This is a genomic window from Legionella pneumophila subsp. pneumophila str. Philadelphia 1, assembly GCF_000008485.1.
Taxonomy (GTDB): domain Bacteria; phylum Pseudomonadota; class Gammaproteobacteria; order Legionellales; family Legionellaceae; genus Legionella; species Legionella pneumophila.
Genome location: NC_002942.5, coordinates 1,129,045 through 1,186,715 on the forward strand (window position 1 = coordinate 1,129,045; position 57,671 = coordinate 1,186,715).

A 57,671-nucleotide genomic window follows, 5' to 3' on the forward strand; every position below is an offset into this window, starting at 1 on the left:
TACGGTGGAAAATGTGGTGCATCGCTTACGGATTAATCGTCAGGAAGCCCATCCTTTACCCACCATACAAGTGGTTTTTGATGCGGTGCTTGAAATTCGAAGTTCAGTGGTTTATGCCACGATTATCATTAGTTTGGTTTTTTTACCCATCTTCTTTTTATCGGGGATTGCTGAACATATTTTTAGTCCCTTAGCCATTGCCTACATTGCCTCGGTATTAGGCTCTCTCGTGGTCTCCATCACTATGGTTCCTGCTTTGTGTTACTGGTTACTGGTGCGTGGTCAAGAAAAACAGCAAGATGTTGAAGTGAGTCTGCACGCTTTATCGAATAAGGAACGGCATTATGCCGTAGAAAGGGAAGGTAACCATCAGGCGGAGTCCGAAACTCGCTTTGTCTTGTGGCTTAAAAAGCATTTTTTAACAGCACTCCAATGGTCTATTGCCCACTGCAAAATGGTTCTTGCGTTTGCTTTATCGGCTTTTGTCTTTGCACTGGCGTTACTTCCTTTTTTTGGCACGTCTTTTTTACCGGAGTTTCATGAAGGCAACTTTATTGTCGTGATGAGTACCTTGCCGGGGACCTCCCTTAATGAATCCATGCGTTTAGGTCAACAAGTACAAAAAGCATTGCTTCGCTATCCGCAAGTGATTTCCATTGCGCAGCGGGCAGGGCGCAGTGAGCTTGATGAAGATGCGCTACCACCCAACATCAGTGAATTTGATGTGCTTCTTAACTTTGATAAAGACAAGTCCATGAGGCCCGATGAATTGCTGCGTCGCATTCGTGCGGATTTGGCGAATATTCCTGGGGCCGTATTTAACGTGGGACAATTTATTGCTCATCGTATGGATGAAGTGCTTTCTGGGGTACGCGCTCAAGTGGCCGTTAAGATTTTTGGGGATAATTTATCCACACTCAATGAACTAGGGCAATCGATGGAGACCCTGTTAAAATCAGTACCAGGGGTGGTGGATGTGAATAAGGAACAACAGATTAAAGTACCCCAATTGGTAATTCAACTCGATCGCGAAAAAGCAGCACGCTATGGTGTCAATGTGGGGCAGATTTCGGAAGACGTGCAAGTGCTTCTGAATGGCGTGAGTGTTTCCAGCGTTTTAGAGGGGCAACGCACGTTTGATTTGTATCTTCGAATGGATAAACCAGGGCGTGACAGCGTCAAGAACATTCAAAACATGCTGATTGATGCTCATGGGGTGGGAGAAGGCAGCAATGCGCAAATCCCATTGCGGGCTGTGGCTGAGATTGCATTGGAACCGCAGCCTTTTGCAATTAATCGCGAGAACGTGCAACGGTTGCTGGTGGTTTCTTTTAATGTGCAGGGACGAGATTTAGGCAGCGTGATTGCTGGAGTGCAACAGGAAGTGCAGGAAAAAATCAAACTGCCCACTGGTTATTTTATTCAATACGGCGGCCAATTTGAAAGCCAGCAACAAGCTTCCAGAGTGATTTTGGTTTTTGGTGGCTTGGTGATTTTTGTGATGCTGATTTTGCTGCATAAAGCGTTTGGGACGTTTCGAGAGGCTTTATTGGTGATGTTTAATTTGCCTTTAGCACTCATTGGTGGGGTCATTTCATTGTTTGTGGTGAGTGGCGAGATGAGTGTGGCCGCCATGATTGGGTTTATTACGCTGTTTGGAATTGCGGCGAGAAATGGCATTATTTTGGTGAGCCACTACAATCAATTACGATTGCAGGGAAAAACTCGGGAGCAGGTGGTCATTGATGGCACCATGGACCGCTTGGTGCCCGTATTAATGACGGCTGCTACAGCGGCACTGGGCTTGATTCCTTTGTTGTGGGGTTCGCCTGCAGGAAAGGAACTTGAGCGTCCTTTAGCTCAGGTGCTTTTGGGAGGATTATTTACTTCTACTGTACTCAATATGTTTGTGGTGCCTACGGTGTATAATGCTATTGAAGTATGGCGAGAACAGCGGATGCAATTCAATAAAACAGAACAAGGAGAAAAAACATGAAGCACATTACTTTGAAACAAAAAAGCCATTTTTGGTTAGGGCTTATCACCAGTGTTTTGTTGGTTTGTGGGTATTCTCAAGCAATGGCTGATTCCACTGAAGAGCCAACACAATCTATTCCCAAAACGATTCCAGCCATTTGGGAGGCTGTAGATAAGCATGCGGCATCCATTAATCAAGTGCTCAGTAGTGATGATTTAACGACAATACACCAGCATGCATTTGCCATTCGTGATTTAGTCAACGCATTACCTGCATTAAGCAAAGATTTGTCAGAGGAGCAGAAAAAGACACTGCAGCAAAATCTAAGCTATGTCAGTCAATTGGCCACGCGTCTTGATAAATCAGGCGATGCCAATGATAAAAAAGGGGCACAAGTCAACTGGGAAAAATTGCAAAAAGTGTTGGCACAGCTGCGAGCCTTGTATCCTTCAGATGTCCCTAATTAATCAAGGAATGAGTCATGATGTATTGTGTTGTTCGTGGTTTGTTATAGACTGCTGTCGTTTTAAGGAACGAGGCTGCAGACGCAAATGGCCATATCAGAGGCACAGACATCATGACTTACAAAGCGAGATTTTTATGCATTAATTTGGTTTTAAATCCAAGGTAATGACATCGTCCGCTTTCCCACTTTTGGGAATGATAGTCACTGTGCCTTTTGTAAAAGAGCCCACTTGATAGCTTTCTTCTTCTAGGGTCACTGGGTTTCCTTTTTGATCCCGTGCGGAGGATAAATCTGCAACTTGTGCTAACTCTTCAAGAGTAATCGAGGAGCCACGATACATGTGTTTCGTTTGGTTTGTAGTGTCAGTGGTTTCAGTGGTTCCATGACCCAAGGTCACAAAGGATATGGCGAGCATGGTTAATAAATACAATAGAAAATTGATTTTTTTCATGAGATTCATCCTAATCAAATGAGGTATTACCATAATAGATTATCTGCTGCGCAACAACAAACGGTTAAGATTGGATTATTTATTATTTAATCTCCTTTAATCACTTCCTTGAGCAGTCGTTGACTTTAATAGTCTTGTCCATTTCAGTTATCCAATGGAGAGAAAATTTTTGTAAAAATCTTATCCCTCGTCCACAATAGATAAAGAGGTGGATGATTCAAGATGGTGGTGACGCATGGACAAGCAAGACATCGACTTGCCTTATCAAATGGGGCATGATTTTATTTCTTATCAACTGGATTATTGGCAGCGTTCTATTTTGTTTTGGGATACCTTGCGTGAACGGGCTAATAATATGATGGAGCATGAACAACAAGGGTTGCCACCACTGCTTAATTTCAAATATGAATTAGTTTTGGATGGGAAATCATTGGAACCCAAAACCAATTATGCATTGGTTAAAATTCTTGAAGTCGGCGATGTGTGCTTTGAAGAATGTTTTGATCCTCATGCTCATCCAGTTATTATTGTGGATCCCAGATCAGGCCATGGGCCAGGGATTGGTGGTTTCAAACGGGACTCTGAAGTGGGCATCGCGTTACATAGTGGTCATCCTGTGTATTTTGTTATTTTTTATCCTAATCCTGTGCCTCATCAAACGCTCGCCGATGTCCTGATGACTTTGCGCCATTTTGTTGAAAAAGTCCAAGCCTGGCATGAAGGCAAAGCCCCCATTCTTTATGGCAATTGCCAAGCCGGTTGGATGCTGGCCTTATTGGCTTCTGATTGTGTGGGATCGGTTGGTTTGACGGTCATGAATGGCTCACCGGTTTCTTATTGGTCCAACAGCGAAGAAGAAGCCAATCCCATGCAGTTATTGGGGGGACTCTTGGGTGGTTCCTGGAGTGCCCGTTTTCTTTCGGATTTAAAAGAAGGGATATTGGATGGGGCGTGGTTGGTCTCTAATTTTGAGTTACTCAATCCCACCACGGCCATTTGGGATAAGTATTATGGCTTATTTGATGAAATTGATGCAGAGCGTGAGCGATTCTTGGAGTTTGAACGCTGGTGGAATGGTTTTTATCAATTCAGTCAAGAAGAGATAATGGCCACAGTGAATAATCTTTTTATTGGCAATCAACTAGAGCGCGGTGAAATGCGGATTCATAAAGGATGCGTTTACGATTTGAAACGCATTCAAAGCCCGATTGTTCTTTTTGCTTCCCAAGGCGATCAAATTACCCCACCGAGACAGGCTTTACATTGGATAAGAACGATTTATCCTACGACACAAGCATTGAAGGAGGCCAAACAGCGAGTGGTTTATCTTCTTCATCCTTCCGTTGGGCATTTAGGAATCTTTGTGTCGGCTAAGGTCGTTCGGTTGCACCATCGTGCTATTTTAGAGCATGGAGCGGCTATTGAACAATTACAGCCAGGGCTTTATGAAATGATAATCGTTAACCCAACAGGCAATCCCGATTGCAGCAAAGAGCAATATCATGTTCGTTTTGAAGCGCGCGAACTCACCGAACTTTGCACAACGAGCTCCACGCAACCGTTTGACAAAGTTCGTCAAACATCCGAAGCCAATGACTCGATTTATCAAAAAGTTATCCAACCTTTTGTGCAAAGCTTAAGTAATCCTTTCTTATCCTGGTGGCTCGAGAAAACGCATCCCATGCGCCTAAGTCGCTATGTGTTTTCTGAAAAAGTGAATCCACTCATGAAAGCAATCGAACAAGTAAGTCCACCCATTCAAGCCAATCGCCAAAGGGTAACGGAGAGTAATTTCTTTAAAAAAACAGAGCATGCTTGGGCACAGATGATGAGGGACTCGTTAGAATCCGTCCGAATCATGCGTAATGAGGTCATGACGAATTGGTTTGATGCGCTCTATAAGGATCCCGATTAATATTTAGGGTATTAATTCATGGAGCGTATGGCATCAAACTCCTCATCAAGCTCCATCTCATTCCCTAAGTCTTTGGTTTCAGGAAACTCGTTCTCATCAAAAAGAGGTGTAGTTTCTCTTGCTTGTTCTTCGTACTCTTTCTCTGCAAAGCAATCCCTAGCGTTCATAACAATTCCTTCAAGATTATTGTTCTTGTTCTTGCCAACGACTAAAAACAACCCGGTTTATTGTTGCTATTTTCATCTCTGACATTTAGCATAACGGATAACAATTCAATTGACAAAAATACTAAATAAGAAATAAAAAGGGGGTAACTGAATAGCCATTTGGCTATTTTTTTATAAGAAGAAACGAGGGAATAGGATGTTGGTTCCCCAAACTGGAATAAGAAACGCATCGACCATGATAGAAATTATCCCTAATTGGCACCCCATTTTTGTCCATTTTACCGTGGCCTTATTTTCTGTTTCGGTGATTCTTTATGCTTTAATCTATTTCGCCTCTAATACTCGATGGAAAATCAACCCGTTTATTGTCGAATTGGAAATCGTGGCGCGTTGGTGTTTATGGCTGGCCGCATTGAGCACGATTGCCACCGTGTCCGCTGGGTTTTACGCTTTTTATACAGTGAAACATGGTGCTATGGTGCACGCCGTAAAAGTGATTCACCGCAACTGGGCACTAACTACCTCGAGTGCTATTGTACTTGTGGCTTTCTGGATGGTTTGGCGTTATATTAAACACCAAAAACCGACGCTGGTCTTCTTAATGGCGTTGCTCTTTGTCCAGGTGCTGTTGCTCACGACGGCTTGGTATGGAGCGGAATTAGTCTATCGGCATGGGTATGGTGTTCTGCCTGTCACAGCAGAAAAGACAGTATCGTCGCATTAATACGATTTTTATGGAAGGATACAAACATGGTACAAAAGGATTTGCGTTGTCTAATAAGGAACTATTGCTTTATTTTTTCCTTTTTACTGCTCGGTTCTTCTGCTTTGTTTGCCCAGCATGAGCAACATGGTGCCTCAACACAACCGTTACCACATCCCAAGACTACATCGTCTCAATCGAAACCTGCACAATACAAAATGAAACAACCTATCCCTGTTAAAACGGTAACGCCTCTTACTATGACCGGTGGAGCAAAGCGTACGGTTAATTTGGTGGTTGCTTATAAAACGGTGAATTTTGCGGGCAAACCGAGGCGCGCTATTGCTGTTAATGGGCAAATTCCAGCACCGACGTTGCATTTTAAAGAAGGGGACGATGTCACCATCAATGTGTATAACCATTTGGATGAGGGAACGTCCATTCATTGGCATGGTCTTTTAGTCCCTTGGCAAATGGACGGGGTGGATGAGGTGAGTCAAAAACCAATTCCTCCGGGAGGCGTGTTCCATTATCGCTTTAAGCTTTACCAACGAGGAACCTATTGGTATCATGCCCATGCCAAGGTTCAAGAACAAGAAGGCTTATACGGGACTTTTATTATTGACCCACCTAAGCCGCCAAGCTATCAGTATACCAAAGATTATGTGGTGGTGTTATCCGATTGGAGCAACACCCCTGCGGAACAAGTACTTGCGAATTTAAAAAAAGACGGCGATTATTACGGTCCTCGATTTCCCCTACAACCCTCGCTTATGAAGTTTCTTCATGATTATCGTAAAGCGTCACCCGAAGAGCGTAAAAAATTAATTGCTGATTATAAAATGATGCAACAAATGCGCATGAGTATCTATGATTTAAGTGACGTGGCTTACGATGCGTATTTATTAAATGGTCATCCTAAATCTCATCCTTGGACTGCTCCTGTGAAGGTAGGGGATAGGGTGCGGCTGCGCTTCATTGGTGCAGGAGCAAGCACCATCTATCGTGTTAAAATTCCTGATGCCAAAGTGGAGATGGTGCACATTCAAGGAAATGATGTGAGGCCTTATCCCATTGAGGATTTTTGGATTGCACCGGGTGAAACCTACGATGTTCTGGTGACCATTCAAAAAAACAAGCCTTACGTTATTTATGCCGAGTCGATTGATACTTTGGGTAAAGCCTATGGGGCCTTAGTAACCTATCCTAATCAAGTGGTCAACTATCAGCACGTGACTCCTTTCCCTGAACCACTTCCTGTCACAAGAGAAATGATGGCCAACATGATGATGTCTATGAATGGCGGGGGAATGGGTGGAAATCAACAACACGCCTTGATGAACAAAAAAACATCATCAACGGCGATGAAACCCTCCATGACCATGCCTTCGCACTCTCAAGCAATGAGTTCGCAAAGTGCTAATCATTCGATGTCCTCTAAGACTATCCAAAAGAAAATGGACAAGGCATCCAATCATTCCGCTCACACCTCATCAATGAAGTCCAAATCCTCATCGACCTCGATGAACAAGAGTATGGACATGCCAGGTATGAATCATGGGGCAATGAGTCAGAATAAGACGTCTAACTCTGCTCAAATGAAATCTGACTCCTCGTCGACCTCAATGAACAAGAGCATGGCCATGCCAGGTATGAATCATGGGGCAATGAGTCAGAGTAAGACGTCTAACTCTGCTCAAATAAAATCTGACTCTTCGTCGACCTCAATGAACAAGAGCATGGCCATGCCGGACATGAATCATAGCGCAATGGGCCAGAATAAGACGTCTAACTCTGCTAATGACACGTCTATGAATAGGAACATGAAGTCTGACAGGCCTATGGAGCAGGGCATGTCGATGAATGGCTCCATGAACATGAAGATGCCCATTGAGCCGACCATCATAGGCGATAAAATAGAGCCACCTGATTCGGCAAAAGCCACCACCTTAGGAACCAAATACCAAGAGTTAAAAGGGGCAGTGAAAACCAATAATCCGAATAAACCAGTCGATGGGATTATTAAAATGGAATTGTTTGGCTACATGGACCGTTATATCTGGTTTATTAATGGTCTACCGGAATATAAGGCCAAACCGATTTTGATTGAGCCAGGAAAGCGTTATCGGATTATATTTACCAATAATTCGATGATGCGTCACCCCATGCATATTCACGGCCATTGGTTTATTTTACGCAATGGTCATGGGGCTTACGATCCGTTATTGCATACCATTGAAGTCCCTCCAGGAGCGACTGCCGTTGCCGATTTTGATACTGAAGCCAGCGGTCAATGGTTTTTCCATTGCCACCATCTTCTGCACATGACCGCGGGCATGGCGCGCGTATTTCAATACACCACCATCATTGAGATTGCCAACGGCACTCGAAAGCCAGACAATTACGCCTATCAGCAAGCCTACATCAATCGGCCGGTCGTACGAGAAGACGAAGTCATGCCACTGGATGCTTCTCTCATCAAACACCCTGCAGGACATCATCAAGGCTTCTATCGTTCAAGCTATATCGAGCTGGGCGAAGACCCTTTTCATAATGCTCAGGAAATGACGTTTAGAGGCCTCTATGGCCCAGATTACAATAAGCTCCAGTTGTATACTGAGGACGCTGAAATTTATAAAGGAACCGTTGAAAACGCAGACATCGATGTGTTCTATTGGCATTTGATTAGCCAATTTTGGGCGGTTAAAGGAGGAGTCAATTATTTTTATCGCCCGGGAGGCCCTTATTGGCAACCTGGTATTGGTATTGAAGGGTTAATGCCTTGGTATATTGATACCAACATTAGAACGTATTATCGTGATGGCAGTGTCAAGTTTGACATTCAGTTAGCACGGGCTAACCAGCTGACCAATAACTTCTTCTTCCTCACAGGAATTCGCAGCATTTTGGCCACTCATACCGTCGTCAAAAACGAGATTGGCAATGGCTTAAACCAAATGCGTTATATCCTGAGACCTTATTATCGTCTTAAGCCAGGACTTAATATTTTTTCAGAGTATGAGCATGATGTAGAGTATGGTGCTCTTAAGAGGATTCTTCGAAGTCAGGGAGAGCCTACCACTCAAGATACAATCACGTTAGGAGTTGCTGTTCTTTTTTAAAAAAGCCAAATATACATTGGAATTATTTTATGAATTCATAGGAATAAATAGTCACCTTCATGATATTAATCCATCCATGAGGAATATATCACCTATCAATGACCTTGTTCATTGGGGTGTTGAGCTTTCTCTTCCCAAGAAAATCCTTCCTCATGTCTTTAGGATGGGGACAATTTATCTGACAATACTGGGTTAAATTATCCTCAGTTTTGTAATTTAACCCAGGATCCTGGATTTTTAATGATTGATCTGCAGATCATCATTTTCAAATAATGGAGTTTGCTTAATTTCTAAATTTCTTTGTTGTAATTGGTCAACTTTCATATGGGGACAGTAATAGGCATTAGCTATTATGGAATGGATATTAATAGTTGTTAAGTTTTTTGATCCCCTTACATATCTCTTATGAGCTTCACTTGGTGTATGGGTTACAAGAACGATAACATTTGCTCCTAACTTCGCGCCTTCATTTTTTAAAAAATTATTATCATCTTTTTCTAGATCTTTTAAAGAGGAGCGGATATCCATAACTTCATGTACATTTGGGTTTTTAATAATCCCTAAGAAACGGCAATTTCCTGTAGGATAGGACAAATATAAGTTCACATTTTTCGCATCTGCATTTACTTGACGTAATCCGCCACAGCCCGAATTCAAAAGAAGAATCATAAAGCTAATTATTAAATAAACAATTTTCATATCCATAATTCCTTTTATTTAGCGTGCTTTTAACATACCCATATAAGACTATTACTTACTTTGATTATGAATAAAAGTATTAATTGTAAAAATATAAAATTAATGTCGCTTTCAATTGAGTAAAATAAATTCGCCATTTTGTATAGTGATGGTTAAAATGCGTACCTGAGTTGCGAGATAAAGTCCCGTGTCACTTGCCATCATGTTTTCGGCTACTTCTTTCTCTTGTTTTTGATAGGTGGTAATAATCTGCTTAAAATAATCAATCCGCTGTTGCAATAAATTGCTTAAGGTATTTAAATGGCTTAATTGATTTTTATTATCTCGAACAAGATATTTAAGTGCTTCAATTTGTTCTGTGGCTAGTTATACTTTTTTCATAGTCTCTCGATGAGGGCTTTTCTGGCTCGCATTTGTCTCGTTTCTGCCTCATTTCCAAATATTTGGCACAAAAAACCTTCTTAACAAAAGGTTAATGCCCTTACTCACACATCAAGATTTGGGAATGAGTTCCCATCCTCTTAATGTCCACCGCCATGTCCGTCATGACCACCGTGATGCCAGTTTTGTTGATGCCAATTATGGTGCCAATTTTGATGCCAGTTATGATGCCACTTGTAGTGATATTGAATCCAATGCCATCTATGTCCATCCCAATGCCACCGGCCATGTCCACCATGAGGTGTCCAATGAGGGGCATGAGGTATATTGGAAGCCAATGTTATGGAATCTATTGGTGAATCAGTTTTGATTGAGGTATCAAAGGCAGAAGCTACAGCACTTGAACCCATCAAAGCGGCTACTGCAACAAACCACTTCAACGTCTTTAAAGTCCACATATTGCCGCTCCTTGTAAAAGAGCTGATTAAGCTACTCTAAATCCAATACTTATCAATTTAAGTATAGACAAGATAGCACTGAAGTTCATAAATCGATCAATTTATGAAATGATACCTGACTGGCGCAATCCTTTAGAAGGATGGGCTATACTAATACAAATTACTGAGTCAAAGGAGTGCACATCATGTCGCCTGCATTTGGGCACCACCCGAAATCACCAAAACCACAAAAAGAGAAGGGCTTCTGGAGTTCTCCTTCTGGTCTAGTGGCCATTATCATTATTGGGATTATTGGCTATTACGTAATTGTAGAGCATGGTGCTCACATAGCAAGCTTTTTAGGCGCTTCACCATTGGTGCTGTTAGTCTTACTCTGTCCATTGATGCATCTTTTTATGCATAGAGGACATGGGGGGCATGGAGAGAATCATCACCATAAATCGGATGAAAAGGACAACGACTCTTCTGAGAAAAAGGATTAATCGAAATGGAACATTCTTCTTATGCTTATGGTTTGTGGTTATTGGTCATTGTCAATTCGGCGATTTTCATTTTGTTTGCTTACAGTTTTACCACCACGTTTAAAACAAGGCGAGATTGGCGCGCTTTCGGTGCTTTTTCTGCGTTTGTCATTGCTTATTTTACCGAAATGTATGGTTTTCCTTTAACCATTTATTTACTGTCAGGATGGCTTTCTAAATATTATCCTGGAATGGATTTATATGGTCATGACAGTGGCCATTTACTCCATACCCTGCTTGGCTTGAAAGGTGATCCCCATTTTGATGTCTTTCATATCTTAAGTTTTGTCTTCATTATCGGCGGTCTTTGGATGATTGCATCAGCCTGGGGTACTCTTTATCGTGCTCAAAAGGCGCATCAACTTGCAACCAGTGGGCTGTACGCCAAAATTCGTCATCCGCAATACGATGGGTTTATTCTGGTGATGATTGGTTTTTTATTGCAATGGCCAACCATTCTGACCTTAATCATGTTTCCTATACTGGTTTATATGTATGTTCGTCTCGCACGTAGGGAAGAAAAAGAGGTTTTGGCGGAGTTTGGTGAGGAATATAAACACTATGCTGCAGTTACTCCTGGGTTTATACCTCGTTTTGGTAAACAACAAGACAGCAAAGGAGATGCACCATGATGTTTATGTTTCACAGTGCCGAGATGCTCGGCCTTATCGCAATAGCGCTTGGAATCATGTTGGTCGTCTGGGCATTACGTAATGAAGGAAAAAGTATTGGATTAGCCAAAATATTTGGATGGCTCATCGTCATTATCGGGATTTTAGGGGAATTATGCAGTACTTATTACGCGATTAAATACTGGTATGCAGGCTATTTCCAGATGCCAATGATGTCAGGTGAAGCATTCCTATTCCATGTGGCTCAGATGTTGTCTTTGATTGCTATAGCGTTTGGTATTATTTTGGTAGTCTGGGCTTCACATAACGAAGGGCGTGGTATTCCGCTGGCAAAAGTTTTTGGTTGGCTCATCGTTCTCTTTGCGATTTTAGGCATGATTTGTAGTGCTTATTATGCCACTGTGTATTGGCATAAAGGATATATTCAAACGCCTGCTGGTATGTCTATGTTGATACAACATCAAATACCGATGCAGAAACAGTCACCCAATCAATAGTCCTGGTAAATGCCATAAAAAATTGTTACGGCACTTATAAAATTTTCCATTGTAGTGAAGGTGTCCCTCAATGATGCTTATAAAATCCTACTCCTTTAATATCAGTCCACAATGTGGTTTGGTGGCAAAGGAAACATTGATCGACACGGGCTTCATGCTCATGAGCCACTTTTTTTGAAATCATATTAAAATGTTCCATATAATGACTGGGTGGCGCTTGATGGCATTGAGCACAATCCATTGAACTCGGAGATGGGTGCCTAAATTCAGAGAGGCTCCAATGAGCCGTTTCATGACAAGCAGAACAATCGTCGCCAAATAACTTAAAGTGCTTGTCCTTGTTTTGATGACACGAGGCACAGTGTAAAGTCAGTTCTTGAGTCGATAAATGGGGGTTGACCAGTAATGGTGATTTATTGGATTCATTCTGCGCTAAAAAGAGCATAACCTGATTAATAATCACCTGTTCTTCCTCATCATTTTCATTTGAAAAGGCACGAAGTTGCTGCAGTCCCAACGAAACCAGCGCATTGTGATCCATCTGAGTGATGCGCGCGCTCTCACCCTGGTGCTCTCTATGGCACGCGACACAACTGCCTATGTTGGCATGAAAGGAGGTTGGCTGGCGTTTTAACAGAGATTCGTTGTTGGCATGGCAGACGATGCAGTTCGTTGCCTCAACCCCTTTCACTGGAGTATGACACGCAGTGCAGTTGTGACTTAAAAACGAGTGGGCTTTGGAAAGTTCTCCAGGGCTTGCCATTCTTTGCCATTCGGCCAGGTTCGTCAAACGGCTCACCTCATCTCCATGAGAAGACAGATAATAGGCCATAAAAGACAGTGCCGCTATTACGGTAAGGGCAGCGAGGGTAGCCCATCTCAGCTTCATTGAAACCACCTTAATCCAAAATAAATTCCAGACCACACGTGCAGACCCAACAAAACATACAATACCAGTGCTGTAATAATGTGACAGGTTAACCATTTTTGAAACAGGCGCTTGAAGTGCTCGTGAAAACGAATGGCGTATTCCAGCTCAGAGATGGCATCTGCTAAACACAAAGCGCGTACCTCTGCCGACTTGATTAACTGACCATCCAGTGCGGTGTCTTCAAGCAGCCAGGAAAGAAAGCGAGCGGTCATAAGATGTAATTTTCCGATGTTTTGCTTGGGGTGTGCGCTTGCTTGTAATTCTTGAGCCACGATTTGGTATTGCTGTTGTAGTCCCAAGAGGATTGTCTTTTTTTCATCGATTTCCTGAGTCATAAAGCCCATGAGATAACGACCAATAAAACCACTGAGCGTGACAATGAGTGTCATCGCAGTCAAAGCAATACCTAAAGCACTATTAAATTTATGCCCGGTATGAATCAAGACTAAAATAGAACCGATAATGCCTGCATAAATATGCCATGACAACAGGGTATTCATGGACACATAGTGTGTTACCCAATTTTTCAAAAATGAAATGCGCTTAATAAAGAGGTAGAAGAGCGGAATCAGCATCAATATCGAGCCACTCACGCCAAACACACCACCCCAAAAACTCCCGGCAAAACGATAAGACGTATGGACTGCAAAGCCTAGCCATGTGATAAGCATTAGAAGTACTAAGCCCAAAACCATCATACGTCCTTGCGCATTCATTAAGCATCCACCTCAATGTTTTGAGTCGCTTTGGCCTGACAGGCTAAGATGAGCCTCTGTTGTTTGTCTTCCTTTGAAAGCGCATCTTCACAAGCCATGGTCACTTCCCCTGACAGCAATTTCACTTTACATAACCCGCATTGCCCGGTTCGACACGCATTATCAATCGCAATTCCATTGGCTTCAGCGATTTCAAGAAGGGTACGGTCTGGAAGAATCGGAACCATTTTTTCAGATTTCCGAAAAGAAATCATCGAACGGGTATCGGCTTTGATGGCCTCTAAGTCTTCTTGGATTATTTCTGGTTTCTTTTCTGGTCCAAATGCTTCTGTTAGAATCAAATCAGCGGGCACCTTAAGTTCTTTTAAGATACCAAGGATGGCTGCCATCATCGCAGGAGGACCACAAACGTGGATACGATGAGAGGCAATATCAGGGACAAGATGGCTGATGATGTTCTTGGTAAATAGGCCTTGCAACCCCATCCAAATGGTTCCCTCTGAACGCAGCATCGACGCGTACACATGGAGATTAAGGTATCTTTCTTGAAGTTGCTCTAATTCTTCGCGAAAGAGAAACTCACTCGTCGTGCGACAACAGTACAGCAAATAAATGTCATTGTGCCATCCAATATCGGTGAGGTAGCGGATGATACTCATCATCGGGGTAATACCAACTCCTCCACAAATCAGTACAATGCTCTTTGCCTCTTCACCAGTAAAGGTAAATTTACCATTAGGTCCCATCACCTCCAGTAAATCCCCTTCTTTAATTTCGTCATGCAAATAACGGGAAAACACGCCTTGTTCTTCCCGCTTGACCGTGATGGCGCAATAATGCAATTGGGTTGGGGTGGACGCCATGGTGTAACTGCGTCTTACGGTTTTACCATTAATTAAGGCGGTGAGCGTAATGAACTGGCCAGGATAATAGGTAAATGGCAAAGCCACCTCATGGGTTGATGCCAAATGAAACGTTTTGATTCCCGGGGCTTCTTGAAAGATACGGCAAACACGAAGTTGTCCTTCCCATTTCTCTTCCGGTTCGGTGAGCGATCTCATGACTGGAAATTGCGGGACAGGACATTTATGAGCGGGGCAGGTAGGAGGCGTAGTTGGGGCTGTTTCTGATGGCACTTTAGAAACTTGAGAGGATTTAATAGGCTCTACAGATGTTAAGGAAGGGGTTGGTTCAGGTGCTTTTGAGAATTGGGGTGGTGTCTCTGAAGATACAGTCGCATTTTGTTTGGTTAAGCGATCGAGCAAAGCAGCCGCTCTTCTCATTTTGAAAAAATACATCCAAATCATGACCAAAAAAAACAGACCAAATAGAGCGATAATCGTTAAATGAAAAAAAGGACCGCCTAAGACATTTTTGGCTTGAGGAGTACTTGGAAGAAGATTCATTTCACGTTTAAACCACTGCAAAGCGATGTCGCGAGGATTTTTTCCTTCAGACAGTGCGCGAAGTGCAGCCAGTGCACTCTCATATTGCGCTATCCCTTCCCGTAATTTCTCTAAAGCTTCTTGCATTTTAGCGTAATCGTTATTGTTGGATGCCAACAAAAGCTCGTTAAGTCCACCTTTCATGAGCGCCATGCCGGATGTGATGCGTTGATGTGCCTTTTGTTGAATTGCAAGGCGTTTTTCGGGGGATAATGTGGGTAAATTCATTAAAGAAGGGTACAGTTCCTTAGAGGGAGTCCCTATGTTTTTCATCATGCCCCCCATTCCCTCACTTTCTTTTTCTCCTTGATGATGGGCAGCATGGTCTTGTGCTGTGAGTTGAGCAAAGGAAACAGAAGCCATCGCCAACAGGAAAGAAATAGATACTGCTTGAACCCATAGAAATAGGAAAAACTTTTTAATGTATTGAAACAGCATCCTTTCCCTCCAAAGCGCACTGAACAAGCTGAGATTATTTGTTTTCCTGCCTCTTATTAGTTTATCCCATATTCTGTAACAAATTTCCAATAACTTAAAAGGGTATGATTAGGAATTCATGCAGTCATTCATTCCATGGATTAGAAACTCAACCAAATCAGTACGTTATTTGCTCTATTTTGAGGTTCTGTCTATTCTATAATAGAAGCTTTTTTAAGAGATGTCCTATGTGGAATCTTAAAAAAGTGAAGGGACGGCACGCTTTGATACTTTACAGGGATCAATCGGTTAAGTGCTAATTCTGACATGGTAGTGAACATTATGATGCCAGGATGGAGGAATTTCCAATGGCGAAGCAGTGGATGGTTTTAATAGGGTGTGTGGTCTTGAGTTTATTGACGACTGCTTCGTTAGCACAATATCGAAATGGTGTTTTTTCAGTGGAGTACTCAAAGGCCTCCCCTATAAAAAATATCCCTCTTAAAAAAGCCACATTAATAATCAAAATCTACTATTATGGATATCCCAAAGGGCATTTCTCAGTGGTCACGGATGAAAAACAACATTTTATCATGGGTTATGATGATAAGTATCAAATCGCTCTCGAACTCATCGCCATTTCGGGACAGGAACAATATAAGGCCTTATGCCGTGGAGAATCGAAACCAGGGCAGTTGAAATTAATAGTCGTCTGTAACCCGTATAAGAAAAAGACCTTATAAAGAGGCGGTGTGACTTTTGCCTCATAGTGCTCTATGTGAACTCATGACCAATAATCGCTTGGGCGCTTTGCAAAATATTCTGAATTTCTTCGGTAATTTCTTCTTGGCGCAGTAAATTGAGACGATGGTTTAATGCATTTTTTTTATTTTCCAAGCGATCTAATGCCTGGTTTAAGTGAAACAGTCGTTGATGATTCTCCGCAAAAAACGATTGATAAAAAATCGAATAACACATGGTCAGTAAATAATGCTCCACCAAGTCAGCGAAAAACTGATCTCTGGAACCATTTAAAACGGGTGGCACAGAAAAATGAGGCGCAGGACTTGTATCCAACTCTTTAAAGGGCTGCCAGGTTTTTGCTTGAATTTGATTGTGCTCTTCCTCATTGAAGAGGATAGTCCATTGCCAAGAATGCCATGTTTTATTTTTTTGCAATAAGGCCTTTTCTAACGTGTGTAACACGTTTGAAATCACGGCTGGGATTTCTTCAATGGCATTGGGTCCATCGATTGTTGCCATGACACGAGAGTCATTAGGCATTTTTAATGCCAGTTTATGCCCTACAAGAATAAGTGCTGGTTCCAATTCAGAATGGTGCTCTTTGTGCACGTCTAACTGATGAAGCACATTATCATTAAAAGAACCACAAAAGCCGCGTTCTGAGCCAATAAGAATAGAAACTAAGGGAGGATTTTCTTGTTGATTCATGGGGGGCATGGGATAGAAACTTAAAAAATCATGACTCACCTCACTAATGGTTTTAATGACGTTGTCCTGCATGGAAAGACATTGAGTGATTTTGCCCAGTTCAATGAAAGAAAGATTTTTCATGGCCGTCATAATGTGGCCAATTTCTTCTAAAGTATGAACATGTTCTTTGAGTTTGGTTCGTTTCGTCATGATACCATCCGGGTATTAAGTGATACTCATTGCTTTGGAGTGGATAATGAGTCCGTTCTATGCCATTAGCCATTCTTTTATCGCTTTTTTCCATTGTTCTCGTGGGCTTCCCAAGGATAAAGTGCTTTGTTTTATTTCTTCCTCTATTTTTTTGAGCATTTTGGGGATGTCTTCTAAATTCAATTCGTCAAAGAAACCCTCATTGTAAGCAATAAGCCATGCGAGTTGAAATTCAATGGGTAGTGGTGAAAAACGTTCTTGTTTTAGAATTTCTCTTAAAACTCGCCCTTTTTGAATCTGCTTTTGCATTTTGGCATCCAGTTTCGCCCCAAAGCGGGTGAACAGTTCCAAATCAAGAAATTGCAGGTAATCCAGTTTCATTCGACCGGATTCTTTTTTAATTTGCGGATGCTGCGCTTTACCACCGACTCGTGAGACCGATTTGGTGATATCAATGGCGGGAAGAAATCCAGAAGAGAATAAGGATTCATCAAAAAAGATTTGCCCATCAGTGATGGAGATGAGATTCGTTGGAATATAAGTGGCCATTTCACCTTCTTTGGTTTCGATAATAGGCAACGCCGTCATACTACCGCCGCCCAGAGCAGGGGAAAGACAGGTGGAGCGTTCTAATAAACGGGAATGCAGATAAAAAATGTCCGCAGGAAATGCCTCACGTCCAGGAGGTCTACGCAGTAAAAGGGACAGTTCACGATAACTATTGGCATGAGCACTCAAATCATCATAGATCACCAGGGCATCTAAGCCCTTTTTCATCCAGTGTTCGGCAATGGCGCACCCTGCAAAAGGAGCCAGATAAAGTAATCCTGGTAAGGCCGTCGCTTGGGCTACTACAACAGTCGTATAGTCCAATGCATTGGCTTCTTTTAATAATTGAATGGTAGAGCTTACCGTGGAACGTTTTTGGCCAATCAACACATAGACACAATACACTTTTTTATCTTTTTGATTCATCACAATGTCAAGGGCCAAAGCACTTTTACCAAGCCCATTATCCCCAATCAGTAACTCCCTTTGTCCTTTTCCAATGGGAATTAGATTATCAAGCATCTTATTTCCTGTGTACAATGGTCGATTCACAAAGTCACGGTGAAGAATAGGTGGGGACAGCCTATCCAGTAATCCTTGTTCTTCATGGGGCGGAATCTCACCGCCGTCTAATGGATGGCCTAGAGGATCAATCACTCGCCCAAGCAGTTTATCACCTACAGGAATACTCAATACGCGTTTCAGAGGAAAAATAGGGGTGCCTGCCTTTAATTTTTTGGTTTGTACCAGCATCACAGCGCCAACCAGCTCTTCGGTGAGGTGGAACACCATCGCGATACAGCACTCATCCTCTGAAATAAGAATTTCATCGATGGCAGCCCCTGGTAAGCCCTTAATCCAGATAATCCCATCTCCAACAGAAACCACCCGCCCTTGTTCGGATACCTTGATTTGAAATTGATAGCGCTCAAGGCGTTGTCGTTGCTTCTCAAGAAAAGAAGGGGTGTTAGACCAATTCATTTTTTGTCTCTATAAAGAATTTTAATTCATCACGAAGATTGGCTTGCAAGCACATGGGGCCCATTTGCAGGGTTAATCCCGCGAGAAGCTTTGGATTTTCCGTAAAAGAGACTGTAATTTTTTTAGGTGACAATTGTTCAATAACTTGCAAGAGATCCTGTTTCTGATGTTCTTTGATGGGGTAGGCCGTTTGTATTGAAACGGTTTCTTCTTCAGGCACAGTATGGAGCCATTGCCATTGTTCTGTCGGAATATGATGGAGCTCCTCAATGGTTTTTTTGATGATTTTCTCTTCAAGATGGGCATCCGCAAAAGGCATTAACAATTTTTCAGCAAATTTCCCAGCCAATAGAAACGCTTCCTTGGCATTGTTTTCAATGATGGCTGCGGCTTTTTGCATTTCATGGGAAAAAATCTGTTCTTTTTCTTGATGCAATTGTTTTTCAAACCGGAGTCTTTCTTCTGATTTCCATTGTTCCATTGCCTCATGCCACTCGTTTTGTAGGGTCGCTTTCTCTTGTTGCCAATCGGTAAGACGATGTTCATAGGTTGTTTGCAATTGCGTTGCTTGCCTGTGCAGTCTTTCCGCAGTCTCTAATTGTTCTTGCACTCTTTTTTTTCGTTCTAATATGGTTTTTTGTATGGGCGCATAAAGAAAGCGTTTCAAAATCCAAATGAGAATAAGAAAATTAATGAGTTCTAATGAAAAAGTGGTCCAAGAGAGTTCCATTGGTTTTATCCCTGTTGCGTTACAAAATAAGACAATAATGGATTTCTAAAGAGGATAATCAAAACAATCACCAAACAATAAATGGCTAACGATTCGATCATGGCCAAACCAATAAATAAGGTTCTGGTGATGGATTTTTCGGCTTCAGGTTGCCTTGCCAAAGCATCTAAGGCGTGACTAATCGCGCGCCCCATGGCTAGAGCCGGCCCTATAGTTCCTATGGCAATGGCTATTGCGGCAATAACGGTTGACGCTAAACTAAACCAACTTATGTCATTCATAACGATTCTCCTTGGCTTTTAAGCTCATGGGCTTGAATGCCCCCAGCAATGTATATTAAGGCCAGCATGCCAAAAATATACGCTTGGATGATGGCTTCAATAATATGTAAAATGAGTATTGGAATAGGAACTAAAAATCCGGCAATCATGAGGACAATCAGGGCGGTTAATTGCAAGCTCATGATATTACCAAACAAGCGGACAGCCAATGCTAAGGTTCGAGAGATTTCGCTGATTAAATGAAAAGGCAATAAAAAAGGAGTTGGCTTAATATAATGTTTCAAATACTCTCGCCACCCCTCGGCACGAATTCCAAACCAGTGTACCGATAAAAAAGTCATTATCGCAAGGGATGCCGTCACCGATAAATCCGCTGTTGGTGAATAAAATCCCGGAATAACACCAATTAAATTGGAAACAAGGATAAAAATCCACAAGGTGGCTACAAAAGGAAATATCAGTTCAACGTGCTCGGGCAATACTTCTTTTATTGCATCGTACATGGTGCTTAAAACACCCTCCCAAATGAGTTGGTACGTGCTTGGCTGTAGGAGAGAGCATTTGTAAGTGGTACTCCATGCCATGATGAATAAGGAGATCATAATGAACCACGTGGTTAAGACGCTTTGTGTGATGGGTAATCCACCGATTGAAAAGGCAAAATGCGCTAAGAATCCTTCTTCTCCCACAGTTAGTCCTTAATTAAAAGATACACGTTAATGGCACCAATAATCACCCCAAGGAGGATTAAATTGATGGTCCAACTGATGGAATACCCTTTTATTTTCTCATCGAGCCAAACCCCGAGATAGGCTCCTGCAATGATGGGTAACACAAAAACAAAGCCCAAAGTGCCCAGGTAAACTGTTTGGGCTAATAACGTTGATTTTCCCTTTTTGGCTTCATTGATTTTGCGGACGTTTCGTTTCACTTGTTGTTCCAGTTCCTTGTTTGAATTTTTAAATTCCATAGCTGTTCTGCCGGTTTAATTCCCATAAACGCTTTAACATTTCTTCATCCAAACGATGCACGCTTTCTTTGGTGCGCACTAGATTGTTTTCTTCCCAATGTAATTCTTCCTCCAGGACCCTTTGTATGGCTTGGTACTCTTTATGGCGCACATAATGTCTTGTCGCGATATGCAATTGATTGTCAATGAAATAAACCACGGCACCTGGTAATGCTAAGTATTCCGTCTCTTGATTCTCATCACGAAACCAGGCCAAGCCGAATTTTAAGCACGTCATCATTCGGCCATGATGAGCTAAAATCCCAAATTGCCCAGAAGCATCCTCACCCACAAAACTGATGACCTTATCGATTTTTTCATATTGTGTGGCACTCTTAAGATGGATAGTAAAAAGCTCCATGTCCGTCGTTATCTCCCTTTATCCATGGCACCCCTCATGTAACACGCTTCTTCTGAAAATTCATCGTAATCGCCTCTTAGAAATGATTCGCAATCGGTTAATGTGTGTTCTAATGAAACCGATTTCCCTTCCATTCCTGTTTGAAGTTTGGTGACATGGAAGGGTTGGCTAAGATAGCGCTGCAGTTTACGTGCTCTTAACACAATAGCACGGTCTTTAGGAGAAAGCTCTTCAATCCCCATCATAGAAATCATGTCTTCTAATTCTTGATAACGTTCCAGGTGTTCTCGTACGGCTTGTGCAATGGAATAATGTCGCTCGCCCAATAGGATTTTATCCATAAATTGACTCTTGGAAGCTAAGGGATCCACGGCGGGATAAATGCCTTTGCCTGCTTGTGCGCGAGAGAGTACTATGATGGAATCCAAATGAGTAATAATCCCGGTCACCGCCGGATCGCTCATATCATCAGCCGGAACATAAACCGCTTGTACCGAGGTCACTGCTCCTTTTGCAGTCGATGTCATGCGCTCTTCAAGTTCCGCTATCTCAGTCATTAAGGTGGGTTGATAACCGACACTAGCCGGCATTCGGCCAAGTAACCCCGAAATTTCACTGCCGGCTTGCACAAAACGATAAATATTATCCACAAGAAAAAGAACCTCATGGCCCAACGTATCACGCAAATATTCCGCATAAGTTAATGCCGATAACCCTGTGCGAAAACGCACTCCCGGTGATTCGTCCATTTGACCAAACACCATGAGGGTTTTATCCATTACGCCTGCGGATTTCATCTCATGCCACAATTCATGTCCTTCCCGAATGCGCTCCCCAACACCAGCAAAGACAGAGGTCCCTTGATGCAATTGAATAATGGCATGCATCAATTCCATCAGGAGTACGGTTTTCCCAACTCCTGCACCACCAAACAATCCCGTTTTACACCCTCTGACGAAAGGACAAAGTAAATCAATGACTTTAATTCCAGTCTCAAGAATGGTTTCTTGAGTGCTCGTCATTTCAAGTGGCGCTAAGTTTGCCAGAACATCACGATATTCATGGGTTTCTAATGGCGGGGCTCCGTCTAATGGCTCACCAAAAATATTTAAAAGGCGGCCCAAGCATTCTTTTGAAACGGGAATTCGTAACGAAGTGCCTTGGTCATAAACTATTAAACCTCTTTGCAATCCTGAGGCACGGTGGAGCGTGATGGCTCTCACATGATGCTCATCAAGATGCTGACACACTTCCAAAATGTATTCATCACTGTCCGTGTAAGTTTTAAGAGATTGATGCAAAGGAGGTAGTACATCACAATGTATCCTGACAACAGGGCCATTGATTTCGATTATCCTGCCGATGGGAGTTCCATGAGTTTGAGCAACAGCCGTGTTTTTATCCATCATTTTCCAATTGTATTCATGACCCATGAATTAGGTGTCGTCCTATTCTCTCTATTTTTACATCACTTTATGGAATTTTAATATAACAGAGTTTGAAAACAGAGAGCAAAATGCTAATTAATAAAAGCTCGCCTCAAATCTAAAAAACAAAAGCTATGTAGGAGGTCTCATCAATCTGCACACCCATGTCACTGGGTTATATGATGATACACCAAACCATCCCTTTATAGAGTTCAATGAAATAGGTAGGCTCTGAATAGGCCAATCTTAATGGGCTACTGGCATAATAGGGCTCTTAGACATCTCATAAGAGCCCTGGTGATTTGAGTCAATTACCCTAGGATAGGCCTCTCTTATAGAGGAGTTATTGGTTTTTCATCATGGGACATCCCATCATTTGCCTATCCATCATCATCTGCATCATTTGCGTCATCATTTGCATCATTTTCATACGTTGATCCATCATCTCGGGTTGTTTTGCTGTATCATCGTGCATACTTTGCATCATCTTCATGCCTTTTTGCATGGTGTGCATGCCTTCTTCCATCATGGGCATTTGTGTTTGCATCAACGATTTCTTTTCTTCCGTTGTTTTTGCATTCATAAGCTTATCATGCATCTGTTGCATTTGTTTTAGTGCTTCTTGCATTTGTTTCATTTCGTCTTGCAGTTGGGTTGACTGCTGATTAGAGCTTTGCATTCCCATATTATTCATTTGAGAACCAGAAGACATGTCTTCTGCAAAGAGTGGCATGGCAACCAAACTGCAAGCGGCCAATAAAATGAATGCATTCCTTTTTAACATAATGAAATCTCCTTATTATTTTTTCAATGAATTGTCCGAGCTGAACATCCTATCACAGCACTATAAGCGTTGGCCATGAAAAGCAAAAGACATACCAAGTCGCTGTATTAATGCCAACCTTTTCCTCCTGTGTTGTGTCCCTCATAAGTATGAGAAACACGGTGTGAATCATTGGTCGTTGTTGATGTGGCACAAGAGCCCAACAGAAGTATCGCGCTGAATAAAGCCATTACCCCAATAACTGTTTTAAAAACGCACTGCTTTGGCATATCAATACTCCTTGCAATGAAATCATGTGATGGCTGAATCAATAGAAAAACAACCCACCTTATTTTATAAATCCTTTTTATAATATAGCACCGTTTAGAAATACGCAGTGCCAGTCATGACTACTTGTTGAAAAAATCAGTTGTCTTTCGGAATAGGGAATCTATACCTCGCCAAGCTTAATATAAGTTCAAATTATTATTTGAATTCACTGCCAAGGATGTGAATAGATGTTGGAGTTAAGGAAGACGATAAGTAGGGTATTTAATTATTGCGAAGATTCTACCATTCTTTTATGAAGAAATTTTAAGATGATTCAAAAGGAAAAAATTTTTGGTTAAAAGTATTTTTAAATGCCACAATAAAAAAGACCATGTTCTTAACATCTAATAAATAAGCTCAAAAAGGGAAGGGAATAAGTATGAAACATTCGACTTTAGTAAAAAAATCAATAGGGCTAATTTTCATTTGTTTGTCCTTTTTATTGTTTTCCTGCAGTTCCTACATTCCTAAAGAGGACTCAAAAGGTAACATGCCAGTTAAGAAGCGATTTGGTGGCTATCATGGCTATCATCACCACAGACATGGGCATTGACACCATTAGAAATGACCCAATGAACACTCATTATTAGTGATAATTAATGCCTGATATCGTATGAAAATATTGAGTATACGAAAACAAGTACTTTTGTTATAACTTTATTAATTTTCCTTATCCTGCAAGCATTTTTTACATGGGTTTTTATTTCAACGGCATTAAGAATTTTCCACTTCTTTATCAAGCATTAGATTAGCCCCTTACTCATTATGGTTTATGAGGCTGAGTTTTTAGTTATTTTCCTCTTGAAGCTCACATAAGTTGAGGGCGGGAACAACTCATTTGGTGTGACTTCTAATCCTTTAAGAATTTTTAGAAGATTTAAAATGGTTATATTGGCTTCGCCACGTTCCACAGTCCCGTAGTAACCCCGATTCATTTCGATGAAATTGGCAAACCCCTCTTGAGAAAAACCTTTCTCTTTTCTGATTTTGCGAATTTGTTTGCCTAGTACAATTAAGTCGGTTTGTTTTTTCATTCAAAAAGCATATGTGCTATGCTTCATATATAACCACACGGTATGTCTATCATTTTTGAGTTTTGTTTAGGAAATGGTAATAAAATCCTATTTTGTTATTTTTAACATTGTTAATTTTTAACACGGTAAATAATCGTTATTTGAACTATATTGATACGATTAGGAGAAGAAAATAATACCTGGCTTACTGGATAGTTATCAGGAATTAAAGTAGGTTAGAGTTCTTTAGTTAAATTGAGCGGACTCATGAGGAATTCATCTGTAGGTAAACCAATTTTAGTATTGAGAAATGACGTGCTACTTAATTAAAAGGGATTTAAAGATTTGTTTTATGCTGAAGACCATAGATGAAAGGTATCGTTTTTACCTCCTTAAATGACATGATTATAGAACAATTTGGCATAGAAACCTGGGACCAACTCGTATCCTCACTAGACCTTCCAAGTGGTGGAAGTTATACAGCAGGCGGCACTTACTCGGATACAGAATTTCAGCAATTGATTAAGGCCATTGCGAAGAGGACCAATCAGCACGCTTCTGTTTTTTTAGAGGCCTTTGGTGAATACATGTTTCCTATCTTATCGAGTAAGTGCGCAATTTTTTTAAAAAAGGACATGACATTAAAAGAATTTTTAAAAAGCATTGATGGAACAATTCATGTGGAAGTAGAAAAGTTATACCCAGATGAAACATTACCTACCATTAGCTATGAAGAGCCTGCTGCAAACCAATTGGTTATGGTGTATCGATCGCATAGAAGACTCTGTCATTTTGCAATGGGGCTCATCCAGGGAGCAGCGCAACATTTTAAAAAGAAAATTACCATTAAGCAGACTCACTGCATGTTAAAAAAAGATGATCATTGTCGTTTGGAGATTACCTTTGAGTGATGAGAACAAAGCATTATTTGAGCGCTCTTATTATCGCGAAAGAAAAGCTCGCGAGGAAGCCGAATTATTGCTGGAAAATAAGACAAGGGAACTTCATTTACTGAACCAGGATTTGGAAAAAAAGAATGCTGAACTGCTAAAAACGCTAAAAGACTTAGAAAGCGTACAAAAGAAATTATCGAAATTAGCCCATTTTGATGTATTAAGCCGATTACCCAATCGATTGCAGTTTGAACTGGATTTAAAACGTGAGATTGCTAGGTCAAAAAGATACGGTCGTCATCTGGCTCTGTTAAGCATCGATTTGGATTTTTTTAAAAATGTGAATGATCGCTTTGGTCATGATGTCGGTGATGGTCTATTGCGTGAAGTAGCGAAGCGTCTTTGCTCCAGTCTTCGCGAAGAAGATTGTGTGGCTCGATTGGGAGGAGATGAGTTTGCAGTGATTCTGACAGAAATTAATAATCCACAACAGGCAAAATTAGTGGCCAATAATATGATTCAAAAGATGGGTCAACCATTCCTTATTAAAGGCCATACCGTCATGATTGGACTAAGTATAGGAATTGCTTACTTTCCTGATGCCGGTGATGAGGCAATAACTCTTCGTAAGAATGCCGATATTGCTTTATACAACGCCAAAGAATGTGGTCGAAATAATTGCCAAATCTTCACACCGTCTCTTAGAAAACAATATTCAAAACGCTTGGGAATAGGAACCGAGTTGCATCTTGCTTTGGAGCGACAAGAATTTTTTCTTGTTTATCAGCCCCGGGTTGACTTAAAAACGAATTCTATGGTTGGAATGGAGGTCTTATTACGTTGGCAACATCCCAAGCGGGGCGTTGTTTTTCCTGATGAATTCATTTCCGTTGCAGAGCATTTTAACTTGATTATTCCAATTGGTGAATGGGTCTTACGAACCGCGTGTAGGCAGTATGTGGATTGGAAAAAGAGTTACGCTCCTTTCAACTGCACCCTGGCGATTAATATTTCGCTTCATCAATTTCAACACAAAGGGTTTATTTCTTCTGTGAAGCACATTTTACAAGAATATCAAATGCCATCGGATTGGTTAGAGCTTGAAATTACGGAAGCAACGGCAGTCAATTTTTTGGGAAAGATTGAAGATACATTAAGTACGCTTCGCAATATGGGGGTAAAGCTTGCTTTTGATAATTTTGGCTCAGGCTATTCTTTTTTATCTCACTTAAAAAATTCACCAGTCCAATCCATCAAACTGAAACAAACCTTAATTGAAGATGCTCATCTCAGAGAAAATGATAATTTAATTATCAAATCGACGATTGCTTTGTCGAAAGAGTTAGGATTGAATGTGGTTGTGGGTGGTGTCGAAACAGAAGAACAACTCAATTTTTTACGGTCAAGTCACTGTTTCGAAGTGCAAGGCTATTACAGCAGTAAACCGTTAACAGTAGGACAGATGACGCAATTTATCGAGGAAAGGAACTCCAAAGGGCTGTAGCTTTATGTTGTTTCATTCCTATCAAAAAATAACACCAATTAGGTTACCAAAAATAATTTAGCCTAAAATGGATAAGTTAATAAGCCCCGCTTTATTGACCAAAATCGATGGGTTAAATTTTGTGCTATGCTGTATTATATCGTGTTGATTATAGAGCATAATATCAGGGATGTCGGCCATGAAGGGACTAGAAAAACAATGCTGTCCTAAGAAAAGAATACTCACTCAGAGTCAAGAATTGCAAGAAGGGGTAGATTTCTCGTGTTGTGCACCGGCTGATAGAGGTACTTCCGATAACTTCTTTCCATTTTTCACTCGATTAGTGCAAGCCAACTTGGCTAAATGGACGGCAGGAATAAGTCCTGCTGCCATCGGTTCTTCTTATTCCACCTGGCTTTGGCAATTGGCCCAATCCCCTGGGGTTTTGTGGGAACTTGCTTTTTATCCGGTTTTTCATGCCAAGGATTGCATTAATAATATCGTTTGTGTTGAGCGTGCTGCGGATGGTAAAGACGTGCGTTTTAAAAAAGACAGTTGGCAGCCTATGCCTTGGCGTTTATTCGCCGAAGGGTTTTTGCAGATGGAAGATTGGTGGCGACGCGCCACAACGGACGTGCCAGGATTACCCAACCAAGTGGAACGTACTGTTTCATTCTGGGCGCGCCAATGCCTTGATGCCCTATCCCCTTCCAATTTTGTTTGGTCTAATCCTGATTTATTTCATGAAGCCATGCGCACTGGGGGACTTAATCTCATCCAAGGCGGCCAAATCGCGCTCGAAGATTGGTTAGAAAAGCTAACCGGTGCACCACCTACAGGTTCTGAACATTTTATCCCAGGGAAACAAGTAGCTATTACTCCAGGGCGGGTGGTCTTTCAAAATCATTTAATTGAGCTCATTCAATATGAAGCCCAAACGAAAACAGTCTATAAAGAGCCGATACTTATCTTACCAGCCTGGATTATGAAATATTATATTCTCGATTTATCACCACATAACTCCTTGGTGAAGTGGCTCGTAAGTCAGGGACACACTGTATTTATCATTTCTTGGCGCAATCCTGACAAAGAAGACCAGGATTTGGGGATGGATGATTATTATCGACAAGGCGCAATGGCTGCCATTGATGCGGTATCGACTCTTTTTCCAGAAACTAAAATCAATCTGATGGGGTATTGTTTAGGAGGTACCTTGGCTATGATTACGGCAGCTGCGATGGGCAGAGACAAGGACGAGCGTTTAAACAGCTTGACACTCTTGGCAGCCCAAGGGGATTTTACTGAGGCTGGGGAATTAATGCTCTTTGTAACTGAAAGTCAAGTGGATTTTCTTAAAAGTATGATGCGGGAACAAGGGTATCTGGATACCAAGCAAATGGCTGGTTCTTTTCAGATGTTGCGTGCTTATGACTTAATTTGGTCCAAAATGGTTCAAGATTACATGCATGGAATGCGGCGAGGGATGATTGATTTGACCGCTTGGAACGCAGATGCCACCCGGATGCCTTACAAAATGCACAGTGAATACCTTGAAAAACTCTTCTTAAGGAATGATTTTGCCGAAGGGCGTTATACAGTGGAAGGAAAGCCTGTGGCTGCTGAGAATATTAAGTTACCTGTTTTTGCGGTGAGCACTGAAAAAGACCATGTAGCACCCTGGCAATCCGTCTATAAAATCCATCTTATGACTGAAGGGGATGTGACCTTTGTTCTCACTGGTGGTGGGCATAATGCGGGCATCATCAGTGAGCCGGGTCACCCAGGACGCTCTTATCGTGTTCATGAGCAGAAACAAGGCGAGGCTTACTTAAATCCTGAGAGCTGGCTTGCGATGGCAGAGAGGCGGGAAGGTTCCTGGTGGCGAGAATGGAATGAGTGGCTAGTCCAGCAAAATACTAAAAAACGCATTGCATCATCGGTCATGAATCCCTCACTGCCAGAGGCACCAGGAACTTATGTGCTTCAGAAATAAAACGCTCTTCTTTGAACAATAGGAGCGCTGTATATTAGTAAGCATCCGATCCAATAAAGCCGCATCCATTTGCTTAGCAAATCCTCTAGGTGGATGGCGGCCACCCTATCAATGTTTAAAATAACAGTGCTCAATGGACTTTTGAGTGAGTTACATGTATTGCCCACCATTAATATCAAAATTGGCACCAGTAATAAAACCACTTTGCTCCTCTGCAAGGAAGGCAACAACACGAGCAATTTCTTGGGGTTTGCCTAATCGTCCCACAGGAATTTGGGCAACAATCGCTTCTAAAATATCGTCCCTTAGAGAAGCGAGCATTTCAGTATTAATATAGCCAGGAGAGACGGTATTCACTGTAATGCCTTTCTTTGCCACTTCTTGCGCCAGACTTTTGGTAAAACCGTATAATGCAGATTTAGTGGCCGCGTAATTACACTGGCCAAATTGACCTTTGCGTCCATTCACAGAAGAAATGGTGATAATACGTCCATAACTATTATCCAACATATTGGATAACACGGTTTTCGTCATATTAAAGACACTATTCAAATTGGCATTGATGACATCCTGCCATTGTTCTTGAGTCATTTTTTTCAAAGTGGCATCGTTCGTCATGCCGGCATTATTCACTAGAATATCGATTTTGCCGTATTTTTCGATGACCAATTCGGTCACTTTCTCACAATCATTGAAGGAAGAAATATCAGCGTAGACAATGTCGATATCAAAGCCTTGCATGGCTTGTTTTTTCTGCCATTCTTTCGCCAAATCATGATTGCCCTGTTTAAAATAGCAGGCAATGACTTGATAATCTAACTTTTGCATTGCCTGGCATATGGCGGTACCAATACCACCAGTGCCCCCTGTGACTAAAGCAACTCGTTGGTCCACTTCTTTCCTCCTTGATGGTTTCATGCAGTAAAAATAAGTGTTATTGTTCATCAGAACGGTCTTGCCTAGACCTAATGGTGGTCATTTTTGATAACCTCTACTTCCTCGGCCTGAGGTCCTTTCTGTCCTTTTCCCATTTTAAAAAGAACGGTTGCCCCATCGGGAAGCGTTTTAAAGCCGTTACTTTGAATCGAGCTAAAGTGGACAAAGTAATCCTTGCCACTGCTTTCAATAAAACCAAATCCCTTGTCTTTATTAAACCATTTGACTTTACCACGAATTTTATTAGTCATTTTGTTTATTTCCTTATAATCAAGCAGGTTACATAGTGTCATGCCACGTTGTTCTTTTTGTCAATACTTGTTAACCAGAGAGCTCTTAGTGATTTAATGGATTGAATCAGTGGACTCTCCAGTGTTTCCCTTTGTTTTTTTCAATGAAACCACTTTATCACATTGAATCTCAATGGTATTTGTTTTAGCAGCAGATACCCCCCAACATCGTATTCTTTTTCCCTCTTTCTCGATGAATAGCACATGAATAACCAAATTGCTCCCATAAGTGTTGTCGATGGTGATGTCTTGAGTCTCATTCGTTTTTGTCAGGAGTCTTCCCAGGGAATTGCCAGCACGGTGGAACTCTATTAATACTTCAGTATTGGATAAGGGCACATTGTTTATTTTGGAGTCCTTGTGGTATTTGATGTGATAGGATTGCGTGCCGGCGCAGGCATTAAGTGTCGTGCACGAAAAAATTACCGCAAAAATAATTTTAAGAAGGACTATTTTTTTTATTTTAAATGACGTGATATCGTTCATGGGATTCCTATTCTTATTCTTGCTCATCTATTTTTACTATTTTGTCATAAAATTTTTACATGCCCAATCTTTAATAGCATAATTCCTTTTTGTCATAATAGAGCTCAGTCAACAGAATAACTTATTATGAGGTTGGAGACTCATTTTAGTTTTTATTAACGACTCTAACAAGGATTAGTTTAGTATGCGTTTACGTCTTGTCATCTTAGTTTTAGCCGCAATTATTATTGGTGTGGGAAGTTATTCTGGGATAGTGAATGTCATTAAAGAGCCCATAGAAAATGTGATAATAGGGTATAAAAGCCCATCAGCCTGGAATAATCGTGGTGTAGATTATGTGATTGGCAAAAGAGTAGCACAAAATGACTCTGAAGCTGTAAAATGGTTTTGCAAGGCAGCGAAACAAGGCGAAGCCATGGCCCAGCGCAACCTTGGCTTGATGTATGCTGCAGGCAAAGGGGTCCCTCAGGATAATGGCAAGGCTATGCAATGGTTTCGTAAAGCCGCTCTTCAAAATGATGCCGTGTCACAATTAAATCTTGGTGTCATGTATCAAAAAGGTATGGGTACTCAGCAAAACGATAGGGAAGCAATCAAGTGGATTCATAAAGCAGCCGCACAAGGATTTCCAGAGGCTGAACGTAGTCTTGGCATCCTATATTCCACTGCTGAAAATGGGCAACAAAATTATGTCGAAGCTTTTAAATGGCTTCACAAGGCAGCTGAGAAAGAAGATGCCATAGCCCAATATAATCTTGCAGTTATGTATGTCACAGGCAAGGGGGTTCGGCAAAATGATACGGAAGCAGTTAAGTGGTTTCGTAAAGCAGGCAAACATGGCGATCTCATGGCTCAACGAACACTTGGATTAATGTACGCAACGGGGAGCAATGTTCAACAGGATGATTTTCAAGCGATGAAATGGTTTCGTCTGGCCGCGAAACAAGGAGATGCTGTGGCTCAATATAATATAGGTATGGGCTTTCTTAACGGCAAAGGGGTGATTCGAAATCACACAAAAGCTCTGAAATGGTTTCATTTAGCTGCTAGTCAAGGATTGCCCCAAGCTCAATATGTGCTTGCTGCACTTTATCATGATGGAGTGAGTCTTCCTCAAAATAGTATGGAAGCAATAAAGTGGCTCCGAAAGGCTGCTGCGCAAGGTCACTTGCAAGCTCAAGAGCGCCTGCAGGCTCTGGTTAGACAGGATTAGCTGTGAGGCGGTTCCTCTTTCATTATCATACGAGTTAGTATTTATCCCCCTATGCTGAAAATAACGATTTGATTATTTCAATGAGAAATTATTTAAACATAATAATATTTTCGTTCACGATTTTGTAATGCTTATTTAATTGTAATGGGATAAGCACAGCTCGTCATTTCAGAGATTAACACCTTTACAGTCTGAGTTGTTATTTTCTATCTAGGTTCTAGATATAAGCCGTTTAAATTTCTGAAAATTCATTTAGGTTAAAATTGATACACCTAAAAGTTAGAATCTGCCTCATTTATTGGGAATATTTTTGCAACACTATCATTAAGTAATCTGAGCGGTACTTTTATCCGAAGCACATTGCCATGCGATGTTATTATTTTAGCCTTTAAGTGTCGTTAAAGAGCATCTCTTTTCAGGTTTTATGGTTCTGTAAATTATTATTATAAACATTGTTGCTATTAGCGTAAAAACTAAAATTGATGGTGACGATGCAACGCCGGTTTTTTTTACAAGTATCATAGAAAGTAATGGAGCGAGGCCAGCGGATAAACTTGCTGCAATGGAATATAGTATTGATAAAACACTACAACGTAATTTAATCGGGAACATTTCAGCTAACATTACTGGTACTGTTGCATAATATGCTCCTGCTGGAATAGCAATTAAAGCTTGACTCAAAATTAACTGATAAAATATTTTGTGCGATAAGAAGTTGAAAAAAGGTTGAGATAGAACTAGAAATCCTATACTTGCTGCAACTACGATTTTTTCTCTACTAATTTTATCAGATAGATTCCCAATCAGAGGAAATACTCCTAGAAGTACCATTAAAGAAATGATGTTGGAAATGATAATTTCATGGTTTTGAAAATTACCATATAAACGAGCTTGCATAGGACCATAAATGTAAATTTGAAATGTAGTTGTTACACCCAAACAACTCAAAATAAACACATAAAGGGATTGTATTTTATTGTTTTTGATATAGGTTACCGATTCAGAAAGTAAACTCTTAAATTTAGGCTTTGGTCTGTCTGCATAGTATACGATGTATTCCATACTCTCGGGGATACATAAACGGATGTATAAACCAATCGAAGATCCTAAAAGCGCAAGCACAAAAGGAACACGCCAGATCATCCAGTCCTGTTCAGGATAGTGACTGGTAAAATAAGTAACAATCAATACAACTAAAGACGCTATCAGCATCCCTGACATAGCGCCAAAGGATGCCCAGCTTCCTGAGTAGCCCTTTTTTGAGGCTTCGGCATTCTCAACTAGGTAAGCAGAGGAGTTTAAATATTCTGCACCGCAGGAGAAGCTCTGAATAATTCTTAACACTAATAAGGTAATAGCAGAAAATGTACCTATAGTACTGTGAGGGGGGATAAACCCGATAAGGGTTGTTGATATGCCCATTGTTAGGATAGAACCTGCAAGGATAATTTTTCTGCCATAGATATCGGATAGTAAGCCCATTATCATAGCCCCAATAGGTCTGGCTAGGTATCCAGCAAAGAAAGTAAGAAAGACGAGAAACAAACCCTTGGAGACATCACCAATCAGGTATTTGGCAATGTAAACTGAGAGTAGGCCACAAATAGCCATGTCAAAGGATTCAATTAAATTACCCAGTGTACCTGCCAGAATGATTCGGGTTTGGTGCTTCATGCGATTATCCTTTACTTTGCATTGCCGATAGAGTGGTTAGTGAATCTTGATCTTCCACTCGGTCTAAAAATAAAAATCCATCCAGGTGATCAATTTCATGTTGAAGAATGCGGGCTTCTAAACCGGAAGCTTTTTTGGTAATTCTATTTCCATCTATGTCAAACCCTGAATATTCAATTTCCATGGCTCTTGGAACTTCACCCATTAATTCACCACAATTAAGGCAACCCTCGTAGCCAGTTTGAATTTCTTGAGATAGGATTTTTAATGAAGGATTAATTAAGGCTGTATCAGGAATTGGGTATTCTGGTTTTCTCCTTTTGGTGTAATCAGTACCAAATACAATAACTCGTTTGCTGATGCCAATTTGGGGGGCAGCTACGCCTACAGCCCCCTTGTCAGCCATTATGCCAAACATAGTCTTAATAAGCTCTTTTAACCAACTGCTACCAAATTCTGATTCAGAAATTGGATCAGCGGTTTGTCTTAAAATAGGGTTGTTTTTATCAAGGAGTGTGTTCATGGGGCACCTGATTGTTGATGATTAATGTCAGTTTGGGTTTTGTCGTCATGCAGGGCTGTTTGTCAGGGAAAATTAAATACTCTTGAATTCGCCTTAACGCAAATTTGCCCATGGCTAACAGTTTTTCGCAATGAATCGAGCTTTTGTTCTGGATATATGGATTTATCCGTTTTAATCCAAATGAAAAGATAGCTTTATAAGAATCATATTCAGTGGGGATGGAGATACCTGTTATAAGTCTAGGTTTTATTTGTTTGTATTTTACAATTGATTCTGTGCAGCCTATATGTGGTAGTTCGCTCCATAATTTCGGTTGATCCTGGCTGAGGAATTCTGGTTGATAGCAACCGTCAAATAGCCAGAGACTTTGCTCAATTAAATTTTGCTCTATGGCTGGGTTCGAGGATATGAAAAAGATCTGTCCTGCCTGGTTAATAAGGGCAATAGAAGCATAGTCAGTTTCTACTTGCCCTAGTACATCTGAAAACACCCTGCGTATTGTGACAAAGTGTTCAAACAGAAATTCCTTGGCTTTGGGGTGAAGCTTTACTTCCACAGCTGTTACATCCATATCTACAAGTTTTTTAAACTGCATGACTGTGCTTTTTTCTCTTTTCTTCATAAGAAGAAATTGAACCAATGGCCAAGTCAATGATTTTTAGTAAATTATTTTCCGAAGTGTCAATTGCTTTGACTTCTTTGATCAATCCTAACACAAAATCGGCGTAATCGTCATTACTTCCCTGAGAGATAGGGTATAAATGATGGCTTTGTTTCAAGATGTAATGAAGCAATTTTTCATCGACTTCATTCTTCTTCGTTGTTGCATTTTCGTCTTCCCCAAATAGTAACCAGCCTGGGTTTACTTGAAGATGGAAAGCCAGTTGTTTGACTTTTTCATAGTCTGGTAAAGCATCTCCTCGTATATAACGGCGGCAGATTTGTTCAGAGGCACCAGTAAACTCAGCCAGGGTTTTAATACAGATCCCATTTGGCGAGCGAGAGGCCGTATATCCTCTATCTTTGAGGGCGCTAATCAAGCGGTTAGCAAACGATTGATAGGGTCCCTTACTCATAAAATTATCCTTGTAATCGAACGTCATAAAAAAATTATCATATAAAACGATATCATTCAATATCATATCGTATCTTAATATAAATTTCTTTAAAACACATATTGATAATAAAATTAATATTGTTTTAATATAAGTTTCGTCAAATAATGCTAAATGTTAATTTGACGTGAATTGGACTTTAGTACACATGATTTACAGGAGTATTTTTCATGTCCCATAATAATAAAATAGGTATTTACAAGGGGATTATCCAGTATTTGCTAGATGCAACTAACTATCCGTTGCAGCGAATTGCTAACTTATCTAACTCACCAATTGCATATTTGCAATTGATTTATCACCATAACCGATTGCCTCAAAATAGAAGTGTAGAGCTAAATTTGCTGAAATTATTCATTGTGTTTATCGATATGGAAATTAAACGAGAGCAGAAAGCTGAGAAGCTTTTTCCAGCTGACATGCATTAGGAGGCTTTAAGATGCAGTTTTCTGATAATAAAATGCCAAAACAGATTTTGTTTATTACTGATTTAGAGGAGCTTCTTGGTCGTAACCGTTTGACATTAAGGCGTTGGTGGACTAGCGGAAAATTTCCACAACCAGTTAAACTAAATGGCACAACACTGGCATGGCACTCTGAGACAGTTAATCATTGGATTCAACAAAACATGCGATTATCTTAGCATAATAGCCCATATTATGTGGGCTATTGAACTTCTTTCCACAATGGATGATCTAACCAGCTCCTTGGAATTCCCATGCTTTCATGCGCCCAATCATATTTTTCAATAATAGGCTGAATAAGTTTCTCGGATGATATTGCCCAATCTATGCCATTACCCGCAGTGGTTAGTAATTTTCTGATGATCAACAAGATAATATATGAGCGATCATTTCTTGGTGTAATAGGAGGTAGCCAAAGTTCATTAATCGCATCAATTTTGGGTTTAATGGCTAAATCTTTATTCCAAAGGCGGCTATGATGAGCACATATATTTCTTACATAAGTTAGAAAGTATAGCCAATTGGCTAAAGTTTTTGGATGTAACTTATAACCCTCAGCAATTATCCTTTTGTCTTCATTTTTAAGCCCTTTAAATAAGACCGACAATGCACCAAAGGATAAAACCTCTATTGCCATCCATATTGGTAAGTTAGGATAGCCCAGATATTTATTTTTATAATGCTCAATAAAGTACTCTCTGGAACGCTCTATCTCGTTATTAATTTGTGCTAACCAGGTATTATGTTCAAATTGCTGATGGAAATTTTGAGGATTCGACAAAGCAAATGGTCCATAACTATGAGCAAGGTGATAAGCAATACTGGTTCTTACTGAAATTTCAATTCGCTCTAATCCATCCATTACTAACAATCTTAGTTTACGATCAAACTCATAGAGATCTATGACATTTTCAAATGTAACATTATCTTGAAATTGTTCGGTGATATTTCCTGTTGTATCTGAACGTTTAAAGGGTAAACAGTAGGCACTAAGCCGATAATAGTTGGTATTAGAAAGGCTTTGCAGGGCTGAAGGCCAATTATTTATAATAAGCCCTTTTGCTTGAAGTTTTTCCAGTTGATCTTGGAAACTCAGGGCTGGCTTTAGATATTTAATGAGAGGATTATTCATAGCAATACGCATAAAAAAAACCGCCAAGGTTACGCAAGGACTAACATCCTCTAGGCGTGGCGGTTGTGTTAAGTTAATTATAGAGCAGTTCATATGATTTTTTCAATCCTTTGATGAGATTAATCTTGCAATATGGTTTGCCCAGGAATCCAATGCCTCTTTGCGTTGGGGTAGCATCTCATTTTTATTATAAGTAGCCATAATACGAGGCATTTTGTGGCCAAGACATTTTTCTATCACCACGGGATCAATATTTAGTGACTCACCCAATTGTGTCGCAAAGGTTCTTCTTAAGTCATGGGCAGTCCATTCAGGAATTCCCACCCGATTCTGAATTCTTTTAATTGCGCGTGGAAGGGCATCTTTGGACATAGGAACATCGATTGTTATGCCTGGAATTACAAAAGGGGAGACAGATTGTTCTTTAAACTGAAGTAGTAATTTTTTTGTAAGTTCACTCAAGTGTATTTTTACAGTTATTCCTCCTTTTGAATGCTCGGGAGGAATAGTCCATAAAGATTGCTCAAAATCAAATTGATGCCATTGTGCCAGTCGGATTTCACCTGTTCTAACACCAGTAAGTATAATAACTTTAATTGCTAACCTGGCTGATTCAGACATTTGGCTTTTATCGCTTTCAAGGAATTTCCATATTATTCTTATTTCTTCGGGCGATAGTACCCGCTCCCTGGGCTTTTCAATACCACCGATATCACGTGATCGTATATTGGTAGCTGGATTATATTGAATATAACCACGACTCACTGCATAGTTTAGAACTTGTTTAATAGTGCTGAGAATGCGATTCGCATGAATTGGCGCTCCTCGTTGTACTATTTTGTCAAGGGCGATTGTAATATCTTTGGTTTGTAACTTATCAAGTACAGTATCGCCTAGTAGAGGAATTATTTCTGAGTCAATCTGATATTTGATAGGGCGTGGTTGCTTTCTATTTTTAACGGCATAATTTTCGTACCAAGACTGTATTAATTTTGAAAAGGTATTGTCTTCTTTTAATTTTTCTAGCTTGGTATTTTCTATAGGATTTATACCTTGCTCTTTTAAACTTTGCGCTTTAGCAAGATATTCACGAGCCTGTTTTAGACTAATAGCTGGATATTTTCCTAAGGTCATTTTTTGACGTTTACCATTCATACTAAAACGGTAAAACCAAGATTTATTACCACTTGGCATTACTCTAATACCTAATCCAGAAGATTCTATTTTTTCAAACCAGGTGGTCTCTGGCGCGAGATTTTTAATATAGCTATCGATAAATTTCATCTACACAGTCCTTTTTATTTTGGTACCATTTTTGGTACCAAAATTTATGTATAGGTATATTATCAAATGATACTAATTGAATTGCTAAAACTCAATTATTTCTTATAAATAAAGGGTTTTTTGCTATTTTTGAAATTAAATGATATTGTTTGATATCGGTATAATAAAGTTTCGTAATCAAGAGGTCGGAGGTTCGACTCCTCTCAGCGGCATAGTAAAATCAATGGGTTAGTAAAACTTATATTTTAATTTCTATAACGTGTCGAATATGTGTCGAACATTCATGAAGCTATAATATCTGGGTCTTTCCCAAATACGGGGGCATTTTATCAAGCACATAATACTCTAACTCTTAATCGGTAGTTTTCAAAGTTTCTAAACCCATAAGCTCTTCGTTGTATTAATTTCATTTTCCGATGAAATCCTTCAGTGATGCCATTTGATTTACTAAACCGCCACATACAGGCAATTTCTTCTTTCCATGAATCTAAGGTTTTTCCCAGGGCAACTAATGATTTAAATGGGCTTTGTTTCAAGTTCTGAATCATTTTTAAGAAGAGAGGAATGATTTTACGGCATCGTACTTTAGTTAGAGTTTTATTCATTAATAGCTCATGAAGCTGTTGTTGGAAGTGATAAATGGCTTCAATGAAGGAATCAGAGCCGATTTAAGCGACACAGATTTACATGAAGCTGTTGTTGGAAGTGATAAATGGCTTCAATGGCTGGATTTTCAGCGAGGAAAGTGTCTCGCTTTATTTTCTTATGAGATGTGAGTTTATCTGGTTTGGTTCGCAACAAAGCCAATAGACCTCGGTTATTTTTAATTGAGCTGGATAACTCACGATAAGTCATCATACATTGATGTTGTACTAATCGAATGACGTGAAACCTATCAGCTACTATTTTAGCGTTTGGGAAATGCTTTTTGACCAGAGAGCGGTAGGTATTACTTAAATCCATACAGACCACTTGAACACGGTCTTTCCCTTTTAAAGAGTTAAGGTAGTGATTTAAATCAACCTCTCTTCGTCCTTTAACGATATCAAACACTTTATGCTTTTTAAGGTCACATAAGGTAGTTGCAAAGCCATGTTTTCGACTAAAGAAGTGCTCATCAAGACCTAACACTTTTGGACAAGGCGTATTGAGCAATTCATTTCCTTCTATTTGATAGCGTCTATGATACCAACGTTCAATGGTTGCTTTCCCTTGTTTAAATTGAAGAGATAACTCTTTCTGGGAAATACCACTCGTATGGTGATGAAATATTTGAACTTGTAAACGCTCTGTAGACCGTTGATATTTAGCAATTCCGGGAAATTGTTGATTACCATAACGACCGCATTCATTGCAAAACAGTTTGTATGCTTTGAATCGAAGAATAGTCCGTCTGTGACCTATTAATTCATGATGAACCTTTCGTTCATAACTCGATTTCTTTCGAACCTTTTTGCTTGAACAATGAGAACAGCGTGGTAAACGGTTATAGGTTAAATCCAATAACAAGGGTTGATAACCACTTACTTTTTTTATAGAAAAACCAGGTAAATTTAGGATAACATCATGTCTCGGCACTTTAATCTCCTTTTTGATCGCGAAATCAAGAGGTTAGTTTATACTAACTTGATTAAAGTGCCCCCTTTGTTGGGGTAGAGCCTAATATCTGTCTAAAAAACAAAGGGTAATAATGGGGACGATTACTTATAGTTATAAATCTACCTCGAGCTCCTCAGCAGAAATTGAGGATATTGAGTTTAGTAGAACATCAACAACACGAAGAATAATTCGACCTATGATTGTTGAGAATAATGAGCGACCAGATGCTAGTATCAAAATTGAGATTATTCATCAAAAAGCAGAAAAAGGATTGTTCGAAGATATTCCAACTGAAAAATTGTCTAAGTATAAGGCTAAAGATATTGGTAAGTTAGTTCTAAGTAGTGAGGAGACATTGTCTCTTTTTAATCATCTTTGCAACCTATACTTAATTCATAAAGAAAATGGAATTCCGTCTGGCTATCATGAATTTGAAGTTGATGAAAATAGTAGATTAATGTCAATAGACTCGAAAAGAGCAGCTATTATTGAAACACTAATTCAGCAGGGATACTCAGAAGAAGTATGGGAAAAATTGGTTGAAAATTCTCCTGACTTAGCGACTAAACTTAGTATAGCTCGGTTATATCAAACACGCATGACTGCCTTAGAGCAATTTAGAACAATGCTATCCTGTGATCATAGTGAGCAAGATTGGCAATCCTTTTTTGAGAATAATAATTGGATATTTGGTTATGGATTGAATTATAAAATTTTAAAAGCCATTACAGGACAACCTCATTATGGAGGCGTAGTAATTGATGGAAGTGGAACTAATAAGGGAGATTTCTTAAGTGCTACTCAAGGATATTTAAAATTTACGGTATTAGTTGAAATTAAAAGATCAGACACCAAGCTATTAGCCTCAAAAAGATATAGAAATGATGTGGTATTACCTAGTGAAGATTTAATAGGAGGGGTTTCTCAATTAAGAGTGAATGGTAGAACCTGGGAGCAGCAAGGATCTCAACTACCAAAAAATAGAGATCTCCTAGAAGATGACTCTATTTATACTATTCAGCCACGAAAAATTTTGGTTATCGGCAATACTAATGAATTAAACGATCGATTAAAGCGTGAAAACTTTGAGTTATTTCGTAGAGGACAAAGTGATATTGAAATCCTAACCTTCGATGAACTGTTAAATCGGGCACAATTCATAACAGAACACACTGAGGCAATCAAAGATGGCTAGTATTCATTGAAGGAAATTAATGATGCACTTAAGCAGGAGTAATTTGAGTCATTTTCTCCAGCATCTATGATGTCTAATAGATTCATTGTGGGGGAAATGCCTCATCTCTGTGTTTTATTACTCTGATAAATCAAATTCTAACTGTCTTGGTCGAGAAATCAAATTGCCTTCCAAATCAACAACCGCATCTCTTAAATCATGATGACTCTTGTCTAAACTTAGTATGTCTTTGGTGAACAATTCGGTATTTCCACTTCCCATTAATACTGCAGGACCATAATATCTATATCGATTAAATTGGCTAATAATATTTGCTTCATACTCAGCCGCAATTTGACCTAATTCAAATCGCCAGATCCTTATAACCCTTATTCGAGCACGATCTACGGAGGGAAATCGACGTTCTATGGAGAGGTTTGTTATACCAATCTTGTATAGAAGTTCACCATCGTCTTTTTTTACAGCAATGTAATACAACAAACCGGGCTTTGTTTGATCAAAACCTGACACCGCACAACCTGGACAACCAGATTTATTACCCCTTACATGATTAACAGGGGATTGCCAAAACGAACCATGTACTAGGCATATTATTTCAACATGCTTGTGAGATGATTTGTAATCAACCTTTGAATAGTCATAAAGAGCTCCATGCACCTCCTTTGCTTCCTGAACGAACTCTTCAGTTGTTCGAGTCCTTATCATTGCCGCACTTTCATCGCCGCACTTTGGACATCCTACATCCCTTATATGATTGGACGGCTTTTGGTCGAATGGACCATGGTCTGGGCAGATGATAGTTACCTTGGTTAATGCATTGACGTACCGTACCTGAGAATAGTCATACTTATTCCCATGTGCTCTTTTCGCATCTTCAATGAAACGTTGGATGGAATGACTCAGTTTATTAGCTGTATTAATTCTACCGCACTGAGGGCAACCAAAACCCTTTAGATGTGACATTAATTGCTGAAAAAACAAGCCGTGATCCGGACATATAATTTCAATCTTACTTTCAACGTTTTGAAATTGTACATGGGAATAGTCATAATGGTTTCCGTGCTTCTTACTTGCACGCTCGATAAATCTTGCAATGGTCAGTGGCTTATTTCCACCGCATTCATGGCAACCGCGACCGGAGAGATGACCTGCAGGTATTTGCTTAAATTCACCATGCTCAGGACAAATTATTACGACCTTACTTCTAGCTGCAACATAAAACACTTTTGTGTAATCGTAGCGATTGCCGTGCACGTCACGAGCACGTCGAATGAAATCTGCTGTAGTAACACGTTTGGACATTTTCTCACAACCTTGAAAATGATATTGTTACGAGATATAAACATCAAAGCCGTTACGACTTCAATAGGGATTTAAATTGAAAAAAGCGTTACATGACTATTTTTATATCAATACAGGAAAAGAACTTAAGCTATACAGCAGTAACGAAGCTTCTACTTTAATAGAAGCAGCTAACATTCATTTAGACAGTAAAAACGGTATTAATTCTAAAAGTACCATACCAGCCTTAGAGGCTTTTATTTATGAGTGCATGGAAGAGTATTATGACAATGGGGTATCTGATAACTTATTAATCAAACTTAACGAAATCCTCGTGAATGTTAACATTCAATGCCTTTTTGAAAACATAGAAAATAGGCTGGTGGCAGTGCATGTTGCTTATATGCCATATAATCCACCACCATTAGCTTTCGGGGCATATATGTTCTCGAATGTTACTTCACTTTGTGGACTTGAAGGATTGAAACGTTGTAAAAGTAATGACTGCCTTAAGTTTTTTATAGGCCGCAGGAATGCCAAATGGTGCTCAAACTCGTGTGGCTCTAAATACAGAGTAAATAAACTGCGAAAGAACAAGCGTGCTGTGTATTGAACAAGGTACAATGATTTTCCCGTATTACATTTAGTTGTAGTATGGGAAATCATCTTCATTAAAGTCGATACAACCTAATAGATTTTTACCTACATCTAAAAAATACGTGGAACTACTGGGACAAGTGGAACACCCCAGTAGTTACTGGACTTTAGATGTTCCACTATCAAAATCGACAGTGGAACGAGTGGGACAATTAATAGTCGTCAGACCAAACTTTCTCAGTGAAAATATAACATCTAGGAATACCAATCCCTTTAATTCTTCGTTTTTGAGATGCTTTGCCGTCATTACCGGGGACTATCCAGCCAGCATTAATAAGAACTTTATTCACCATTTTAGGCTCAAATCCTTGACAGATCTCTTTCCTGTACACTTCAGATAAAACCATAAAAACACGAAAGCCCTCGCTGTCCGTGTGAAAAAAGCCAGCCCGATTAAAAAGGCGTTCACTGTTGGGATGATTTTCGTTTTCAAACCGGCTCGCTCCTTCTTTCTCAAAGAACGCACGAACTTGTGACAGTATAGCTCGGTCTTCTCTATTACCATGCTCACCAAAATCTTTTAGCCAAGCGTTAAAGCATTTTTCTGCCGGATTACATGCTGTGCCACGTGTCCATCCAGTTAGTTCGTAATGAGTCGCTATTTCTCCAGCCATGGCAACCAACGCAAAGCGTCTGGCTACTCGTTGAATTTGACCAGAATGTTCTGGTTTAGTGACTTTAGCAACAAAATGCTGAATTTTATTAGTGAGTAGGGCGATCAATTCGGCGCGATGTTTCACAATTTTATGGAGCCATGCTAGACCAACAGCACCATGATATTGACTGGCAGCTTCTTTTAATGCGAGTGACATAGCGGCTGGGTTTATATGATCATGTAACTGCTCAAATAACCCCATCTCTGCACCAGCATCCGCTTCAATATCTGCTAACCGAATTTCTTGACCTGCATTGCATCGCTGCCCAGCTTTTGCCATTAATGAAGTTAATGACTCCTCACCAGCTGATAAGAAAAGTAATGACCAACGCATGGACTGTCTTGCGGTACCACAACGAGAAGCTCTTGTTTTACCTTGACCATTTGCAAGTAGATAGGCACATTCTCCAGCTTCTTTAGGATCCATCTGGCTCAGCTCATTGAGGATTAATAATCCATCATTATGAAGTGCTGCCAATCCTTCTAACCCATTCGCTGTGCTTCGCCATAAACGAATATAACTATCTGGTTTACCCCAAACAGAAGCTGCTACTTTTAAAGCGGTTGTTTTACCAGAAGAGGAAGCTCCTCTGAAATGAAAGCCACCTGAATCTTCACCAACAAGATTGGCAAGGCTTGGAGCAAAGGCTGCGGAAATAGCAAATACCAAGCGAGAATTACCATCTGCTAATCGTGAGATAGAGTTTCGCCAATCCTCAACACTACCTGCAACAGACAGGGATTGCCCTATGGCTTCATTAGCGGTAACAAAGACTTCTTTATACCAGCCCAGTTTATCGACACAACGAGCACGCTCTTCGACTGGAAAGACTTGGATATAGGAAGCTAATAAATCACGAGCTGTTTTACTGGGTGAAATGGTCAATCCCAATCGCGCCAGCTCCCGTCTTACATCGCTGGAGTCTCCTTGCAATAAAGCCAAAGGCATAGCCCATTGATGCTTAATCCCATCATCATCCACCCACTCAAGTAATCGACCCCATTCGCCACTATTGGCATCACGAGTTTTAGCGACCACAGACAACGAAGAGCAAATCCATCGAGGAGGTAGCTCATTATTGTCTTTATCCTTACCAACAAAAATTACCCCATCTGAGGTTAACTGGAATAGTCCACCTGCATAGTGAAACGATTTGATGCGTTTAGACTGTTTAAAATCAACATGATATATTTGTTCTGAATTCATTTTATTCTCTCCAACAACTGTCGCAGGAAGGTGAGCTACCACCTTCCAATTATTCAAAAAAAGGCTAAACCGCTTCTTGATGGGTGTTATGAACACATTGGTGTTGAAGATAATTAAGAATATCCAATTTGCGATAGCGAACGGTGCGACCAATTTTTAAGTAGGGCACACCCTGACCAGCCCAACGATTACGTTCAAGTAATTGAACTGAGCAATCTAAAACTGCGGCAAGTGTATTTTGATTAAAGAGGGTAGATTCTGGAGCAGATTCGAATTCATTGATGAGTTGCAAGCGCGATACATGATTTTTAGACATAGTAATACCTTTCTCAAAAGAATTTTCATTCGACATTAAAAAATGTCGCCAAAGAGGCTTTTTCCATAAATCCAATTTGAAAATTCCAGTAGCACTGGTACTTTCTATCCAAAAATCCATATAGCTTTAAAGCCATTTTCATAAAGCTATTTAAAACAACGAACAGATTATTACGTGGTTTGAAAATTAAAGTCAACAATTGGAAACAAATTCAAAGAAAGTGTAATTAGAGTGAACAAATATGAGTTATTTGTCCCACGCGTACCATGGGATATTTTGAGGGTGGCACGCTTATGGCCTAGTAATATCAAGATGTCCCCTTAGTTCCACTCGTACCACTAAAAATCATTAAGGCTGCTCTCAATATAGGGGAAATGGAGTATAATTTTGATATGAAAACATTATCAGAAATTAATCCTAATCCTCAGGATAGTGAGAAACCCAATGATCTAACCCTTGAAGCTATAGAGGAGCTGGAGAGTGTCGGGGGAAAGAAATATTCATCTTTTAAATCAATGATTGATGATTTGGAATATGATGCATGAGATAATTCGTTCAACTCCAGTAGATTTAGGTCGGTCAATTAGATAGTGTCAAATGTACTTTGAGTGTTTCCACCAAAAATTCTTTGGTGCATTTTATAGAGATAATTGTCCGTCATGCCACTGATATAATCAGCGATAATCCTTTTTTGGTCAGCTTCTTGGGTCTGTCTGCTATATTTTTGAAATACTTCTGTCGGTAATAACATTTCAGGATTAACATCAATTGCATCAAATAGCTGCATAATTAGTACCTTTCCTCCATGAATAATTGACTTTACGTGTTGAGTTTTAATTAAATTATTGCTTACAAGTAGTTTTAGGTTTTTTATAAATGTTTCAATAGCCTCATTTTCAAACTTTACAAAATATCTAAATATAGGTTCATTGAAATTACTATTTTCCTCAATACAAGTATGAATTATTGCTTCGTGAATTAATGTCCCGATAACTTTTTTTCTGGCTTTTAAATCATCTGAAAGAAGAAGTGTTGGATAATTACTCCAATTTTGAATGAAGTTTTGATTTTCAAAGAAATTAACCAATTCATCCATACTAATTTGCCGAAAGAAAATAGCATCTTCTAGATCATGAATACTGTAAGAAATATCATCAGCAATATTCATAACACTGCAATCAAATGTTTTATATTTTGTTTTTTTATGATCTGGTTTTGGGGCTGGAAAAGATCTTTGAAACTCTATTCTTTCATTATCAGTAATATAACTTAATAGATTCAGGACTGTTGGGTTGTCACTATCATAATAACACTTTGGAGGATTCCATCTTGAATTATCTATTAGATATTCCGTAATCTCTTTTTGATCGGAGATTCTTTGATCTAGATTAGGATATGTTTTTACATTCACCAATGCACTGTAGGTTGCAGGATACTTTAGTACTCCCAATAAAGTTCTATAAGTAAGATTTAAAGAATCTACTTTATTAATTAGTCTTAAAGTTTGCGCATTTCCCTCAAATCCTCCATAGTTTCTCATTTTATAATTTAGTGCTTGCTCACCACCATGACCATATGGTGGGTGTCCAATGTCATGAAGTAATCCAATTGTATCGAGCAAAGTGTCTATATCTTCATTTTTCTGAGAGTTTAAGAAAATAAGCTTATCTTCTAGATTTTTTTTCTTATCTTGTTGTAATCGATATAATAGATTATTAAAAATGCTTTTTGCAATCGAGGCGACTTCTATGGAATGAGTTAATCTATTTCTATGAAAGTCAGAATCTTTACCGCTCACAATTTGAATTTTACCTTGAAGCCGGCGAAAAGAATAAGAATGAACAACTTTACATTTATCTTTTTCAAACGGAGTTCGGTGATCTAAGTTTTTTTCTATTTCCAGTTCAAACCTAAATGTGTGCCAGTTGATACTATCCATGATTAACCATCCTTGATTAAATAAAATTATAGCACACGAAGTTTTTTTCCTTAGTTTTCGATTAAATTACTCAATGTCCCGAAGAAAAGAATTTTAGTAGGTAGGAACATCACATTACTGTGACATTCCCCCATAAAAACCGTACGTGCGACTTTCATCGCATACGGCTTCAATCAAGGAAACAGAAGATGTCTGTTTCTTTTCTAAGCCAATCCCATAGGATCAGCCGGTAACACTACAGGTATCTTTCGCAAGAACGTTTTTTAAAGTAATCATCATATTGGGGATGGTAGGGATTAGCAGCTCCAACTATTTTATTATGGCGAATAATTTTAGTATCCGCTGCATGGCAAAGAGTTAACAGCTTTGCTTTTTTCCCAGTTTCATTGCTCCTACAGGCGAAGGTCATGTTGCGACGGTTTTCTATTGCTAGGTAATACCGTTGCTTAACCCATCTTAAGTTTTTGTTAGGATGTCGCCTGCATGCCCAGCACCTTAATGATCGCCAGATAAAGTGGTCTACTTTTGTAAATGTTTCTTTAGCCACTATGTGATGATGATAATTTGCCCAACCTCGGATTATAGGATTAAGTACGCCTATTACTTCTTCTTGTTTGGCAGTACAAAGTTTTGTTATCATCGTTTTCACTTTCAGCTTAAGTGCCTTAACATTGTTCGCTGATGGTTTTATCAATAGTTTTTCGTTGGCTTTTCCCAATCTATATTTCCGTATATTTTGACCAAGAAAATCGAACCCGTGTGTGATATGCGTCACTTTAGTCTTTTGCTCAGAAAGCTTTAGACCTCGTTGTGCTAGAAAATCCTTTATTAGCGGTTTGACTTCGTCTTCAAGAAGAGTTTTTGATTTTCCTGTGATGACAAAATCATCAGCATATCTCACGAAATGCACTTGGTATTTACTGGTACGGCTAGCGTGTCCATCGTGTTTTAATGATCCAAATTTCGTTGCAAGCAACGTCTCTAAACCATCCAATACCAAATTTGCCAACGTTGGAGAGATAATACCTCCTTGTGGCGTGCCTTCCTGGGTAGGAAACAAGTGACCTTTATCAATATATCCCGCTTTTAACCAGTGCTGGAGCATTCTCTTATCTAACATCACGTTATTAAGAATCCACTCGTGGCTGATTGTATCAAAACACCCTTTGATGTCGCCTTCTAGTACCCATTGTGCGGCACCTTTGCGAGCAAGCATCACAAAGAGATGGCTAATAGCGTCATGAGTAGAACGCCGTGGGCGAAATCCATAAGAATTCCAATCAGCAGTGGTTTCTGAAACAGGCTCTAGTGCAAGTAAGTATAAAGCTTGCATCGCTCTGTCTCGCATAACCGGGATGCCAAGTGGTCTTTTAGTGTTATTTGATTTTGGGATATACACTCGCTTTAAAGGGTAGGGTTTATATCCCCGCCGTTTAAGTTGAGTGATGGCTTTTGATTTTGCTTCAGGTGTTGACCATATTTTCCCATCAACACCGGCCGTTCTTTTGCCTTTATTTTCTGTAACTCGCTTTACGGCAATTGCTTTGGCCGAGAAGGAATGAGTGAGTAGCCATTGTAATGAGTTCACTTTACGCCAGCGTTTCTCTCGTGTTGCCTTTGCGATACGTCGTTGCAGTTTCTTAACTTCTTCATGACATGCTAACCAGTTAATGGTTTGCCATTTGATAGTAGTAGGAGCCGCATCCGCATCGTTAGTTTGTGATGTAGTCATTTGCATGTCTCCTTAAAAAGAAATTCTGCTAGTCTCTCGCAATGTTGACCAAGACCAAGTGGGCTGGCTTTCACCATAGAACAGTCGTTCCTATCTTTTCCATTACAGAAGAGCGTTTGCTTTTTAGTCTATCTTCTGCCCGCTTCAGCATCAGTTTTCCTTGCGGTTAACCTGCCTTACTTAAAATTGCTAAGGCACTGAGTCGGGTTTACCTCGTTCCGTCTACATGACAAAATTGGGGTTAGGTTCCGCCTCTTCACCGCGCATGTTGTTTGTCCGTGCAATCCAACCTCAAACCTGGATTGTCCCATGCATGCCATTTTGGCTTTCGCTTATCAGCTTCTTTAGCTCATCATTGCTTTCGATGTTTATCAGCAGTTCACTTACATTAACCATACCCATTAGCCTAGCCTTATTCCGGATGAAGCTTCCAGATTCGTGTTTACCTATCAGCAAATCCACGACGTTTACATGCGTAAACTTCAGTACATTGTCATTCGAGCTTCGCACGCCATCGTTACCAATGACGCACGTCGAATTAGGCTACTATGAACGGAATCATAGGTACTCTAATAGTCCCGTAACGAAACCAATAAATGCATTCCGTAGTTTGACTACCCGTACAATCACATAGACGACCCATCGAGTCGCACCTAAGGGCGCAATATACATTGCCTTGCAATGTTGAAATTTAAACCAAAAATATATTCTTTAGTCTAATATTTAATGAAGAATAATGTCATTAAAAGGGATTTTGGATTAACCAATAAAGGATAAATAAAATGGCGCTAATTGATCAAATTACTACGATTAATAAGAATGAATTTACCGACGATTTCCTGCGTAAATATTTTGAACTAGGTTTTGGTTCTTTATCTAAACACGATATTGATTTACTCGTTTATTATCTTGTAAAAGAACATTCAGACTTATTTAATGGAAAAACAAATTATGAAATTTCTTCTCTTCTGACGATAACAGAAAGGAAATTGCAAAGCATTCAAATGGAGTCCTACCTGAGATATGAAAATAATTCCATATCAAAAAACCTAGAAGAACTAAGTGTAAAAATTACAAAGGGAGAAATTAAACCAGAAGTTGAAGGGGACAAAATTCGAGTTTTAATAGATTCTCCAGTTTTAAGGAGAGATCTAGAGTATTCAATAACTTCTTTAGGCCACATAGTTGATTACTCTTTTAACAAGAATATCCTCAGTTTAAGATTAAGCAACTTTTTTGAAGTGTTTGGTAATTTGAATATAGAAAATGGAAAGGAATTAAAAACGCAAGTAATTGACTTTTTTCGTGAACAAAATAAATGGGATAAGGAGATACTAATTGAGATTGAAAATAAGTCATGGTGGATTAAGCAATTTAATACCTTACAAGCTGCTGTCAAAAAGGAAGCAGCTGCATTAATTTTTCATAGTATAATTTCTATGGTGAAATCACACATAGGGATATAAATAAAAATTACGGTAATAATTTTAATGTTTAAGTACTAGAAATCAAAAATAATGTTTATCCCCCGGTTGACAATAGAGGTATTGGCTAATTTTTCTGTTTGATATCAGGTAACTCATTTAAAATAGCGCGTTCACGTTCTAATTCGGCACGCAACTCTTCTTCAGTAGGTAAGTAGGGTAAGTATTTTGATGCAAATAGTTGTTTACTTTCTGTTAACACAGAATACTTAGCAACCGCTTCGCTTTTTTCACTACATAAAATCAAACCGATAGTAGGATTATCATCAGAGCTTTTACGGTGCTGATCATAAATCCTTACATAAGTGTCCATTTGCCCAACATCTTGATGAGTAAGTTTGCCTATTTTTAAGTCGATAAGTAGAAAGCATTTCAGTTTAAAATTGTAAAATACTAAATCGATATAAAAATCCTGATCTTCTGTTGCAATTCGTTGTTGTCGTTCTACGAATGCAAAGCCTTTACCAAGCTCTAATAGGAATTGTTGAAGATTGTTGATAAGCGCTTGCTCCAGATTACTTTCCAATACAGAAGCATGTGGTAAATTCAAAAAATCCAGAATATAAGGATCACGTAAGTAATTTTTCGGATCGTCTTTTAATGGTTCAATATGAGAATTGGCTTCATCAATCACAGGTTGTTTATCTTTACTTGATAATAAGCGTTCGTAATACAATTTATCAATTTGACGCTCTAATGCCCTGACACTCCAAACATTCTCTATAGTTTCTTTCATGTACCATTCACGCGCGCTCTGTTTTTCTACCCGTAACAATGCGCAATAATGTGACCAACTCAATTTGGCGGACACTGTCTGCCAAATTGGATACATGAGATAAAAATTTCTCATGTTCCTAAGATTACGCTCTTTAAATCCCTTACCAAACTCTTTACATAATTGTTCGGATAATAATTTTATTTGCTGTTGACCATAATCAGCTCTACTTTTACCTTGTTGCTCATGCTCAACAATTAAACGCCCAACATTCCAATAAGCCTGTACCATAGTATGATTAACTGTTTGCTGTAGCTGGGTTCGTGCTTGATTTAGTATTGAACGTATAGCTGTAAGCAATTCGGGTAGTTCAGGCATATTCATTTCAAAAGCTCCGTTTTTTCGGGTTGGATAGGAATGATGTCAGCGGATTTTACTACACCCACACATTTTAAAATATAATCTGTAATAAGCTGCATAGGTTTTCGAAGTCGTTCTACATCAACAATGATGTATCCGGCAGTTACATCACTACTCATTTTATGGTTCATTAAACGTTTTAAAGCATAGGCTGGAATATCGAGACTTTCGGCAATAGTGATAAATGTTCGTCTCAAGTCATGGACTGTGAAATGAACACCGGAATTTTTTATCACATGTGCCATTGTCTTTCTAGGTTCGATAATATGGCCTGCTGTACCCGAGCCGGGAAAGATATAGTCGTTAATGGCCTTCTCTTTTCTGGCAATCAACAAATCATAAAGAAAGTCTGAAAGCGGAAGAGTATGGGATTCATTGTTTTTGGTTGTATTGATAGTGAATGTCTTGGCCTTTAAGTCGAGATCAGACCACTTTAAGGTGGCTGCTTCTTGCCTGCGTAAACCAGTTAATAAGATTAATAACAGGTAATCACGTAATGTTACATTTTGGATCTCTTGCAAACTAGTATACCAGGCAGCTAGCTCGTGAGATTTTATATAGGTTTTTCGTTTTTCAATGCGGTACCAGGCGCGAGTTTGCGAGAGGCGTTTTACTGGGTTATCAATGAAAAGGGAATGGCCGCTGTTATCTTCATATTGGCCTGCTGCAAAATTGAATAAGGCTCGTAGGATCCGCATAGCTAAATTAGCATAGGCTTCTCCATGTTCATTACCTAGCTTTTCGTGGTATTTGGCGATGCGATCTCTAGTGATAGATAACATCGGTTTGCTTTTCCAATGGGTGAATGCTTTATCTAATATGTGTGTGTAATTATCTATAGTTCTAGGCTTTAAGTTTTTTCTGGTTCTTAGATAGTCTTTAAAAACTTGATTTAAAGTAATATCTCGAACCTCTGTCGCCTTTTTCTCAGCAATGGGGTCAATACCCATAGCGATTTGACCTAAAAGGTGTAGCGCTTTGTTTTTTGCCATTTCAGCAGTTAATTCTGGGTAATGTCCTAAAGTAATGCGACAGCGTTTTTTATTTATGAATTTTTCAACAAAAAAGGCTTTTGCTCCTCCAGAAGTTACACGGATGCCAAAGCCTTTTAGGTTGTCATCATAATATCTCTTCTGTGCAGTTTTACCTGCTTCCATTGCTTGAGGAAGAGGGAGGTTTTCTACGTTTGTTTTGTTTATTTTCATAATTAATTTTTACCCTTACTTTTTAATGTGTCGCAAGAGTGTCGCACTTGTGTCGCACAATTATTTAAAATCAATTAATAGAACTTATAACGTAATAATGTTGTAACATCAAGTAAATAAAGGGATATTAAAAGAGTTTTAAAAGGTGTCTAATTGGCTAAAACCTATAATTCACTAATTCGTAATCAAGAGGTCCGCGGTTCGATTCCGCGCAACGGCATAGTAAAATCAATAAGTTACAATTCGAATCCCTTCTAGAAAGATATTTTGGTACCAATTTTGGGTCTTTCCCAAATACCTGAATCTTCTACACATCTTGTTTATTCCAAACAAACATGATCAAATCACCTCTTTTTGAGGTATGTATGGACTTAGCAGTTGAAGATACTACAGCATGGTCGGAAGCTATTTTTGGTTCAGTTGCTTTAGGGGATAAACGACTTACTCGTCGGTTAATTCAAATAGGCAAACAATTATCATCGACGCCTGGTGGTTCTCTTTCAGGAAGTTGTGGAGGGCAGGATGCGCTTATAGAAGGTAGTTATCGTTTTTTACGAAACAAACGAGTCACAGCGAATCAAATTGCAGAGGGTGGTTATCAAGTAACAAGCTGGTTATCTCAGTCAATCCCCACGCTTTTAGCCATTGAAGACACAACCACGCTCTCCTATACCCATCAAGTAAAAGAATCATTAGGTGATTTAGGCGGTCCTAAAGAAAAAAGCAATCGAGGTTTTCATGTTCACACCACCATGCTCATGGATGCAGAACAAGAGAAAACAATAGGATTAATCGCGCAAGAACGTTGGTGTCGAGATATCAAAGAAAGAGGCAAAAAAAATCATCGACGAGTAAGGTTATATACAGAGAAAGAAAGCTATAAATGGGAAAAGAATACTCGGGAATTAGAGAATCGATTGGGTTCTAAAATGTCTGATGTGATTTCTGTTTGCGATAGAGAAGCTGATATTTTTGAATACATTCAGTACAAGTTAGACCATGCTCAACGTTTTATTGTTCGAGCGAGCCATAATCGAAAACTAGAAGGAAGTAACTGTTATTTATTTCAAATGTTACCTTCAGCAGTAAACTTGGGTATTTATACAATTGAAGTGGCTCAAAAAGCAAATAGAAAGAAACGCCAAGTGACTCTTGAGTTAAAAACAACATCTGTTACTTTCTCACCTTCTGAACGAAGAGCTAAAGCACGTGAATTAAAACCAATCACTTTAAACGTAGTAATCGCTAAAGAGAAAAATCCATCTGAAAGCGATTGCCTTGAATGGATTCTATTAACAACAGAAGCCACAACAACATTAGAGTGTACCCGAAAAATAACGCGATATTATGAAATGAGATGGCGCATTGAGGATTTTCATAAAGCATGGAAATCGGGGGTTGGTGCTGAAGAGCAGCGTATGCAATCAATTGAAAATTTAGAGAAAATGATTGTCATTCTCTCATTTGTAGCAATTCGATTACTCCAATTAAAAGAGTATTTTGAATACCCGACTACTCTAGTTATCAATGATAGCAGTACTTCTTGCGATGAATTGCTCACTGATGCTGAATGGAAAGTCTTATGGAATAGTGTTGAAAGAAAATCATTACCTGAAAAAATACCTACTGCTGCTTGGGCTTATAAAGCAATAGCCAAGTTGGGCGGTTGGACTGATTCCAAAAGAACTGGGAAAGCAGCTTGGTCTACTATCTGGAAAGGATGGTTCCGATTACAGGAACGAGTAGAAGGGCTTAGGATAGCTAACGAGTTGATGGAGATGTGATCAAGAGACAGTTTGTTGGGGTAGAGCCTAATTGTTTCCAATTTAATACCTACTTCAATGAGTTAACACCACAATATCTATTGCATATGCCAAGCATGATAGGGTATCGCTCCTCTTATACTTGGGCTATCATATTAATGTTTTTGAAGAGACTTTGGATAATCCATGAGTAGTGATAAGACACTAAATGTAAAAGCAACAGGGATCATTGCCCTTGCTGTTATGTGTAGTCGAGTATTAGGTCTTATTCGAGAAGTCTTATTCAATGCTTTATTTGGCAGTGCTTCCATGGGGATTTTTCTTATCGCATTCCGTGCGCCAAACCTTTTGAGGGATTTGTTTGCAGAGGGCGCTCTCTCCGTTTCTTTTATTACTGTTTTCTCTAAAAAAATTGAAACTGAAGGAGAAAAATCAGCTTGGCAGCTGGCTTCAAAAATGCTTACATTGACCAGTGTTTTCATGAGCATCTTATGTCTCTTTGGGATTATTTTTGCCAAATACCTCATTTTTATTTTAGCGCCTGGTTTTTCAGTGAAGGATGCTGAAACAACGATTTTCCTCACTCAATTGATGTTTCCTTTCATTTTATTAGTGTCTCTTGCTGCCATAGTAATGGGGATGCTGAATTCTAAAAATGTTTTTGGTATGCCTGCGTTAGCCTCGAGTTTTTTTAACATTGGCTCTATTCTTGGTGGCGCTTTATGTGGATGGTTTATTGATCCATCATTTGGAGAGAGGGCACTTATTGGTTTGGCAATCGGAACGGTAATAGGGGGACTTTTACAACTCGGAGTACAATTTCCCAGCTTAAGAAAGGTTGGTTTTTATTTTAAACCCAATTTTCATTGGTATGATTCTGGGGTTCGAAACACTTTGATTTTAACTATTCCAGCAGTGATCGCCGCAAGTGCAGTGCAAATAAATGTACTTATCAATTCAGGATTTGCCTCATACCTTGGAAAAGAAGCAGTAACATGGCTCAACAGCGCATTTAGACTTATGCAATTTCCACTTGGAGTGTTAGGTGTTGCTATTGCTACGATTACATTACCAGTCGTATCTCGTCTTGCTGCAACGAACAATCACTCTCAATTTGGATCAACACTGGCTCGCGCGATCCGTCTAGCGGTGTTTTTGACAATGCCAGCTGCAGTTGGACTTTGGTTTTTTGCAACCCCCATTATAAGCCTCATTTATGAACACGGAAAATTTCATGCGTCGGATTCCTTGCAAACCGCATATGCATTGCAATTTTACGCTCTTGGACTTGTGGCTTACTCATGCATCAAGGTGCTTTCACCAGCCTTTTACGCCATTGATAAAAAATGGACTCCCATGATTGTCAGTTTTGCAACCATTATCTTAAATATTATTTTGAATTATTTTTTAATTTTCAAATTGAGTATGGGGCATCGTGGACTCGCTTTGTCCACAACAGTTTCTGCTACTGTTAATTTTTTGGTTCTATATGTTCTCATGACCCGCTTGCATAATTTGCAGAATAGATACCTTTTCAACACTATATTACGGTGTGTTTTAGCATCTGCAATATTAGGTTTTATGTGTCAATCTATCTTTGCGTATGGAGCTGACTTCCTTTACCATCCTTCATTTTGGATACGTGCAGTTTCCCTTGCTATTTCAATTTCTTTCGCTGTCTTAGTGTATCTGAGCATGTGTGTAATCCTTCGAGTGGATGAGGCAAAGAGTATTTTTATGATCATTCGTCATCGATTAGGATTCCCTATTAAGTTCAAATCAAAACAGGTATAAACATTAATAATTGAATAATAGAGAAGTTATTGAGAGACTACAGTAGTCTATGAGAAAGTTTGCTTTTATCACAAAGTGACTTTGGTTTATCAAACCATTTAATAAGTGTATCTTCCCCTAGATTATCATATATATAGGATAAACAGGTCGTTCAGGATCCGACCCTGATCCTGTTTCCAGAAGTTATCCCTGATTTAAAATTAAATATAATATTTTCGTGCTACCCCGGCGCTACCTTTTGTAGCAACTGCTATCGTAGAAGCATCAAATAAAAAGTATAATTCCTTCCAGTTTAAAATATAGATAGACACCCAATGGGCATTTTTCTAGAAACTAAAAGACTAATACTTAAAAGAGTCGAATTATCCGATCTTGATCTGTTAGTAGCATTGAGATCTGATTTAGAAGTAATGGAAAATACTGGTTATGGGGGTACTCAGACAATAGAAGAGGTAAGAGAGTACTTAGATTTTGCTATTCCTTATCAAGAAAAGCATGGAATGGGATTTTGTCTGGTATTTGAAAAGGAAAGCGGAAACTTTGTTGGCGAAGCGGGTTTATTCCATTTGTTATTTGATGATAAGCAATCCGAAATTGAACTTGGTTACCACTTGCATAAAAAGTTTTGGGGGAAAGGCTATGGCACTGAATTAGCAAAGGCACTAATTCAGTGGGGGTTTCAGCACTTATCTGTCAACAAGCTCATTTCTACCGCCTATCCAGATAATATCGCTTCTCAAAAAGTCTTAAACAAGGCGGGCTTTGATTGCATGAGTAAAAAACAATTGCCTGATGGCGAGGAATTGTTTTGGTATGAAATTTACAAGAATGATTCCGTTGAATTAGTGCCTTATGATTCTCAATGGCCAAAGATAGCTGAAGTGGAAATTAAAAAGCTACGAAAAATCCTGCCAACTAATCATGTTATTGATATCCAACATGTTGGTAGCACAGCTATTCCAGGAATGCTGGCTAAGCCTATTATTGATATTCAAATTACTGTTGATTCTCTAACCGCTATAAAACAGACAGCGATAGCCGTATTAAAAGCCTATGACTACGTATATTGGGCCGAAGATCCTGATCCTGAAAAAATGTTTTTTGTAAAAGGGATGCCTCCATTTGGTGAAAAACGAACATACCATGTGCATATTATTGAGCCTAAATCAAAGCGTGGGCACGATAGAATCATTTTTAGGGATTATTTGATTGCTCATCCTGAGGTAGCGCGTGAGTATGAACAATTAAAAATAGAATTGGCACATGAATATACTTATGATCGGGAGCAGTATACCGATGCTAAAACACAATTCATTGCCAGTGTATTAGGCAAAGCTCTAGTAACTGATCAAATTCAGAACCTGACAAAATATAAAGGAATAAATGAACTACTACACCAGCTCCTCTTACAAATACAATCTATTCTAGCAAACGAATTTGTAGGTATGTACATTGGAGGTTCTCTCGCAAGTGATTCATTCAATAGTGAAACAAGTGATATTGATTGCTACATTATTACAAGCAAGATGCTTTCTGAGAATATGATCGGAAAGATTGAGGAAATGCACAATCAATTTTATTCAAGTAAATTAAAATATGCGAAAAAAATTGAAGCTTCCTACGTTCCTCAAAAAGA

58 protein-coding genes and 1 pseudogene (2 of these 59 only partly in view) are annotated in these 57,671 nt (G+C 39.5%); 23 read left to right on the forward strand and 36 right to left on the reverse strand.

Annotated elements, in window-relative coordinates; genetic code table 11:
* On the forward strand, window positions 1-1,996 hold the 3' portion of the coding sequence (locus LPG_RS05115) for an efflux RND transporter permease subunit (protein ID WP_010946764.1). Its footprint begins 1,220 nt before the window's first position; 1,996 of the gene's 3,216 nt are visible here — the last part of the coding sequence; its start codon lies off the left edge, out of view; the stop codon is at window positions 1,994-1,996.
* Window positions 1,993-2,445, forward strand: a complete 453-nt coding sequence (locus LPG_RS05120) for a hypothetical protein (protein WP_010946765.1) — start codon at window positions 1,993-1,995, stop codon at window positions 2,443-2,445. The genes LPG_RS05115 and LPG_RS05120 overlap by 4 nt, the downstream gene beginning before the upstream one ends.
* 138 nt (window positions 2,446-2,583) lie before the next feature.
* On the opposite strand, the gene LPG_RS05125 is transcribed toward LPG_RS05120, so the two are convergent.
* A complete protein-coding gene (locus LPG_RS05125; RefSeq protein WP_015444659.1) occupies window positions 2,584-2,895 on the reverse strand; it encodes a hypothetical protein in 312 nt (103 codons plus the stop codon).
* A 235-nt stretch (window positions 2,896-3,130) separates the two neighbouring features.
* On the opposite strand from LPG_RS05125, the gene LPG_RS05130 reads away from it, so the two are divergent.
* Window positions 3,131-4,810, forward strand: coding sequence for a DUF3141 domain-containing protein (locus tag LPG_RS05130; RefSeq protein WP_010946767.1), 1,680 nt, complete (start codon window positions 3,131-3,133; stop codon window positions 4,808-4,810).
* 11 nt (window positions 4,811-4,821) lie between these two features.
* On the opposite strand, the gene LPG_RS05135 is transcribed toward LPG_RS05130, so the two are convergent.
* Complete coding sequence (locus LPG_RS05135) at window positions 4,822-4,977, reverse strand: hypothetical protein (RefSeq protein WP_015444658.1); 156 nt, start codon at window positions 4,975-4,977, stop codon at window positions 4,822-4,824.
* Between the two features lie 196 nt (window positions 4,978-5,173).
* On the opposite strand from LPG_RS05135, the gene LPG_RS05140 reads away from it, so the two are divergent.
* Entirely contained in the window at window positions 5,174-5,701 is a 528-nt protein-coding gene (locus LPG_RS05140) for a DUF2231 domain-containing protein (RefSeq protein ID WP_010946769.1), read from the forward strand.
* Between the two features lie 26 nt (window positions 5,702-5,727).
* The gene (locus tag LPG_RS05145) at window positions 5,728-8,802 is read left to right on the forward strand and encodes a multicopper oxidase domain-containing protein (protein WP_010946770.1); all 3,075 of its coding nucleotides are present in this window, start codon (window positions 5,728-5,730) and stop codon (window positions 8,800-8,802) included.
* Between the two features lie 237 nt (window positions 8,803-9,039).
* On the opposite strand, the gene LPG_RS05150 is transcribed toward LPG_RS05145, so the two are convergent.
* The 3 genes from LPG_RS05150 to LPG_RS05160 form a co-directional block, all read right to left on the reverse strand.
* The gene (locus tag LPG_RS05150; protein WP_015444656.1) at window positions 9,040-9,501 is read right to left on the reverse strand and encodes a DUF4156 domain-containing protein; all 462 of its coding nucleotides are present in this window, start codon (window positions 9,499-9,501) and stop codon (window positions 9,040-9,042) included.
* Window positions 9,502-9,612: 111 nt separating this feature from the next.
* Window positions 9,613-9,852, reverse strand: coding sequence for a CHASE3 domain-containing protein (locus LPG_RS05155; RefSeq protein ID WP_072363891.1), 240 nt, complete (start codon window positions 9,850-9,852; stop codon window positions 9,613-9,615).
* Between the two features lie 170 nt (window positions 9,853-10,022).
* A complete protein-coding gene (locus LPG_RS05160; protein WP_010946773.1) occupies window positions 10,023-10,340 on the reverse strand; it encodes a protein VrrB in 318 nt (105 codons plus the stop codon).
* A 185-nt stretch (window positions 10,341-10,525) separates the two neighbouring features.
* Between LPG_RS05160 and LPG_RS05165 the strand changes: the two genes are divergently transcribed.
* From LPG_RS05165 to LPG_RS05175, 3 genes are read left to right on the forward strand one after another with little or no spacing between them, the layout of a single operon-like run.
* Window positions 10,526-10,822, forward strand: a complete 297-nt coding sequence (locus tag LPG_RS05165; protein WP_010946774.1) for a DUF2933 domain-containing protein — start codon at window positions 10,526-10,528, stop codon at window positions 10,820-10,822.
* A 5-nt stretch (window positions 10,823-10,827) separates the two neighbouring features.
* Window positions 10,828-11,493 carry a methyltransferase family protein gene (locus LPG_RS05170; RefSeq protein WP_010946775.1) on the forward strand — a complete coding sequence of 222 codons (666 nt, stop codon included), beginning with the start codon at window positions 10,828-10,830 and terminating at the stop codon, window positions 11,491-11,493.
* A complete protein-coding gene (locus LPG_RS05175) occupies window positions 11,490-11,990 on the forward strand; it encodes a hypothetical protein (RefSeq protein ID WP_025862615.1) in 501 nt (166 codons plus the stop codon). Before LPG_RS05170 ends, LPG_RS05175 begins: the two co-directional genes overlap by 4 nt.
* 67 nt (window positions 11,991-12,057) lie before the next feature.
* On the opposite strand, the gene LPG_RS05180 is transcribed toward LPG_RS05175, so the two are convergent.
* From LPG_RS05180 to LPG_RS05190, 3 genes are read right to left on the reverse strand one after another with little or no spacing between them, the layout of a single operon-like run.
* Complete coding sequence (locus LPG_RS05180; RefSeq protein ID WP_015444655.1) at window positions 12,058-12,879, reverse strand: hypothetical protein; 822 nt, start codon at window positions 12,877-12,879, stop codon at window positions 12,058-12,060.
* A complete protein-coding gene (locus LPG_RS05185; protein WP_010946778.1) occupies window positions 12,876-13,637 on the reverse strand; it encodes a hypothetical protein in 762 nt (253 codons plus the stop codon). Before LPG_RS05185 ends, LPG_RS05180 begins: the two co-directional genes overlap by 4 nt.
* Window positions 13,637-15,520, reverse strand: coding sequence for a 2Fe-2S iron-sulfur cluster-binding protein (locus LPG_RS05190; protein ID WP_015444654.1), 1,884 nt, complete (start codon window positions 15,518-15,520; stop codon window positions 13,637-13,639). The genes LPG_RS05185 and LPG_RS05190 overlap by 1 nt, the downstream gene beginning before the upstream one ends.
* A 347-nt stretch (window positions 15,521-15,867) precedes the next feature.
* Here LPG_RS05190 and LPG_RS05195 point away from each other — a divergent pair, with 347 nt between their 5' ends.
* Complete coding sequence (locus LPG_RS05195; RefSeq protein WP_013101362.1) at window positions 15,868-16,242, forward strand: hypothetical protein; 375 nt, start codon at window positions 15,868-15,870, stop codon at window positions 16,240-16,242.
* Between the two features lie 31 nt (window positions 16,243-16,273).
* Here the strand turns inward: LPG_RS05195 and LPG_RS05200 are convergent, their stop codons facing one another.
* The 10 genes from LPG_RS05200 to LPG_RS15230 form a co-directional block, all read right to left on the reverse strand.
* Window positions 16,274-17,143, reverse strand: coding sequence for a F0F1 ATP synthase subunit gamma (locus LPG_RS05200; protein ID WP_010946782.1), 870 nt, complete (start codon window positions 17,141-17,143; stop codon window positions 16,274-16,276).
* Between the two features lie 57 nt (window positions 17,144-17,200).
* On the reverse strand, window positions 17,201-18,673 hold the full coding sequence (locus tag LPG_RS05205) for a F0F1 ATP synthase subunit alpha (protein WP_010946783.1): 1,473 nt from the start codon (window positions 18,671-18,673) through the stop codon (window positions 17,201-17,203).
* A complete protein-coding gene (locus LPG_RS05210; RefSeq protein ID WP_010946784.1) occupies window positions 18,660-19,403 on the reverse strand; it encodes a F0F1 ATP synthase subunit delta in 744 nt (247 codons plus the stop codon). Before LPG_RS05210 ends, LPG_RS05205 begins: the two co-directional genes overlap by 14 nt.
* Before the next feature lie 5 nt (window positions 19,404-19,408).
* Window positions 19,409-19,684 (reverse strand): F0F1 ATP synthase subunit C, encoded by a 276-nt coding sequence (locus LPG_RS05215; protein ID WP_011946148.1) that lies wholly within the window; start codon window positions 19,682-19,684, stop codon window positions 19,409-19,411.
* A complete protein-coding gene (locus LPG_RS05220; protein WP_010946786.1) occupies window positions 19,681-20,373 on the reverse strand; it encodes a F0F1 ATP synthase subunit A in 693 nt (230 codons plus the stop codon). The genes LPG_RS05215 and LPG_RS05220 overlap by 4 nt, the downstream gene beginning before the upstream one ends.
* A gap of 2 nt (window positions 20,374-20,375) precedes the next feature.
* The gene (locus LPG_RS05225) at window positions 20,376-20,654 is read right to left on the reverse strand and encodes an AtpZ/AtpI family protein (protein ID WP_010946787.1); all 279 of its coding nucleotides are present in this window, start codon (window positions 20,652-20,654) and stop codon (window positions 20,376-20,378) included.
* Window positions 20,644-21,054 (reverse strand): F0F1 ATP synthase subunit epsilon, encoded by a 411-nt coding sequence (locus LPG_RS05230; RefSeq protein WP_010946788.1) that lies wholly within the window; start codon window positions 21,052-21,054, stop codon window positions 20,644-20,646. The genes LPG_RS05225 and LPG_RS05230 overlap by 11 nt, the downstream gene beginning before the upstream one ends.
* Window positions 21,055-21,062: 8 nt before the next feature.
* Window positions 21,063-22,487 carry a F0F1 ATP synthase subunit beta gene (gene atpD, locus LPG_RS05235; protein WP_010946789.1) on the reverse strand — a complete coding sequence of 475 codons (1,425 nt, stop codon included), beginning with the start codon at window positions 22,485-22,487 and terminating at the stop codon, window positions 21,063-21,065.
* Between the two features lie 337 nt (window positions 22,488-22,824).
* Window positions 22,825-23,265: a hypothetical protein gene (locus LPG_RS05240; RefSeq protein WP_010946790.1), complete on the reverse strand. Its 441-nt coding sequence runs from the start codon at window positions 23,263-23,265 to the stop codon at window positions 22,825-22,827.
* 107 nt (window positions 23,266-23,372) lie between these two features.
* Window positions 23,373-23,534, reverse strand: a complete 162-nt coding sequence (locus LPG_RS15230) for a hypothetical protein (RefSeq protein ID WP_015444651.1) — start codon at window positions 23,532-23,534, stop codon at window positions 23,373-23,375.
* A 419-nt stretch (window positions 23,535-23,953) separates the two neighbouring features.
* On the opposite strand from LPG_RS15230, the gene LPG_RS15235 reads away from it, so the two are divergent.
* The gene (locus LPG_RS15235) at window positions 23,954-24,127 is read left to right on the forward strand and encodes a hypothetical protein (RefSeq protein WP_015444650.1); all 174 of its coding nucleotides are present in this window, start codon (window positions 23,954-23,956) and stop codon (window positions 24,125-24,127) included.
* Window positions 24,128-24,344: 217 nt separating this feature from the next.
* Here LPG_RS15235 and LPG_RS05245 read toward each other — a convergent pair whose 3' ends face one another.
* Complete coding sequence (locus LPG_RS05245; RefSeq protein ID WP_013101369.1) at window positions 24,345-24,608, reverse strand: helix-turn-helix domain-containing protein; 264 nt, start codon at window positions 24,606-24,608, stop codon at window positions 24,345-24,347.
* 347 nt (window positions 24,609-24,955) lie between these two features.
* Here LPG_RS05245 and LPG_RS05250 point away from each other — a divergent pair, with 347 nt between their 5' ends.
* The 3 genes from LPG_RS05250 (at window position 24,956) to LPG_RS05260 (ending at window position 28,956) form a co-directional block, all read left to right on the forward strand.
* On the forward strand, window positions 24,956-25,498 hold the full coding sequence (locus tag LPG_RS05250) for a heme NO-binding domain-containing protein (protein WP_010946791.1): 543 nt from the start codon (window positions 24,956-24,958) through the stop codon (window positions 25,496-25,498).
* Window positions 25,464-26,984, forward strand: a complete 1,521-nt coding sequence (locus LPG_RS05255) for a putative bifunctional diguanylate cyclase/phosphodiesterase (RefSeq protein WP_010946792.1) — start codon at window positions 25,464-25,466, stop codon at window positions 26,982-26,984. The genes LPG_RS05250 and LPG_RS05255 overlap by 35 nt, the downstream gene beginning before the upstream one ends.
* 178 nt (window positions 26,985-27,162) lie before the next feature.
* A complete protein-coding gene (locus LPG_RS05260) occupies window positions 27,163-28,956 on the forward strand; it encodes a PHA/PHB synthase family protein (protein ID WP_015444647.1) in 1,794 nt (597 codons plus the stop codon).
* Window positions 28,957-29,106: 150 nt separating this feature from the next.
* Here LPG_RS05260 and phbB read toward each other — a convergent pair whose 3' ends face one another.
* From phbB to LPG_RS05275, 3 genes are all read right to left on the reverse strand, one after another.
* Window positions 29,107-29,850 (reverse strand): acetoacetyl-CoA reductase, encoded by a 744-nt coding sequence (gene phbB, locus LPG_RS05265; protein ID WP_011946156.1) that lies wholly within the window; start codon window positions 29,848-29,850, stop codon window positions 29,107-29,109.
* A gap of 71 nt (window positions 29,851-29,921) precedes the next feature.
* The gene (locus LPG_RS05270) at window positions 29,922-30,143 is read right to left on the reverse strand and encodes a cold-shock protein (RefSeq protein WP_011946157.1); all 222 of its coding nucleotides are present in this window, start codon (window positions 30,141-30,143) and stop codon (window positions 29,922-29,924) included.
* A 93-nt stretch (window positions 30,144-30,236) separates the two neighbouring features.
* The gene (locus LPG_RS05275; RefSeq protein ID WP_011946158.1) at window positions 30,237-30,668 is read right to left on the reverse strand and encodes a hypothetical protein; all 432 of its coding nucleotides are present in this window, start codon (window positions 30,666-30,668) and stop codon (window positions 30,237-30,239) included.
* Window positions 30,669-30,852: 184 nt separating this feature from the next.
* On the opposite strand from LPG_RS05275, the gene LPG_RS05280 reads away from it, so the two are divergent.
* Complete coding sequence (locus tag LPG_RS05280; RefSeq protein ID WP_010946797.1) at window positions 30,853-31,881, forward strand: tetratricopeptide repeat protein; 1,029 nt, start codon at window positions 30,853-30,855, stop codon at window positions 31,879-31,881.
* A gap of 381 nt (window positions 31,882-32,262) precedes the next feature.
* On the opposite strand, the gene LPG_RS05285 is transcribed toward LPG_RS05280, so the two are convergent.
* The 4 genes from LPG_RS05285 to LPG_RS05300 are packed head-to-tail and all read right to left on the reverse strand — an operon-like array spanning window position 32,263 to window position 35,154.
* A complete protein-coding gene (locus tag LPG_RS05285; protein WP_010946798.1) occupies window positions 32,263-33,555 on the reverse strand; it encodes an MFS transporter in 1,293 nt (430 codons plus the stop codon).
* A gap of 4 nt (window positions 33,556-33,559) precedes the next feature.
* Entirely contained in the window at window positions 33,560-34,078 is a 519-nt protein-coding gene (gene def, locus LPG_RS05290; RefSeq protein WP_010946799.1) for a peptide deformylase, read from the reverse strand.
* Window positions 34,062-34,673, reverse strand: a complete 612-nt coding sequence (locus tag LPG_RS05295) for a hypothetical protein (protein WP_011946159.1) — start codon at window positions 34,671-34,673, stop codon at window positions 34,062-34,064. Before LPG_RS05295 ends, def begins: the two co-directional genes overlap by 17 nt.
* Window positions 34,663-35,154, reverse strand: a complete 492-nt coding sequence (locus LPG_RS05300; RefSeq protein WP_013101377.1) for a helix-turn-helix domain-containing protein — start codon at window positions 35,152-35,154, stop codon at window positions 34,663-34,665. Before LPG_RS05300 ends, LPG_RS05295 begins: the two co-directional genes overlap by 11 nt.
* Window positions 35,155-35,363: 209 nt before the next feature.
* Between LPG_RS05300 and LPG_RS05305 the strand changes: the two genes are divergently transcribed.
* Window positions 35,364-35,621, forward strand: a complete 258-nt coding sequence (locus tag LPG_RS05305) for a hypothetical protein (protein ID WP_010946802.1) — start codon at window positions 35,364-35,366, stop codon at window positions 35,619-35,621.
* An 11-nt stretch (window positions 35,622-35,632) separates the two neighbouring features.
* Window positions 35,633-35,836, forward strand: coding sequence for a helix-turn-helix transcriptional regulator (locus LPG_RS05310; RefSeq protein WP_010946803.1), 204 nt, complete (start codon window positions 35,633-35,635; stop codon window positions 35,834-35,836).
* A 23-nt stretch (window positions 35,837-35,859) separates the two neighbouring features.
* Here the strand turns inward: LPG_RS05310 and LPG_RS05315 are convergent, their stop codons facing one another.
* The 3 genes and pseudogenes from LPG_RS05315 to LPG_RS05325 all read right to left on the reverse strand — a co-directional run bounded on the left by LPG_RS05315 (window position 35,860) and on the right by LPG_RS05325 (window position 39,651).
* Complete coding sequence (locus tag LPG_RS05315; RefSeq protein WP_010946804.1) at window positions 35,860-36,882, reverse strand: Abi family protein; 1,023 nt, start codon at window positions 36,880-36,882, stop codon at window positions 35,860-35,862.
* Between the two features lie 9 nt (window positions 36,883-36,891).
* A complete protein-coding gene (locus LPG_RS05320; RefSeq protein ID WP_010946805.1) occupies window positions 36,892-38,073 on the reverse strand; it encodes a tyrosine-type recombinase/integrase in 1,182 nt (393 codons plus the stop codon).
* Window positions 38,074-38,402: 329 nt separating this feature from the next.
* Window positions 38,403-39,651 (reverse strand): annotated as a pseudogene (locus LPG_RS05325) (ISL3 family transposase).
* 112 nt (window positions 39,652-39,763) lie between these two features.
* Between LPG_RS05325 and LPG_RS05330 the strand changes: the two are divergent.
* On the forward strand, window positions 39,764-40,867 hold the full coding sequence (locus LPG_RS05330) for a Shedu immune nuclease family protein (protein ID WP_015444645.1): 1,104 nt from the start codon (window positions 39,764-39,766) through the stop codon (window positions 40,865-40,867).
* Between the two features lie 117 nt (window positions 40,868-40,984).
* On the opposite strand, the gene LPG_RS05335 is transcribed toward LPG_RS05330, so the two are convergent.
* Window positions 40,985-42,169 (reverse strand): zinc-ribbon domain-containing protein, encoded by a 1,185-nt coding sequence (locus LPG_RS05335; RefSeq protein WP_010946809.1) that lies wholly within the window; start codon window positions 42,167-42,169, stop codon window positions 40,985-40,987.
* Window positions 42,170-42,245: 76 nt separating this feature from the next.
* On the opposite strand from LPG_RS05335, the gene LPG_RS05340 reads away from it, so the two are divergent.
* Window positions 42,246-42,761 (forward strand): CGNR zinc finger domain-containing protein, encoded by a 516-nt coding sequence (locus LPG_RS05340; protein WP_015444644.1) that lies wholly within the window; start codon window positions 42,246-42,248, stop codon window positions 42,759-42,761.
* 196 nt (window positions 42,762-42,957) lie between these two features.
* Here the strand turns inward: LPG_RS05340 and LPG_RS05345 are convergent, their stop codons facing one another.
* Both LPG_RS05345 and LPG_RS05350 read right to left on the reverse strand, forming a co-directional pair.
* On the reverse strand, window positions 42,958-44,667 hold the full coding sequence (locus LPG_RS05345; RefSeq protein WP_010946812.1) for a DUF927 domain-containing protein: 1,710 nt from the start codon (window positions 44,665-44,667) through the stop codon (window positions 42,958-42,960).
* Window positions 44,668-44,731: 64 nt separating this feature from the next.
* Window positions 44,732-44,983 (reverse strand): hypothetical protein, encoded by a 252-nt coding sequence (locus LPG_RS05350; RefSeq protein ID WP_015444643.1) that lies wholly within the window; start codon window positions 44,981-44,983, stop codon window positions 44,732-44,734.
* A gap of 392 nt (window positions 44,984-45,375) precedes the next feature.
* Between LPG_RS05350 and LPG_RS15240 the strand changes: the two genes are divergently transcribed.
* Window positions 45,376-45,528, forward strand: a complete 153-nt coding sequence (locus LPG_RS15240; RefSeq protein WP_015444641.1) for a hypothetical protein — start codon at window positions 45,376-45,378, stop codon at window positions 45,526-45,528.
* A 38-nt stretch (window positions 45,529-45,566) separates the two neighbouring features.
* On the opposite strand, the gene LPG_RS05355 is transcribed toward LPG_RS15240, so the two are convergent.
* Both LPG_RS05355 and ltrA read right to left on the reverse strand, forming a co-directional pair.
* Window positions 45,567-46,922, reverse strand: a complete 1,356-nt coding sequence (locus tag LPG_RS05355) for an anti-phage deoxyguanosine triphosphatase (protein ID WP_010946815.1) — start codon at window positions 46,920-46,922, stop codon at window positions 45,567-45,569.
* Between the two features lie 235 nt (window positions 46,923-47,157).
* Window positions 47,158-48,654, reverse strand: a complete 1,497-nt coding sequence (ltrA, locus tag LPG_RS05360; RefSeq protein WP_015444640.1) for a group II intron reverse transcriptase/maturase — start codon at window positions 48,652-48,654, stop codon at window positions 47,158-47,160.
* Window positions 48,655-49,436: 782 nt separating this feature from the next.
* Between ltrA and LPG_RS05365 the strand changes: the two genes are divergently transcribed.
* On the forward strand, window positions 49,437-50,120 hold the full coding sequence (locus tag LPG_RS05365) for a lpg1083 family Dot/Icm T4SS effector (RefSeq protein ID WP_010946818.1): 684 nt from the start codon (window positions 49,437-49,439) through the stop codon (window positions 50,118-50,120).
* Between the two features lie 85 nt (window positions 50,121-50,205).
* Here the strand turns inward: LPG_RS05365 and LPG_RS05370 are convergent, their stop codons facing one another.
* Entirely contained in the window at window positions 50,206-51,237 is a 1,032-nt protein-coding gene (locus LPG_RS05370; RefSeq protein WP_010946819.1) for a PDDEXK nuclease domain-containing protein, read from the reverse strand.
* Complete coding sequence (locus LPG_RS05375) at window positions 51,234-52,478, reverse strand: tyrosine-type recombinase/integrase (protein ID WP_010946820.1); 1,245 nt, start codon at window positions 52,476-52,478, stop codon at window positions 51,234-51,236. The genes LPG_RS05370 and LPG_RS05375 overlap by 4 nt, the downstream gene beginning before the upstream one ends.
* Before the next feature lie 365 nt (window positions 52,479-52,843).
* Here LPG_RS05375 and LPG_RS05380 point away from each other — a divergent pair, with 365 nt between their 5' ends.
* From LPG_RS05380 to LPG_RS05390, 3 genes are all read left to right on the forward strand, one after another.
* The gene (locus LPG_RS05380) at window positions 52,844-54,262 is read left to right on the forward strand and encodes an IS4-like element ISLpn3 family transposase (protein ID WP_015444229.1); all 1,419 of its coding nucleotides are present in this window, start codon (window positions 52,844-52,846) and stop codon (window positions 54,260-54,262) included.
* A 165-nt stretch (window positions 54,263-54,427) separates the two neighbouring features.
* A complete protein-coding gene (murJ, locus tag LPG_RS05385) occupies window positions 54,428-56,035 on the forward strand; it encodes a murein biosynthesis integral membrane protein MurJ (RefSeq protein ID WP_010946821.1) in 1,608 nt (535 codons plus the stop codon).
* Between the two features lie 314 nt (window positions 56,036-56,349).
* Window positions 56,350-57,671, forward strand: partial view of a GNAT family N-acetyltransferase gene (locus LPG_RS05390; protein WP_010946822.1) — the 5' portion only. Its footprint extends 484 nt past the window's final position; only the first 1,322 of its 1,806 coding nucleotides appear in the window; it begins with the start codon at window positions 56,350-56,352; its stop codon lies beyond the right edge, outside the window.

Coding starts and splice junctions, on each gene's coding strand:
- LPG_RS05120 (WP_010946765.1), top strand. CDS start 1,993: ATGAAGCACATTACTTTGAAACAAAAAAGCCATTTTTGGTTAGGGCTT.
- LPG_RS05125 (WP_015444659.1), bottom strand. CDS start 2,895: ATGAAAAAAATCAATTTTCTATTGTATTTATTAACCATGCTCGCCATA.
- LPG_RS05130 (WP_010946767.1), top strand. CDS start 3,131: ATGGACAAGCAAGACATCGACTTGCCTTATCAAATGGGGCATGATTTT.
- LPG_RS05135 (WP_015444658.1), bottom strand. CDS start 4,977: ATGAACGCTAGGGATTGCTTTGCAGAGAAAGAGTACGAAGAACAAGCA.
- LPG_RS05140 (WP_010946769.1), top strand. CDS start 5,174: ATGTTGGTTCCCCAAACTGGAATAAGAAACGCATCGACCATGATAGAA.
- LPG_RS05145 (WP_010946770.1), top strand. CDS start 5,728: ATGGTACAAAAGGATTTGCGTTGTCTAATAAGGAACTATTGCTTTATT.
- LPG_RS05150 (WP_015444656.1), bottom strand. CDS start 9,501: ATGAAAATTGTTTATTTAATAATTAGCTTTATGATTCTTCTTTTGAAT.
- LPG_RS05160 (WP_010946773.1), bottom strand. CDS start 10,340: ATGTGGACTTTAAAGACGTTGAAGTGGTTTGTTGCAGTAGCCGCTTTG.
- LPG_RS05165 (WP_010946774.1), top strand. CDS start 10,526: ATGTCGCCTGCATTTGGGCACCACCCGAAATCACCAAAACCACAAAAA.
- LPG_RS05170 (WP_010946775.1), top strand. CDS start 10,828: ATGGAACATTCTTCTTATGCTTATGGTTTGTGGTTATTGGTCATTGTC.
- LPG_RS05175 (WP_025862615.1), top strand. CDS start 11,490: ATGATGTTTATGTTTCACAGTGCCGAGATGCTCGGCCTTATCGCAATA.
- LPG_RS05180 (WP_015444655.1), bottom strand. CDS start 12,879: ATGAAGCTGAGATGGGCTACCCTCGCTGCCCTTACCGTAATAGCGGCA.
- LPG_RS05185 (WP_010946778.1), bottom strand. CDS start 13,637: ATGAATGCGCAAGGACGTATGATGGTTTTGGGCTTAGTACTTCTAATG.
- LPG_RS05190 (WP_015444654.1), bottom strand. CDS start 15,520: ATGCTGTTTCAATACATTAAAAAGTTTTTCCTATTTCTATGGGTTCAA.
- LPG_RS05195 (WP_013101362.1), top strand. CDS start 15,868: ATGGCGAAGCAGTGGATGGTTTTAATAGGGTGTGTGGTCTTGAGTTTA.
- LPG_RS05200 (WP_010946782.1), bottom strand. CDS start 17,143: ATGACGAAACGAACCAAACTCAAAGAACATGTTCATACTTTAGAAGAA.
- LPG_RS05205 (WP_010946783.1), bottom strand. CDS start 18,673: ATGAATTGGTCTAACACCCCTTCTTTTCTTGAGAAGCAACGACAACGC.
- LPG_RS05210 (WP_010946784.1), bottom strand. CDS start 19,403: ATGGAACTCTCTTGGACCACTTTTTCATTAGAACTCATTAATTTTCTT.
- LPG_RS05215 (WP_011946148.1), bottom strand. CDS start 19,684: ATGAATGACATAAGTTGGTTTAGTTTAGCGTCAACCGTTATTGCCGCA.
- LPG_RS05225 (WP_010946787.1), bottom strand. CDS start 20,654: ATGGAATTTAAAAATTCAAACAAGGAACTGGAACAACAAGTGAAACGA.
- LPG_RS05230 (WP_010946788.1), bottom strand. CDS start 21,054: ATGGAGCTTTTTACTATCCATCTTAAGAGTGCCACACAATATGAAAAA.
- atpD (WP_010946789.1), bottom strand. CDS start 22,487: ATGGGTCATGAATACAATTGGAAAATGATGGATAAAAACACGGCTGTT.
- LPG_RS05240 (WP_010946790.1), bottom strand. CDS start 23,265: ATGTTAAAAAGGAATGCATTCATTTTATTGGCCGCTTGCAGTTTGGTT.
- LPG_RS15230 (WP_015444651.1), bottom strand. CDS start 23,534: ATGCCAAAGCAGTGCGTTTTTAAAACAGTTATTGGGGTAATGGCTTTA.
- LPG_RS15235 (WP_015444650.1), top strand. CDS start 23,954: ATGAAACATTCGACTTTAGTAAAAAAATCAATAGGGCTAATTTTCATT.
- LPG_RS05245 (WP_013101369.1), bottom strand. CDS start 24,608: ATGAAAAAACAAACCGACTTAATTGTACTAGGCAAACAAATTCGCAAA.
- LPG_RS05250 (WP_010946791.1), top strand. CDS start 24,956: ATGAAAGGTATCGTTTTTACCTCCTTAAATGACATGATTATAGAACAA.
- LPG_RS05255 (WP_010946792.1), top strand. CDS start 25,464: ATGATCATTGTCGTTTGGAGATTACCTTTGAGTGATGAGAACAAAGCA.
- LPG_RS05260 (WP_015444647.1), top strand. CDS start 27,163: ATGAAGGGACTAGAAAAACAATGCTGTCCTAAGAAAAGAATACTCACT.
- LPG_RS05270 (WP_011946157.1), bottom strand. CDS start 30,143: ATGACTAATAAAATTCGTGGTAAAGTCAAATGGTTTAATAAAGACAAG.
- LPG_RS05275 (WP_011946158.1), bottom strand. CDS start 30,668: ATGAACGATATCACGTCATTTAAAATAAAAAAAATAGTCCTTCTTAAA.
- LPG_RS05280 (WP_010946797.1), top strand. CDS start 30,853: ATGCGTTTACGTCTTGTCATCTTAGTTTTAGCCGCAATTATTATTGGT.
- LPG_RS05285 (WP_010946798.1), bottom strand. CDS start 33,555: ATGAAGCACCAAACCCGAATCATTCTGGCAGGTACACTGGGTAATTTA.
- def (WP_010946799.1), bottom strand. CDS start 34,078: ATGAACACACTCCTTGATAAAAACAACCCTATTTTAAGACAAACCGCT.
- LPG_RS05295 (WP_011946159.1), bottom strand. CDS start 34,673: ATGCAGTTTAAAAAACTTGTAGATATGGATGTAACAGCTGTGGAAGTA.
- LPG_RS05300 (WP_013101377.1), bottom strand. CDS start 35,154: ATGAGTAAGGGACCCTATCAATCGTTTGCTAACCGCTTGATTAGCGCC.
- LPG_RS05305 (WP_010946802.1), top strand. CDS start 35,364: ATGTCCCATAATAATAAAATAGGTATTTACAAGGGGATTATCCAGTAT.
- LPG_RS05310 (WP_010946803.1), top strand. CDS start 35,633: ATGCAGTTTTCTGATAATAAAATGCCAAAACAGATTTTGTTTATTACT.
- LPG_RS05315 (WP_010946804.1), bottom strand. CDS start 36,882: ATGAACTGCTCTATAATTAACTTAACACAACCGCCACGCCTAGAGGAT.
- LPG_RS05320 (WP_010946805.1), bottom strand. CDS start 38,073: ATGAAATTTATCGATAGCTATATTAAAAATCTCGCGCCAGAGACCACC.
- LPG_RS05330 (WP_015444645.1), top strand. CDS start 39,764: ATGGGGACGATTACTTATAGTTATAAATCTACCTCGAGCTCCTCAGCA.
- LPG_RS05335 (WP_010946809.1), bottom strand. CDS start 42,169: ATGTCCAAACGTGTTACTACAGCAGATTTCATTCGACGTGCTCGTGAC.
- LPG_RS05345 (WP_010946812.1), bottom strand. CDS start 44,667: ATGAATTCAGAACAAATATATCATGTTGATTTTAAACAGTCTAAACGC.
- LPG_RS05350 (WP_015444643.1), bottom strand. CDS start 44,983: ATGTCTAAAAATCATGTATCGCGCTTGCAACTCATCAATGAATTCGAA.
- LPG_RS15240 (WP_015444641.1), top strand. CDS start 45,376: ATGAAAACATTATCAGAAATTAATCCTAATCCTCAGGATAGTGAGAAA.
- LPG_RS05355 (WP_010946815.1), bottom strand. CDS start 46,922: ATGGATAGTATCAACTGGCACACATTTAGGTTTGAACTGGAAATAGAA.
- ltrA (WP_015444640.1), bottom strand. CDS start 48,654: ATGACTACATCACAAACTAACGATGCGGATGCGGCTCCTACTACTATC.
- LPG_RS05365 (WP_010946818.1), top strand. CDS start 49,437: ATGGCGCTAATTGATCAAATTACTACGATTAATAAGAATGAATTTACC.
- LPG_RS05370 (WP_010946819.1), bottom strand. CDS start 51,237: ATGAATATGCCTGAACTACCCGAATTGCTTACAGCTATACGTTCAATA.
- LPG_RS05375 (WP_010946820.1), bottom strand. CDS start 52,478: ATGAAAATAAACAAAACAAACGTAGAAAACCTCCCTCTTCCTCAAGCA.
- LPG_RS05380 (WP_015444229.1), top strand. CDS start 52,844: ATGGACTTAGCAGTTGAAGATACTACAGCATGGTCGGAAGCTATTTTT.
- murJ (WP_010946821.1), top strand. CDS start 54,428: ATGAGTAGTGATAAGACACTAAATGTAAAAGCAACAGGGATCATTGCC.